Consider the following 54,294-nt stretch of genomic DNA (forward strand, 5'->3'; position numbering starts at 1 on the left):
GCTGTATGGCTTTGCAAGTGTGAGAGCGGGCATCGCTTGTGTCTGTGGGAGCGGGCCATGCCCGCGAATTGCGAACCTCGCGGGCATGGCCCGCTCCCACAATGCACTGCTGCAGAGAGGCCTTACAACTTGGCCTTCACCGCTGCCAGCGCATCGCCGCCCTCGCGGGTGGTGACGCCCTCGAGCCAGCCGTCGAGTACTTCGGGGTTGGCCTTGAGCCAGTCCTTGACCGCCTGATCGTTGCTGGCCTGTTTGCTCAGCACCTTGTCCATGATGGCGTTCTCCATGTCCTGGGTGAACTTCAGGTTGCTCAGCAGCTTGCCGACGTTCGGGCACTGCGCCGCGTAGCCCTTGCGGGCCAGGGTGTTGACGCTGCCGCTGTCGCCAAAGTACTTCTCGCCGCCCTTGAGGTACTTCATGTCGTACTGCACGTTCATCGGGTGTGGCGTCCAGCCGAGGAACACCACGAACTCGTCGCGCCGCACCGCCCGGCCGACCTGCACCAGCATGGCCTGCTCGCTGGACTCGACCAGTTTCCAGTCCTTCAAGCCGAACTCGTTGGCGGCGATGATTTCCTTGATCGACTCGTTGGCCGGCGCGCCGGAGGCGATGCCGTAGATCTTGCGGTTGAACTTGTCGGCGTGTTTTTCCAGGTCGGCGAAGGTCTTCACGCCGGCGTCATAGGCGTAGGTCGGCACGGCCAGGGTGTATTCGGTGCCGCTGAGGTTCTCGGCGACTTTATCCACAGCCCCGCCCGCGACGAACTTGTCGTAGTTGGCCTGCTGCGCCGGCATCCAGTTGCCGAGGAACACGTCGACCTGGCCTTTCTGCAGGCCGGCGAAGATTATCGGCACGCCCAGGGTCTGGGTCTTCACCTCATAGCCCAGGCCATCGAGCACCAGGCTGGCGATGCCGTTGGTCACGGCGATGTCGCTCCAGCCCGGATCGCCGAGGGTGACCGTGGCGCAGCTGGCGTCTTCGGCGTGGGCCTGGCTGGCCAGCGTGGCGGCCAGGAGCAGGCTGCCCGCGACGGCTTTCTTGAATGTCTTCATGCCTATTTCCTTTATGTTGGTTTTCTGTTGGGCAGGCTATGCGACGCAAGCGAGCGCGCCAGGTTCCCGCTTTCCGGCGGGTCACCCGGCGTGCGACGTCACGGTTGGGGGAAGCGGGCGCGGCGCTCGAGGTCGTCGAGGTCGATGTGGTTGCGCATGTATTGCTCGCTGGCATCGACCAGCGGTTGGTGATCCCAGCTCTTCAGCTTGCCTTGGCTCAACGCCTCGGCAACCAGGCGGCGCCGGCGCTGGCTGGCCAGGGTGGCGCCGTGGATGGCGGTCATGTCCCAGCGGCTGCGCGCCTCGGCGAGAAACGCCTCGAGCTGCTCGCGATGATCGGGCGAGGTGGCGAGGTTTTCGCGCTCCTGCGGATCGTTGGCGACATTGAACAGCAGCAATGGGTCCTCCTCGCTGTAGACGAATTTCCACTCGCCACGGCGAATCATCATCAGCGGGCTGGTGGTGCCTTCGGCCATGTATTCGCCGAGCACTTCATCATGGCCAACGTTGCCCTGCAGGTGCGGCAGCAGCGAGCGGCCATCGAGCGCCAGGCCCGGCTCGACCTGGCCGCCGGCCAGTTCCACCAGGGTCGGCAGGAGGTCGACGGTGGACACCGACTGGCTGACCCGATGCGCGGCGAAGCGCGCTGGCGCATGGACCAGCAGCGGTACCCGGGCGGCCATCTCGAACCAGTGCATCTTGTACCAGAGGCCGCGCTCGCCAAGCATGTCGCCGTGGTCGCCGGAGAACACGATGATGGTGTCGTCGGCCAGTTTGCAGTCCTTGAGGGTCTTGAGCAGCTTGCCGATGTTGTCGTCGATGTAGCTGCAGGCGCCGAAGTAGGCGCGCCGCGCGTCGCGGATCTTGTGCTCGGGCAGCGGCTTGTCCCACAGGTCGATGACCTTGAGCAGGCGCTGGGAGTGCGGGTCCTGCTCGGCCTGGTCGATCACCTGCTGCGGCAGCGCAATGTCCTCGTCGCTGTAGCGATTCCAGTATTCCTCGGGGATGGTGTAGGGGTCGTGGGGGTGGGTCATCGACACGGTCAGGCAGAACGGCTGGTCCGGGGTCACCCGTACGTGATCAAAGAGGTACTGCTGGGCCTTGAACACCACTTCCTCGTCGAAGTCGAGCTGGTTGGTGCGCACGCAGGGGCCGGCCTGCAGCACCGAGGACATGTTGTGGTACCAGCTGGCGCGCACCTCGGGCTCGTCCCAGTTCACCGCCCAGCCGTAGTCGGCGGGGTAGATGTCGCTGGTCAGGCGTTCCTCGTAGCCGTGCAGCTGGTCCGGGCCGCAGAAGTGCATCTTGCCGGACAGCGCGGTGCGGTAGCCGAGGCGGCGCAGGTAGTGGGCGTAGGTGGGCACGTCAGCGGGGAAGTCGGCGGCGTTGTCATAGGCGCCGATCCGGCTGGGCAACTGGCCGCTGACCAGGGTGAAGCGCGACGGCGCACACAGCGGGCTGTTGCAGTAGGCGGAGTCGAACAGCACGCCCTCGGCGGCCAGGCGCTGCAGGTTCGGCACCTTGATTGGCGAGTTGGCGTTGTGCAGGGGCAGCAACGGTGCGGCCATCTGGTCGGCCATGATGAAGAGGATGTTGGGGCGTTTCATGGCGGCGTATTCCATATCGTTGTTTTATGCGAAATTGATCATCCGATGATCAAGGCTCGATTAACAGGGGTAAACCCGGATGCGACACATGGCTCGGATAAGCAGTGCTTATGTTTGAAGCGCTCGCAGGCATCTCCCTCGATACGCTGCGGGTGTTCGAATCGGCGGCCCGCCACCTGAGCTTTACCGCCGCAGCGGCCGAGCTCGGCAGCACCCAGCCGGCAATCAGCCAGCAGATCAAACGGCTGGAAGCACAGTTGGCGACCCGCCTGTTCGACCGCGTGTACCGCGGAATCGTGCTGACCGATGCCGGCGAGGCGTTGCTGGCACCGGTGCAGGAGGGCCTGGCGGCCATGGACGCCGGGCTGGCGACGGTGGCCGGCCGCCAGCAGCATGAGGTGCTGCAGGTGGCGACCGACTTCGCCTTTGCCGCCTACTGGCTGATGCCGCGCCTGCAGCGTTTTCACCAGCAGTACCCGGACGTCGACGTCAGCCTGATCACCAGCGAGCGTGACCTGGCCAGCCTGCCGGCGGAAATCGACGTGGCCATCTCCTTCGGTGACGGGCGTTTCAAGCATGGCGAGCAACACCTGTTGTTCAGCGAGGAGGTGTTCGCTGTGTGCAGCCCGCTGCTGCTCAACCGCGTCGACATCCTGCCCGGCGAGGTGTTGGCGGACCTGCCGCTGTTGCATCTGCGCCCGGAAAGCCGTTCGCGCTGGTTCGACTGGAACGGCCTGTTCCGCGCCCTCGGCATCGCCGAACTGCCCAGCCCCGGCAGCCTGCGCTTCGACAACTACACGCTGCTGATCCAGGCCGCCATCGCCGGGCGCGGGGTGGCCATCGGCTGGCGGCACCTGGTCGACGAACTGATCGACCAGGGCCTGCTGGTGCGGGTCGACTCGCGCTCGGCCACCTCGCGCTTCGGCTATTACGTGGTGCTGCCCGAGCGCAAACGGCGCATTCGCCTGGTGGAGCGTTTCGTCGCCTGGCTGCAGGAGGAGCTGCAGCGCGAGCCCCTGCCGGAGCGGCCGGGCGGTATCGACCCCAAGAGGCTTGCCCTATGAATGAAAGCCGCCGCGGCGACCACCGGCAACGACCTGCTTGGCCACCGCGCCCGCGCCTTCCGGCCGGGCGCCGCGCAGCCGCTGGATGTATCGATGCTGTCGGGCGGGCCGCTCAGGTTCGGGCTCTGACGCGCAAAGCAAGTCAAGGTATGATCCGCGGCTGATTTTTCGAGAGCCCGTGCCATGCCCTATCTGCTCGCCGTCACCGTCCTCTGGGCGTTCTCCTTCAGCCTGATCGGTGAGTACCTGGCGGGCCGGGTGGACAGCGACTTCGCGGTGCTGGCGCGGGTGGCGGTGGCGGCCCTGGTATTCCTGCCGTTCACCCTGTGGCGCGGTTTGCCGCGGCGCTTGCTGGCCGGCTTCTGGCTGGCCGGGGCGCTGCAGTTCGGCGTCACCTACCTGTGCCTGTACCGCAGCTTCCAGGTGCTGACGGTGCCCGAGGTGCTGCTGTTCACCGTGCTCACGCCGATCTACGTGACCCTGCTCGACGACGCCCTGGCGCGGCGCTTCAGCCCCTGGGCGCTGGTCGCCGCGCTGGTGGCGGTGGGTGGCGGCGTGGTGATCCGCTTCGAGCGCCTGGAGGGCGGCTACCTGATCGGCTTCCTGCTGCTGCAACTGGCCAACCTGACCTTCGCCGCGGGCCAGGTGCTGTGCCGCCAATTGCTCATGCGCTATCCGACCGAGCAGCCGCTGCACCGCTTCTTCGGGCATTTCTTCCTGGGGGCGATGGTGCTGGTGCTGCCGTCGTTCCTGCTGTTCGGCAACCCGGACAAACTGCCGAGCACCGCGCTGCAGTGGGGCATCCTGCTGTGGATGGGGCTGTTCGCCACGGCGCTGGGGCTGTTCTGGTGGGTCAAGGGCAGCGTCAAGGTGGATGCCGGCACCCTGGCGGTGATGAACGAGCTGCACGTGCCCGCCGGCCTGGTGGTGAACCTGCTGATCTGGAACCGCGATGCCGACCTGCCACGCCTGGCATTGGGCGGGGCGATCATCCTTGCCTCGCTGTGGCTCAACCGCCTCGGCCGACGGCGCCTGGCGACGGCCTGATCCATTTATCGGAGAATAGGAACCTGCCTTGACGGGTGCTAACATCGCACCTTCAATTGCGAATGCAATTAGCTGTTTTTCAAACCCTATTTCTGGGGCTTTATAAAAGTTACCGAGCGAGGTCTGCAAGGCGCTTTTATCGAGGCTCAAGGGTCATGGACGAAGTTCCTTCACCGGCATGGAGCGCCTTTTCCAGTCATCTCTTGCCGTGTGAATGCCATCGTGAATATTCGTCGTCCCTTCGCCAGCCTCGCCCTGGCCTGCCTGTTTCTCGTCGCGCCCCTGGCCTCCGAAGCCGCCACCTCCAGCAAGCAGGAACTCGCCTCCGGCAGCGCCCTGCTGGTCGACCTGAACACCGACAAGGTGCTGTATTCCAGCAACCCGAACATGGTGGTGCCCATCGCCTCGGTCACCAAGCTGATGACCGCCATGGTCACCCTGGATGCCAAGCTGCCGCTCAACGAACAACTGCCGGTGATCATTCGTGACGTGCACGACATGCGCGGCGTGTATTCCCGCGTGCGCATCGGCAGCGAGATCAGCCGCCGCGAGATGCTCCTGCTGACCCTGATGTCGTCCGAGAACCGCGCCGCCTCCAGCCTGGCGCATCACTACCCGGGCGGCGTCACCGCTTTCGTCGCCGCCATGAATGCCAAGGCCCGCGCCCTGGGCATGACCCAGACCCGCTACGTGGAGCCGACCGGCCTGTCCGAGCACAACGTGTCCACCGCCAACGACCTGGTGAAGCTGCTCAAGGCGACCCGCAGCTACCCGCTGATCGGTGAACTGAGTGCCACGGGCGAAAAGACCGTGGCCTTCCACAAGCCCAACTACACCCTGGGTTTTCGCAACACCAACGCGCTGACCCGCAAGCCCGGCTGGAACGTGCAACTGACCAAGACCGGCTTCACCAACAGCGCCGGCCACTGCCTGGTGATGCGCACCACCATGGCCGGCAAACCGGTGGCCTTCGTGGTACTCGACGCCTTCGGCAAATACACCCACATGGCCGACGCCAACCGCCTGCGCAAATGGGTGGAAACCGGCAAGGTCACCCCGGTGGCCCCGGCGGCGCTGGCCTACAAGCAGCAGCGCGCTTCGCAGCGCCAGCTGCAGGCGGCCCAGTAAGCGCTAACGCGTTTGCCAGAGCGGATCGGCAGCCAGCCGCTCGGCGATGAAATCCAGCAAGGCGCGCAGCGCCGGCAGCATCTGCCGGCGTGACGCGTAGATGGCGTGAATGCCCAGGGACTGCGGCTGCCAGTCGGGCAGCAGGCGCACCAGGCGGCCATCTTCGAGCAGCGGCGCCGCCGCATACAGCGGTTGCATGCAGATGCCGCCGCCAGCCACCGCTGCCTCCAGCAGTACCGCCGTGTCATTGCTGCTCAGGTTGCCACCCACCGGCACCTGTACGGGCCCCGGTTGCCCGCTGAACTGCCAGACACTGCGCCCGAAATAGCTGTAGGTCAGGCAATTGTGCCCGGCCAGCTCGCGCGGCTGTTCTGGTGTGCCGGCCTTGGCCAGGTAGGCGGGCGCGGCGCAGACCACCGAATGGCAGTCGCCCAGGTGGCGGGCCACCTGGTTGGGCTCGAGCTGGTTGGTGATGCGTAGCGCCAGGTCGATACCTTCCTCGACCAGGTTCACGGCGTGGCTGCCTATCAGCACATCCACCGAGGTGTTCGGGTAGCGCGCCAGGTATTCCACCAGCACCGGGCTCAGCCAGGTTTGCGCGAACGACTGGCTGGTGGCGATGCGCAGGTTGCCGCTCGGCCCGTCGGTGGCCTTGATGCCCGTGGCGCGCATCATCTCGGCGGTGTGCAGCATTTCCCGGCAGTGCGGCAGCAGCTCGTTGCCGACCTGGGTGAGGCTCAGCTTGCGCGTGGTGCGGTGCAGCAGGCGCGCGCCTACCCAGCCCTCCAGTGCAGCCAGGTAGCGCGAAACCATGGCCCGCGACAGCTCCAGGTGCTCGGCGGCAGCGGTCTGGCTGCCACGATCGACCACTTCGACGAAAACGCGGGTTGCGGTGAGTCTGTCCATGATTAGCTCGATTCATGCAACTGAGTTGCGGCGATTATGCGGCTTTTTGCAGATCAACCGGCAGGTAAGCTCATAGCTCGTTCATCGATGCCGCCTTCAGCGTATGTCGATGGTTTGTTGCCTGTCACAGTGGAGCCTCACATGAAAGTCGTCATTCTGGGTATCAGCGGTCGCGCCGGCGCGCGCCTGCGCGATGAACTGTTGCAGCGTGGCCATCAGGTCACCGGGATCGCCCGCGACGTGAGCAGCGTGCCGGCCCAGGCCGGCCTCAGCCTGGCCAGCGCGGACGTAGCCGACAGCGAGCGGCTGGTGCCGCTGCTCAAGGGGCACGATGCGGTAATCAGCACCACGCGCTTCGTTGGCAGCGATGCCGCGAGCCTGCTCGGTGCGGTAAAGGCCGCCGGCGTGCCGCGCCTGCTGGTGGTCGGTGGGGCCGGTAGCCTGGAAGTGGCGCCCGGCGTCGCGCTGATCGACACGCCGCAGTTCCCGGCAGCCTACAAGGCCGAGGCGAGCGCGGGACGAGATTTCCTCAACGTGCTGCGTGGCGAGCAGGCGCTGGACTGGACCTTCCTGTCGCCCTCGGCGTTGTTCGAGCCGGGACCGCGCACCGGCCGCTTCCGCCTCGGCACCGACAATCTGCTGGTGGATGCCGACGGCAACAGCGCGATCTCCATGGAAGACTACGCCATCGCCCTGGTCGATGAGCTGGAACAGCCAAACCATTCGCGCCAGCGCTTTACCGTCGGCTACTGATAACGGCTGATGCGTCGCAGCACGGCGGCCCGCCCATAAAAAAAACCGCTGCACCCGGACCGGGGCAGCGGTTTTTTGTTGGCGTGAAGACGGCTTAGCGACGGGCGCTGCGCACGCCCTCGGCCAGTTGGCTGCACAGCTCCAGTACGCCATCGATGGCCTGCTGATCATTGCCGGCCGCCTTGGCGATCTGGTCGATCAGCGCCGAGCCGACCACCACGCCGTCGGCCAGGCGGGCGATGGTCGCCGCATGTTCCGGGGTGCGGATACCGAAGCCGATGCTGATCGGCAGGTCGGTGTGGCGGCGCAGCCGGGTGACGGCTTCCTGCACGTGCTCCACGGTCGCCGAGCCGGCCCCGGTGACGCCCGCCACCGACACGTAGTAGACGAAGCCCGAGCTGCCGGCGAGCACGGTGGGCAGACGCTTGTCGTCGGTGGTCGGGGTGGTCAGGCGAATGAAGTCGATACCGGCGGCCTGGGCCGGGTCGCACAGGTCGCGGTTATGTTCCGGCGGCAGGTCGACCACGATCAGGCCATCGACGCCGGCTTGCTGGGCATCGGTAATGAAGCGCTCGACGCCATACTTGTGGATCGGGTTGAAGTAGCCCATCAGCACCAGCGGCGTGGCCTGTTCGGTTGCGCGGAATTCACGAACCATCTGCAGGGTCTTGGCCAGGTTCTGCTTGGCTTCCAGGGCGCGGATGTTGGCCAGCTGGATCGCCGGGCCATCGGCCATCGGGTCGGTGAACGGCATGCCCAGCTCGATCACGTCGGCGCCGGCCTTCGGCAGGCCCTTGAGAATCTTCAGCGAGGCGTCGTAGTTCGGGTCGCCAGCGGTGACGAAGGTCACCAGGGCGGCGCGGTTCTGTTGTTTCAGTTCGGCGAAGCGCGTCTGCAGGCGGCTCATATATGTTCTTCCTGTTCGTCGAAGTGGTGCATGACGGTCTGCATGTCCTTGTCGCCGCGGCCCGACAGGTTGACCACCATCAGGTGATCCTTGGGCAGCGTTGGCGCGCGCTTGAAGACTTCAGCCAGAGCGTGGGACGACTCCAGGGCTGGGATGATGCCTTCCAGGCGGCAGCACTGGTGGAAGGCGGAGAGCGCCTCTTTATCGGTGATCGAGGTGTACTCGACGCGGCCGATGTCGAACAACCAGGCGTGCTCGGGGCCGATGCCTGGGTAGTCGAGGCCGGCGGAAATCGAGTGGGCGTCGATGATCTGGCCATCGTCGTCCTGCAGCAGGAAGGTGCGGTTGCCGTGCAGCACGCCCGGTACGCCGCCATTCAGGCTGGCGGCATGCTTGCCGGTGGCCACGCCATGGCCGGCCGCTTCGACGCCGATGATCTGCACCGACTGGTCGTCGAGGAACGGGTGGAACAGGCCCATGGCGTTGGAGCCGCCACCGATGCAGGCGACCAGGCTGTCCGGCAGGCGGCCTTCCTGGGCTTGCAACTGGTCACGGGTTTCCTTGCCGATAACCGCCTGGAAGTCGCGCACCATCGCCGGATAGGGGTGCGGGCCGGCCACGGTACCGATGATGTAGAAGGTGCTGTCGACGTTGGTCACCCAGTCGCGCAGGGCTTCGTTCATCGCATCCTTGAGGGTGCCGGTGCCGGCGGTGACCGGAATCACTTCGGCGCCGAGCAGCTTCATGCGGAAGACGTTGGCCTGCTGGCGGTCGATGTCGGTGGTGCCCATGTAGATCACGCACTGCAGGCCGAAACGGGCGGCCACGGTGGCGGTGGCCACGCCATGCATGCCGGCGCCGGTCTCGGCGATGATGCGCTGCTTGCCCATGCGCTTGGCCAGCAGGATCTGGCCGATGCAGTTGTTGATCTTGTGCGCGCCGGTGTGATTGAGCTCTTCGCGCTTCAGATAAATCTTCGCGCCGCCGCAGTATTCGGTCAGCCGCTCGGCGAAGTACAGCGGGCTTGGGCGGCCAACGTAATCACGCTGGAAGTAGGCCAGCTCCTTGGCGAACTCGGGATCTTCCTTGGCCTTCTCGTACTCGGCGGCCAGGTCGTGGATCAGCGGCATCAGCGTCTCGGCGACGTACTGGCCGCCGAAGCTACCGAACAAGCCGGTGGCGTCTGGGCCGTTGCGTAGTGAAGTCATGGGGTTCTCCTGTGAATTCGCAGGCCACGAGCGACCTGCTTGCCAAGCGGTGTTGGCGTCGATGGTGGCCAGACTAACGCTGCAGCAGCAGGCAGAAAAGCGATTAGTTTTAACTGATTGGTGAGTAAATATCACAGGTTGATGATGCGGCCGCGCTATTGAGTGACCTGCGTCACGGCGGTGTAGGCCAAGTAGAGCGGCGTGAGTGCATATAGGTTGGTGTTTTCGCAGGCTTGATCGATAATCGCAGCGCTCTCAAATTTACGCACAGGTAGGTCGCGTCATGAAAACAGGATGGATGTGGCTGTTCCCGGGTGTCGGCGCGCTGTTGCTGGCGGTTGCCATCGGTATCCAGGTTTCGCGCATCAGCGGCGAAGCGCAGATGACGCGCACCGAAGGTTTTATCGTGGATATCGAGGATGGCTGCCCGACGGTGTCGTTCACCACGCTCGATGGCACGCTGGGCGAGCATCACAGCAGCACCTGCAGCACGCCGCCGTCGTTCGATATCGGTGAGCGCGTGGCGGTGTATTACCACCCGCAGGATCCTGAACGCGCCCACATCGACAGCTTCGAACAGAACTGGATCGGCAGCCTGATCGTCGGCGGTATCGGCGCGGTCTTTCTGGCGATTGGCCTGTTGTTCGTGCTGCCGCCGCTGTTCGCCAAGCGCCGCGCGGCCGAACTGCTGGTCAGCGGCACAGCGGTGCAGGCCGAGCTGGTGGACGTCGAACTCAATGGTTCGCTGAGCATCAACGGCCGCAACCCGTATCGCATCGTCGCCCAGTGGCTGAACCCGCAAACCAACAAGCTGCATGTGTTTCGCAGTGACAACCTGTGGTTCGATCCGGGCCCCTACATCAGCGAGTCGCTGGTCACGGTGATGATCGACCCGGCCAACCCCAAACGCTACAGCATGGATACCCGCTTCCTGCCCGAGCTGGCGGACTGAGATGGCCCAGAACCTGCCGTCGCTCAACGCCCTGTATGCCTTCGAGGCCGCCGCGCGGTTGGGCAGCGTCAGCCGCGCCGCGCTCGAGCTGCACGTCACCCATGGTGCGGTGAGCCGGCAGATTCGCAGCCTGGAAGAGCAGCTCGGGGTGGCGCTGTTCGTCAAGGACGGGCGCGGCCTGAAGCTGACCGAAGCGGGCATACGCCTGCGTGATGTCAGCGGCGAGACCTTTAGCCGCCTGCGCCAGGTGTGTGGCGAGCTGCGTCAGCGCGAGGTCGATACCGCCTTCGTGCTCGGTTGCCCGGGCAGCCTGCTGGCACGCTGGTTCATTCCGCGCCTGGATCGCCTCAACAGCGCCTTGCCCGAGCTGCGCCTGCAGTTGTCCACCAGTCAGGGCGAGCTGGACCCACGCAGCCCCCAGGTGGATGCCACCCTGCTGTACGCCGAGCCGCCGTGGCCGGCGGACATGCGCGTATTCGAGCTGGCGCGTGAATCCATCGGCCCGGTGATCAGCCCGCAGCACCCACGCTTCGCCGAGTTGAGCGCCGCCGCGCCGGCCGCCTTGCTGCACGAGGCGTTGCTGCACACCACCTCGCGGCCCCAGGCCTGGCCGCAGTGGCTGGCGGCGATGAGCCTGCAGCCTGCGGACATGCGTCTGGGGCAGGGCTTCGAACATCTGTATTACCTGCTCGAGGCCGCGTCGGCGGGCCTTGGCGTGGCCATCGCGCCGTTGCAACTGGTGGCCGATGACCTGAAGGCGCGACGGCTGGTCGCCCCCTGGGGCTTCGTCGAAACCGATGCGCGCCTGGCGCTGTGGGTGCCCGAGCGGCGCAACGGTCAGCGCGCCGAGAGGCTTGCCGATTGGTTGAGAACAGCGTTGCAAACCGCGAGTTGAGTCGCCTGCAGCGCAGAACCTTGTTTCTCGGGCATCGGTCATAGCAGCGGCCCCCACATATCTTCCGGGCCATCACTGACAGAGAGGGATGTGCCCATGAACAAGACGCTGATCACAGGGTTACTGCTGGCCGGCAGCGCTACCCTGGCTCAAGCCGAGCCGTTGAATATCGAAGGTATTGGCCTGTCGCGCGACGTGTCGTGCAAGGGCCATGACGTCAACATCAGCGGCAACGCCAACGTGATTCACCTCAAGGGTGACTGTGGCGCGGTGCTGGTCTACGGCAGTGAGCACAAGGTGACGCTGGCTACCGCCAAGTCGCTGACCGTATCGGGTGCCGAGCACGAGGTAGTTGCCGAGCGGGTCAATGCACTAAGCGTCGACACCACCGAAAACCAGGTGCGTACGACGGTTGCGGCTGGCGAGCAGCCAGCGCTGGTCGAGGTGACGGGCGCCGATCAGGAGCTGGACCTGCAGTTCGAGGGGCCGGTGAAGCTGGATGTCAGCGGCACCAACCAGCAGGTGCGCTGGCGCGGCGAGGAGCCGGAGGTACAGATGAGCGGCATCGACAACCGGGTCGAGCGCCAATAGCAACGGGCGCCCCGGGTGGGGCGCCACGTTGATCAGTCCACGTCGGTGAACTGGATGATTTCCACCCAGTAGCCGTCCGGATCCTTGATGAAGGCGATGTTGCGCATGCGCCCGTCGGTCAGGCGCTTCTGGAAGTCCACGCCGAGGTCTTCGAAGCGCTGGCAGGCGGCCTTGATGTCCGGCACCGCCACGCACAGGTGACCGAAGCCGCGCGGGTCGCTGTTGCCGCTGTGGTAGGAGAATTCAGGATCCTTCTCGGTGCCGTAGTTGTAGGTCAGCTCCAGCACGCCGGGGATGGATTTGCGCCACTGGTGACGGGCTTTCGGGTCGGTCGGGATCTGCGACTTGTCGGCAATCAGCGCCAGGAAGTACAGGCTGAATTCGGCGTCCGGAAAGTCACTCTTCTCGAGCAGGGTGAAGCCCAGCACGCGGGTGTAGAAGTCCAGCGACTTCTCGAGATCCTTCACGCGGATCATGGTGTGGTTGTAGACGAAGTCCGCCGTGGCGACGTCAGGCTTGCCGGTCACGCCGGGCAGGGTGTTGAGTTCATCGAGGGTCATGGGCGTTTCCATCAGGTGAGTGGACGATTCGAAAGGTCATGAGGTCAGTAGATGGCCTCGTGGGGTGGGTTTTTCAAGGTTGTTGCCTCGGCAGGGCGCCTTTAAGGCGGTAGCAGCCGTTTGCGATCCAGTGGGAGGGGCTTTAGCCCCGAGCTTTTTAAACCTAGTCAGGCACAATCGAGGCTAAAGCCTCTCCCACAAAAGCGCCCTGCCTACCGGCCGCTTTTGCCTTGCATCAGATCTCCAAAGTAATCAGTTCGAACCGCACCCCATCGCCATCGATATGCAGCAGGGCCACGCTGATCGGCAGCTTGAAGCGCCGCGGGCCGGCGCTGCCGGGGTTGAGGTAAAGCACGCCGTCACGCTCCTCATGCAGCGGTTTGTGCGAGTGCCCGGCGATCACCACGTCGATGCCTTCGGCCTTGGGGTCGATATCCAGCCCCTTGAGGTCATGCAGCAGGTACAGGCGGACCGCGCCGAAGCGCAGCGTCAGGCGCTCGGGAATGGCGTCGGCCCAGGCCTCGTCATCATTGTTGCCGCGCACCACCGACAGCGGCGCAATGCGTTCGAGCTCGGCAAGGATCTGCGGCCCGCCGATATCGCCCGCGTGGATCAGCTGGTCGACGCCCTGCAGCGCCGCCAGTGCCTGGGGTCGCAACAGGCCGTGGGTGTCGGCGATCAGGCCAATCTTCATGGGGTCTCCTGCATGGTCTTTCTAGGAGCAGGCTCGCCCGCAATGCGTTCCGTAAACCGTAGCCCGGGTCGAGCGAAGCGACACCCGGGGCGTTCCCAAAAACAGAAAACCCGGCACAAGGCCGGGTTTTCGTACCGCGAGCTGAAGGATCAACCGTCCAGCATCGCCTTGTTGCGCACCGCGCCCTTGTCGGCGCTGGTGGCGAGCAGGGCGTAGGCTTTCAACGCCGTGGTCACCTTGCGCGGACGCTGTTCGACCGGCTTCCAGCCCTTCTTGTCCTGCTCGTGGCGGCGGTGGGCAATTTCCTCGTCGCTGACCAGCAGGTTGATGGTGCGGTTGGGGATGTCGATCAGCACCTTGTCGCCATCCTGCACCAGGCCGATGGCGCCGCCGGCAGCCGCTTCCGGCGAGGCGTGGCCGATGGACAGGCCGCTGGTGCCACCGGAGAAGCGACCATCGGTGAGCAGTGCACAGGCTTTGCCCAGGCCCTTGGATTTCAGGTACGAGGTCGGGTAGAGCATTTCCTGCATGCCAGGGCCGCCCTTCGGGCCTTCGTAGCGAATGATGACGATGTCGCCTTCCTTCACCTCGTCATTGAGGATGCCGCGCACCGCGCTGTCCTGGCTTTCGAAGATCTTCGCGTTGCCTTCGAACACGTGGATCGACTCGTCGACGCCAGCGGTTTTCACCACGCAGCCGTCCAGGGCGATGTTGCCGTACAGCACGGCCAGGCCGCCCTCTTTCGAGTAGGCATGCTCGAAGCTGCGGATGCAGCCGTTCTCGCGGTCGTCGTCCAGGGTTTCCCAGCGGGTCGACTGGCTGAAGGCGGTCTGGGTGGGGATGCCGGCCGGGCCGGCCTTGAAGAAGTGGTGCACCGCTTCATCGTCGGTCTGGGTGATGTCCCATTTGGCGATGGCCTCTGCCATGCTGCGGCTGTGCACGGTCGGCAGGTCGGTATGCAGCAGGCCGCCACGGGCCAGGGAACCGAGGATCGAGAAGATCCCGCCGGCGCGATGCACGTCTTCCATGTGGTACTTCTGGATGTTCGGCGCGACTTTGCACAGCTGCGGCACGTGGCGCGACAGGCGGTCGATGTCGCGCAGGTCGAAATCGATCTCGGCTTCCTGAGCTGCCGCCAGCAGGTGCAGGATGGTGTTGGTCGAACCGCCCATGGCGATGTCGAGCATCATGGCGTTCTCGAACGCCTTGAAGTTGGCGATGTTGCGCGGCAGCACCGAGTCGTCGTTGTCGCCGTAGTAACGCTTGCACAGCTCGACGATGGTACGCCCGGCCTGCAGGAACAACTGCTCGCGGTCGCTGTGGGTGGCCAGGGTGGAGCCGTTACCCGGCAGGGCCAGGCCCAGGGCTTCGACCAGGCAGTTCATCGAGTTGGCGGTGAACATGCCGGAGCACGAGCCGCAGGTCGGGCAGGCGCTGCGCTCGTATTCGGCGACCTTCTCGTCCGAGGCGGTGGAGTCGGCGGCGATCACCATGGCGTCCACCAGGTCCAGGCCGTGGCTGGCCAGCTTGGTCTTGCCGGCTTCCATCGGCCCGCCGGAGACGAAGATCACCGGAATGTTCAGGCGCAGGGCGGCCATCAGCATGCCGGGGGTGATCTTGTCGCAGTTGGAGATGCACACGATGGCGTCGGCGCAGTGGGCGTTGACCATGTACTCCACGGAGTCGGCGATGATCTCGCGGCTCGGCAGCGAATAGAGCATGCCGTCGTGGCCCATGGCGATGCCATCGTCGACGGCGATGGTGTTGAATTCCTTGGCCACGCCGCCGGCCTTCTCGATCTCGCGGGCGACCAGCTGGCCGAGATCCTTGAGGTGCACGTGGCCGGGCACGAACTGGGTGAAGGAGTTGGCGATGGCGATGATCGGTTTCTTGAAGTCTTCGTCCTTCATCCCGGTGGCGCGCCACAGGGCACGGGCGCCGGCCATGTTGCGGCCGTGGGTGGAGGTTTTCGAGCGGTAATCAGGCATGGCGGTTTCCTGCGGCTAATCAGGTAGGCATTGATAGAGGGGTGAGCGGATCAGCGGCAGATGACCGCGAAGCAAGGTGGCATGGCGCACGACGGGATCTCCGTCTGCCTGCCCGGGCTCACAGGCCCGCCGAAGGGTGGCTGGCGGGAAATGCCCCGATTCTACGCCGCACCGGGCGGGGGAGGAAAGGCTGCTGGCCGCCGGCCGTCCCCGCCGGCGGCACGGCGCTAGCCGCGCAGGATGGCGGCGGGAATATGCTCCAGGGGGATTTCCCGGCTGACCGCGCCGAGCTTCATGGCTTCCTTGGGCATGCCGTAGACCACGCAGCTGGCCTCGTCCTGGCCGAGGGTCAGGGCGCCGGCATCAAACATCTCGCGCAGGCCACGGGCGCCGTCGTCGCCCATGCCGGTCATGATGATGCCGGTGGCGTTGGCACCGGCGGCGCGGGCGGTGGAGCGAAACAGCACGTCCACCGAGGGTCGGTGGCGGCTGACCGGCGGGCCATCGACCACGTCGACCACGTACTGGGCGCCGCTGCGTTTGAGCAGCAGGTGGCGGCCACCCGGGGCGATCAGTGCGCGACCGGGCACCACACGGTCGCCATGGCGCGCCTCCAGCACCTCCAGTTCGCACAGCCCGTTGAGGCGCTCGGCGAAGGCGGCGGTGAAGCGCTCGGGCATGTGCTGGACGATCACCAGTGCCGGGCACACCCGCGGCAGACGGGTGAGGATGTACTCCAGGGCCTGGGTGCCGCCGGTGGAGGTGCCGATGGCGACGATACGCTCGGTGGTGCGCGCCATGGCGCCGCTGGCGGGCGGCAGGATGGCGTCGGCGCTGAGCTTGGCCTGGGGCGCGGCAGGTGCCGGCTTGTTGGCCAGGCGGCCAACGTTGGCACGAGCGGCGGCCTTGACCGCATTGACCAGGTCATCGCTGGCGTCGACCAGGAACTTGCTGAGGCTGGCCTGGGGTTTGGTGACGATGCTCACCGCGCCGGCCGCCAGGGCCTGCATGGTGGTGGCGGCGCCCTTTTCGGTCAGCGTCGAGCAGATCACCACCGGGGTCGGACGCTCGGCCATCAGTTTGCGCAGGAAGGTGATGCCGTCCATGCGCGGCATCTCGACGTCGAGCACGATCACGTCGGGCCACTGGCGCTGCATCTTGTCGAGGGCGAACAGCGGGTCGGCGGCGGTGCCGATGACCTCGATCGCCGAGTCGGCCGCCAGCACCTGGGAGAGCACCTGGCGCACCACGGCCGAGTCGTCGACGATCATGACTTTTATGCTTTTCATTGCGATTGCTGTCCAGCGCGGAGCCCGGAGGCGTTTAGTGGCAGGCTTTGCTTCAGGGCGATCTGGCCGCTCCAGATATCAAAGATTAGATTGCGGTGGCCGATGCCGCCGACATGTTCGCCATGGCAGCCGATGTTCCTCTCGGCGAGCAGGCGGCGGGCCATGGCGACGTTATGCTGGCCGACATGTTGGCGCCGGGGGTGGGCCAGCTCGGGGAACATCTGCCCGCCGCCGAACAGGCGGCCCTGGTAGTCGCTCGGCGAGGTGCCGCTCAGTCTGATCGCGTCACACAGCAGGCTCATGGCTTCATCGCCGTAACGGCCGTCGGGCTTGTCGGTCGGCTGGCCCCGTGTCGGCAGCATGAAGTGGCACATGCCGCCCAGGTGTGCATCAGGGTGCCAGAGCACGATCGACACGCAGGAGCCCAGCAGGGTGCGCACGCGGGTGTTGGGGCCACCGAAGTAGTAGCCGCTGGGTTGCAGATAGACCTCGGTGATGACCGCACGTTTAGGCATCGGGCTTTTGGTAGATCGAGGGTTTGACGGCCTTGAGGGTATCGGTGATGCCGTTCAGGCTCTCCGAATGGCTGATGATGAAATGGCCACCCGGACGCAGGTGTTTGAGCAGGCGGGCGACGACCTGGCGCTTGGTGTCGGCATCGAAGTAGATCATCACGTTGCGCAGGAAAATCACCTCGAACAGGCCCACATCCGGCAGCGCATTGTTGAGGTTGATCTGGGCGAAGCGCACCCGCTGGCGCAGCGCCGGGGCGATCATCATGCGTCCCTGGTTGTCGTCGACGCCGCGCAGGCAGTACTTGACCAGCAGGTGGCGGGGAATGCTCTGGCCATCCTCGAGGTCGTACACGCCGTTGCGTGCCTGGCCGAGGATGCGCTGGCTGATGTCCGAGGCGAGGATTTCCCACGGCCGTTCACCCAGGCGCTCGGCCAAGAGCAGCGCCAGGGTGTAAGGCTCCTCGCCGCTGGAGCAGGCGCCGCTCCAGATCCGCAGCGGCCGGCCGCTGGGAATCGTGCCGGGTTTTTGCAGCAGTTCGCGCAGAAAGTCGAAGTGCTTGGGCTCGCGGAAAAAGTAGGTTTCGTTGGTGGTGAGCAGGTCCACACAGGTCTGCAATTCCGTCGCATCCTTGCCGACCAGGCGAAAATACTCGCCATAGGCGGCCATGCCGAGGGTGCGCAGGCGCTTGCTCAGGCGCCCGGCAACCAGCGGTTTCTTGGCTTCGGAGAGGTTGATGCCGGCGATGTCGTGGATCAGCTGGCGAAACTGGCTGAACTCGCTATCCGAGAGCGTGACTTGGTTGGATAGGGGCATCTCAGCGCTCAGCCCCCTGTTGCTGGGCCTGGCTCAGGGCCACGTATTCTTCAGCCGAGATCACCCGGCCGATATCGAGCATCACCACCAGGCGATCATCCAGCTTGCCCATGCCGCGAATGAAGTCGGCGCGGATGCTGCCGCCGAAGGCGGGGGTCGGTTCGATATGTTCGGCGCCCAGCTCACGCACCTCGTTGACCGCGTCGACCACGATGCCGATCACCTGGGTATGAGTTGGCCCGGCGATCTCCAGGATCACGATGCAGGTGCGCGGGCCGATGACGGTGGCTTGCCCGCCAAAGCGCTGGCCGAGGTCCACCACCGGTACCACGGCGCCGCGCAGGTTGATCACCCCGAGAATGCTCGGCGGCATCATCGGCACGGTGGTCAGTTGGCCGTACTCGATGATCTCGCGCACGGCGCGGATCTCCACCGCGAACAGCTCATGGGCCAGGGTGAAGGTCAGGTATTGGCCCGACTCCGCCGTGGCGTTGTCGAGCAGCCGTGGTTCACTCATGGGCTACTCCTGGAAGCGCACGTAGCCGGCCGGCAGGCCGCCGCTGTGGCCATCGTCATCACGCGGCTGGCGAGTCGGGCCGTTGCTGCGTGGTGGCTGCGGGCGGTTGCGCGGCGGGTTGGCGACGGTGGCACGCTCGGCCGCCCCGGTGAGCCGGAAGAAGTCCATCAGCTGTTGCAGTTGCTCGGCCTGGCCGCTCATTTCTTCGGCGGTGGCCGCCAGCTCTTCGGACGCCGAGGCATTCTGCTGGGTCAGTTCGCTGAGCTGGTTCATTGCCGTGCTGATCTGGCCGACGCCGCTGCTCTGCTCGTCGGAAGCGGCAGCGATTTCCTGTACCAGGTCGGAGGTCTTGGCAATCGACGGCACGATCTCGTCGAGCAGGGTGCCGGCGCGTTCGGCCAGGGCCACGCTGCTCTTGGCCACTTCGCCGATTTCCTGGGCAGCCACCTGGCTGCGCTCGGCCAGCTTGCGCACTTCGGCGGCCACCACGGCAAAGCCCTTGCCATGCTCGCCGGCACGGGCCGCTTCGATGGCAGCGTTGAGGGCCAGCAGGTTGGTCTGGTAGGCGATGTCGTCGACGATGCCGATCTTGTCGGCGATGGTCTTCATGGCGCGCACGGTGTCTTTCACCGCCTGGCCGCCTTCGCCGGCTTCGTTGGCGGCCTTGCTGGCCATGCCATCGGTGACCCGGGCGTTCTCGGTGTTCTGGGCGATGGAGGCGGACATCTGCTCCATCGAGGCGCTGGTCTCCTCGACCGAGGCGGCCTGCTCGGAGGCGGCCTGGCTCATGCTCTGGGCGGTGGAGGAAATTTCCTCGGAGGCGCTGGACAGCGAGTCGGCCGAGCCGCGCACCTCGGCGATGATCTGCGCCAGCTTGGCGCTCATGTTGCTCATGGCATTGAGCAATTGGCCGGTTTCATCGCGCGCCTTGCTCTCCAGGTTGACGCGCAGGTCACCTTCGGCCAGCAGGTTCGCCGCGTCGACGGCCCGGCCCAGCGGGCGGGTGATGCTGCGGCTGATCAGGAAGCCAAGGACGATACCCAGCAACACGCCACCGATGATCAGGGCGATCAGGATGGTGCGACTGGAATTGTAGATCGCGGTGGTCTCATCGCTGGCGGTGCTGGCGTTGGCTTCCTTCATCGCCGAGAGTTCGGAGAAGATCGCGCCGATCTTGTCGCCATGGGCACGGGTTTCGCTCAATTGCTGCTGCAGTTCCGGGTTCTCGGCATACAGGTTCTGCGCGGCGGCTATTCGCAGGGTTTTCGCGATGCTGTCCTGATAGTCCTTCCAGACCGCGTCGGACTCGCGGAAAAGCTCCATGGCCCGGTCGCTGGAGAACAGCTTGCGGGCTTCGTCCATCAGGGTTCGGGCGGTTTCGCTGGTGTGGGCGATTTCGCTGGCAATGCGCTCACGCTCCTGCTGGGTGGTGGCCAGCAAGTAGTTGGCGCGCGCCCGACCAATGGAGAGCAGATTGATGTTGGCATCCTTGATCTTGGACAGCCCTATCAGCTCCCGGTCGTACATCCGGTCGGCCATGGTGTTGATGGTCGAGGCATTGGACAGCCCGACCAGGCCGACGATGGCACTGATCGAGGCGACCAGGATGAAGGCGACGATGAGCCGGGTACCGATCTTGAAGTTACTGAGCATGGTACAAATCCTTTCGTGTGGAGATCGCTAATGGAGTCAAGCCCGTCGGCTCAGTCGCTTTCTGTGTTCGGCGGGCTGCCGAGTGCTGCTAGATCGAGTACCTGGGCGAGTGCCAGCAAGGTGACGAAGCGCCCCTCCAGGCGCACGACACCGGTGATGAATTCGCTACGCAAATGGCTGCCGAACGACGGCGCCGGCTGGATATCGGCCGGGTGGATTTCGCGCACCGCATTGACGGTATCCACCAGCACGCCGATGGCCTGGGGGCGTTCTTCGTCCGGCATGTCGAGAATCACGATGCAGGTGCGCTTGCCCAGCGGGGTCAGCTGACCGTTGAAGCGCGCCTGCAAGTCGATCACCGGCACCACCGAGCCGCGCAGATTGGTGGCCCCCCTCACCGCTGCTGGCATGCGCGGTACCGGGGTGAACCGCGTGCACTCGAGAATTTCCCGCACGTGCAGGGTATCGACGGCGTAATGCTCGTCGCCCAGCACGAAGGTGAGGTACTGCTGTGCCGGCTCCGGAGAGGCAGTGACCAGCGTGCTCATGCTTCAAGCCTCTCGGTGCGTGTTTCAGGGGCGCTGGTCAGCTGGGTGAGCAGGCTGGGAATGTCGAGGATCAGGGCCACGTTGCCGTCGCCCAGAATGGTGAAGCCACCGAGGCCCTGGCAGCCCTCGAAAACCTTGCCCAGGGGCTTGATCACGGTCTGGAACTCGCCGGCCAGGTGGTCGACCACCAGGCCGGCGCGCAGCCCGGCCTGGCGCACCACCACCACGCTTTCGCGGCGCGGCGGCTGGCCTTGCTCCTTGAACAGGTCGCGCAGGCGCACGATGGGCAGCATCCGGCCGCGCAGTTCCAGGTGGCCGCGCTTGAACGAGGTGTTGGCGGGCAGCTCGATGCATTCCTCGACCATCTGCAGGGGGATCACGTAGCCGGCCTGGCCGACGCTGACCAGGAAACCGTCGATGATCGCCAGGGTCAGGGGCAGGCGGATACGGATGCGCGTGCCCTGGCCCAGGGTGCTGTCCAGCTCGATGGTGCCGCGCAGGGCGGCGATGTTGCGCTTGACCACGTCCATGCCAACGCCACGCCCGGACAGGTTGCTGACCTGTTCGGCGGTGGAGAACCCGGGCTCGAAGATCAGCGCGAAGATTTCCTTTTCGCTCGGTGTCTGCCCTTCGCTCACCAGGCCGCGCTCACGGGCCTTGGCGAGAATCCGCTGGGCGTCCAGGCCGCCGCCGTCGTCACTGACTTCCAGCACGATGCTGCCCGCGTCGTGGTAGGCATTGAGAGACACCTTGCCCTGGGCGGGCTTGCCGCGGGCCAGACGGGTTTCCACCGGCTCGATGCCATGATCCATGGCATTGCGCACCAGGTGAGTGAGCGGGTCGGTGATGCGCTCGACCACGGTTTTATCCAGTTCGGTTTCGCCGCCACTGATGGATAGGGCGATATCCTTGCCAATTTCACCGGCTACATCGCGAACCACCCGCTGGAAGCGATTGAAGGTGCTGCCGACCTGCACCATGCGCAGCGGCAATGCCGAATCGCGGACTTCTTCGACCAGGCGCGAGAGCAGTTCGGTGGCTTCGGACATTTCCGGATCGCCGCACTTCTGGGCGGTCATCCGCGCGCCAGCGCCGGCGATGATCAGCTCGCCAACCAGGTCGATCAGGCGGTCCAGCTTGCCGGCGTCGACGCGAATCAGGCTGTTCTCGTTGCTGCGGTTTTCCTTGATCTGTTGCTGCTTTTGCAGGGCGGCGGCGATCACCGGTGGCTGCACCAGGCTTTCCTCGACCAGCACCCGGCCGATCGGCCGTGGCTCCTCCCGTTGCTGGCCCTGTACCTGGGCGTGCAGCACCTCTTGTAGCTCGTTGGCGGTCAGGGTGCCGCAGCGCATGAGGATCTCGCCCAGGCGCATGTCTTCTTCCGGCAGCGCGCGGATCAGCTCCAGGTATTCATCCGACTTGCTGTTGGGCGGCAGGATGCGGATCAGGCTGTCTTCGCGCACGAACTCGAAGGCCCCCTCGATGGTGGCCTTGTCGGCATCGCTGGCGAAGGCCACCTCGAAACCCAGGTAGCAGGTTTCCGGATCCATTTCCGCGGCGCTCGGAATGCGCTCCAGCAGCGGCACGATGCTGATGATCTGCCCGAAGGTATTCAGGTAGCGGAACAGGCCGAGCGGGTCCATGCCATTGCGCAGGGTGTCCGGGCCGAAACGCAGCGACAGGTGCCAGTGGTCGGCGCCGACACCGTTTTCCCGGCCGCGCTCGATGCGCGGGGCGGCCGCCGGTACCGGCTCGCTGCGCGGCGCAGGCTCCAGGTACCGGGAAAGCTGTTCGCCAAGCTGCTGATGGGCGATCTGCGTATCGGCTTCGAGGTTGTGCAGGTCGGCACCGCTGTCGACCAGCGCCACCAGCCGGCCCAGATGGTCGCCGACCTGCAGGAACAGCGCGGTCATGTCCTTGTCGAAGCGCAGCTCGCCGTTGCGCACCCGATCCATCACGCTTTCGGCGATATGGGTGAAGGCAACGATCACGTCGAGGCCGAACAGCCCGGCCGAACCCTTGATGGTATGGGCGGCACGGAAGATGGCATTGATGGTGTCGGCGTCGTCCGGATCGTTCTCCAGCTGCAGCAGGGCTTGTTCCATCTGTTGCAGCAGTTCCTGGCTTTCGGCGATGAACACCTGCAGCACTTCGTCCATGTTCATGGTGATTACTCGCTGGCCGGCTGGATCAGGATGGGGTCGCCAAAGAAGGTGCCCAGCCCGCTCAGCTCGAAGGCCTCGATCACGGCGGGGCTGTGGTTGGTCAGGCGCAGGGCGCAGTTCATGCGCGCCGCTTCCTGCTTGGCGAGGATCAGCAGCTGCAGGCCGGCACAATCCAGCTCGTCGACGCCGCCGAGGTCGAGCTCCACCTCCACATCGCAGGCCAGCGCCTGCATCAGCAGTTGCAGGTGCTCGTTGGCGCTGTAGATGGTCAGGCCACCCTCCAGCGGCAGGATGCGGTAGAGGCTCTCGGCCTGGGCGTCGTTCATGGCAGGATCAGCTTGGACACGGCGGTGAGCATCTGCGCTGGCTGGAACGGTTTGACCACCCAGGCCTTGGCGCCCGCTGCGCGGCCTTCTTCCTTGCGGGCCTCACCGGCTTCGGTGGTGAGCATGATCACCGGGGTGAACTTGTAGGCGGGCAGCTGCTTGACGTTCTTGACGAAGGTGATGCCGTCCATGTTCGGCATGTTCACGTCACTGATGATCAGGTGCACCTTGCGGCCGTCGAGCTTGGTGAGCGCGTCCTTGCCGTCGCAGCCTTCGATGACCTGATAGCCGGCGCCTTTGAGCGTGATGCTGACGACCTGGCGGATGGACGCGGAGTCGTCGACGATGAGAACGGTCTTGCTCATGAGCTACCTCAGAAAAACGTGATGTCGGAATCGTTGCGTTTGGCGCTGCTTTCACCGCGGTGAATACCGTGCTGCTCGGGCGTGGTGTAGGTTTGCGCCAACTCGCTCAGCCAGCGCTCGCTATCCGGGCTGGCCATCGGCAGGTTCTGCCGGCGTTGGGCATCGCGCTCCTGGATGAGGGCATGCAGCTTGTCCTGGTCGGCGGCGATATGGCCGAGGGTCTGGCTGATGCGATCCTGGAACTGCAGCGATACCAGCACTTCGGAGATGTCCTGGGCGACCGATTCGCTCTGCGTGCGCATGGTCTCGTTGTGGTGGACGATGTCGCTGGCGTTCTGCTTGAAACGGCTGATCACCCCGGCGATCACGTCGCTGGCCTTGTTCAGGGTGGCGGTGTCGGTCTTGGTGTATTCCTGGGAAATGCCCAGGGTCTTGTGGATGGCATCGTTGACGATCACCACGGTTTCGCCGATGCGCTGGCCGGTATCACCCGACATCGACGACAGCTTGCGCACCTCGTCGGCGACCACCGCGAAGCCGCGACCGCTCTCGCCGGCCCGTGCGGCTTCGATGGCGGCATTGAGGGCCAGCAGGTTGGTCTGCTTGGCAATATTGGCGACGTCTTGCGCCATGTCCTGCAACTGGTCGGTGAAGTTGGACAGCTGGGTGATTTCCTGGAGCAGCGACTCCTTGCTGGCCAGGGCGTCGCGCAGGGCGACGATGATCATGTCCAGTTCGTACTCACAGCTCGACAGCAGCGCCACCAGACGCTTGCCGGCTTCGCGTTCGGTGCTGCCCCCCAGGCTGCTCTGGATCCGGGTGGCGAGCTGGGCGAAGCGCTCGCTCAGGGAGCTGATGGATTCTTCGGTATGGCTGCGAGCGTTCTCGATGTGCTGCGACCACAGCGGCAGCACCTGGCCGCACAGCTGCTCGACGCTGGCGTCCGCGTCTGCCGGTGCGTTCTCCTGGGCATTTGCCTGTGCAGGGCTCCCGGGCTGGGTGCCCTTGAGGCGCAAGCCGACGATGGCCGCCGCGCCAACCACGAGCAGCCCGAGGACGGCCGCCGGCAGGCCTACCAGCCTTTGTTCGACGAGTACCACGGCAGCGATGCCGACAGCCAGGATAAGCAGGGGAGCAAGGAGGGAAACTGGGGTTTGGCGCATTTACGGCTCCGTGGCGTACTGGCTCAGGTTCTCGCGCAACGGGGCTTCAAGCGAGCAAAGCTCCAGCGCGGTAACCGTGCATTCCTTTGGATTGTAGTCAGGATGCATGAAGCATCATCTTTGGTGCATCGGATTTGACTGATATTTATCCGGGTTTTAATGGCCGCAAACAGCTAGGGATTTCCTTATGCGATGTCAGAACTCAGCAGGCTGGAGGCGTAGCGGACAAGGTCCGCGTTGCTGGAAAAATTCATCTTCTCCATCAAGTTTATCTTGTGGGTACTGACGGTCTTGTTGCTGATGGTCAACTGATTGGCGATCTGGTTGACGCTCAACCCGGCGGCAAGCAGGCGCATGATCTGGAATTCCCGATTGGTCAGGCTGTCGAGCCCGCTTCTGCTCGCGGGTTTGAGGCTGTTGAGGGCAATCGCCTCCATCAGCGACGGGTCGATGTAGCGCTTGCCGCTGGCGACCGTTCGCACCGCCTCGACGAGTACTTCCGGGGACTGACATTTGGTGACGTAACCCTTGGCGCCGCCGCGCATCAGGCGCATGGCCACGTGAGGGTCGTTGTGCATGCTGAGCATCAGGATGGGCAGCGCAGGGTGTTGATCGGCGATCCGTGCGATCAGGGCTTCACCGCTGAGGCCGGGCATGCTGATATCGAGCAGCAGCAGGTCGACCGAAACGCTGCGCAATTTTTCCAGCGCCTGGGTGCCATCGGCTGCTTCGGCGACCACCTGCACGTCCTCGTACAGCTCGAACAGGCGCTTGAGCCCTTCGCGCATGAGCGTATGGTCGTCGGCAATCAGTAGCTGGGGCATCGGTGAATCCTTGAACAGGGCGGTCTCGGGAATATTCGCCTGGACGATACGGCGCAGCGGCGACGCCCGGTGGGCGTCGAAGTCGATCGGCCCGGCTTTTGGTTAACGCTAGCTGGTTTGTGCAGGATGTGGCGGAACCCGATGCCCGGTGCCGCGGCTGCGACGATCTGTCGCAATGCCCTGGCCAGACGGCGGCGAGCCAAAATCTGTGGCGATTGGCTGCTTGTTGGGCATGCTGAGTGTGGCGGGGCGGCAGCTGGCAGCGGCGTGCCCGCGCACATGGCGAGCGCCATGGTGATCAAGTCGCAGGGCGAAGCGAATCATCGGCTGGGGGGCGTGTTGCGCAGGGGCTGCCCGTTCATGCCACTGAGCCGTGGCGGCGTGAGGGCCGCGAGCGCGTACGCCCTGCCTGGCAGCGCCAGCGATAGGGCACCTGGGGCCTGCGGCGCCCGCCCTCTGCGGGGCGGGCAGGGCTTGTCGTCAGCTGTTGGGCAGCAGGCGGCAGGTCAGGCTCTTGATGTAACGGGTTTCGGCGATGGCCGGGTGCACCGGATGATCCGGGCCCTGGGCGCCGCGTTCGAGCAGCTGGATGTTGCGATCCAGGTGGCGGGCGCTGGTCAGCAGGATGTTCTGCAGATTGTCTTCGTCCAGGTGCATGGAGCAGCTGGCGCTGACCAGAATGCCGTCCTTGTTGAGCAGGCGCATGGCGGTTTCGTTGAGACGGCGATAGGCCGCTTCGCCGTTCTTGATGTCCTTCTTGCGCTTGATGAAGGCGGGTGGGTCGGCAATCACCACGTCGAAACGCTCTTCGGCGGCTTTCAGTTCACGCAGCGCGGCGAACACGTCGCCTTCCACGCAGGTGACCTTCTCGGCAAAACCGTTGAGCGTGGCGTTGCGCTCCACGCCGTCGAGGGCGAAGGCCGAGGCGTCCACGCAGAACACTTCGCTGGCGCCGAACGCCGCCGCCTGCACGCCCCAGCCGCCGATGTAGCTGAACAGGTCGAGCACCCGCTTGCCCTGCACATAGGGCGCCAGACGCGCGCGGTTCATGCGGTGGTCATAGAACCAGCCGGTTTTCTGGCCTTCGATCACCGGCGCTTCGAACTTCACGCCGTTCTCTTCCAGGGCAACCCACTGCGGCACCACACCAAAGGCGGTATCCACGTAGCGCTCGAGGCCTTCGGCATCGCGGGCCGCGGAATCGTTCTTGAGGAGGATGCCGCTGGGCTTGATGACCTGAATCAGCGCTGCCAGCACATCGTCCTTGTGGCGCTCCATGGTCGCCGAGGCCAGCTGCACCACGAGAATGTCGAAGAAACGGTCGACCACCAGGCCCGGCAGCAGATCGGAGTCGCCATACACCAGGCGGTAGCAGGGCTGGTCGAACAGGCGCTCGCGCAGGCTCAGGGCCACGTTGAGGCGATGCACCAGCAGGGATTTGTCCAGCACGTGCTTGACGTCGCGTGACAGCAGGCGCGCGCAGATCAGGTTGTTGGGGCTCAGGGCGACGATGCCCAGCGGCTTGCCGCCGGCGGCTTCGAGAATCGCCTGGTCACCGGCCTCGAAGGCGTTGAGCGGCGTGACGGCGACATCGATCTCGTTGCTGTAGACCCACAGGTGGCCGGCGCGCAGGCGTCGGTCGGCGTTGGCTTTCAGGCGCAGGCTGGGCAGGGACATGGTGGGCTCCGTCGCAAAAAACGCGCATTCTAAACGAGGAGCCCGGCAGCTGCTTGCCGCAGTTGCAAGCCGTGGACGCGCGGCCGTGGTTTACGGCAGTGTCCACGGCCTGGCTTTAGGCCGCGAGCGCGGCGATCAGCTTCTCGTTGAAGGCCGGCAGATCATCCGGGGTGCGGCTGCTGATCAGCTTGCCGTCGACCACCACTTCCTTGTCCACCCAGTTGGCGCCGGCGTTCTTCAGGTCGTCGGTCAGCGAGGGGTAGCTGGTCAGGGTCTTGCCCTTGAGCAGGTCGGCGGTGGCGAGAATCCAGGCGCCATGGCAGATCACCGCGATCGGCTTGTTGGCCTTGGCAGCATCCTTGACCAGCTCCACGGCCATCTCGTCGAGGCGAATGGTGTCGGCATTGACCACCCCGCCGGGCAGCACGATGGCGTCGTAATCGTCGATCCTGGCGGTATCGAAGGTCTTGTCGACCGTGAAGGTGTCGGCCGGGGTGGTATGGTTCCAGCCGGTGACCTTGCCGGATTGGCTGGAAAGGATCTCAGCGCTGGCGCCGAGCTCTTCGAGCGCCTTTTTCGGGCCGGTCAGCTCCACCTGTTCGAAACCGTCGGTAACCAGCAGAGCGATACGCTTGCCTGTCAGGGACTTGCTCATCGAAAACACCTCTCTGAATATGCTGAGTGAGCAATATTCGGGGCGTGGTAAGCCGCGAAGTTCAGGCCAGGCGACGACCTGCAGATTTGTTCTGTAACCGTCGGGCGCATTGTCATCACGCACAGGGTAGACTGCATACTCCATCACCTTTTGCCTCGTCGCCCCCATGGAAAAAGAACTCTCCGCTGAGCAGATCCAGGCGTTTCTGCAAGGCATCAGCGTGCCGCCGCAACCGCAGATCATGGTGGATCTGCAGTTCGAGCAGTACATGCCCAATCCGGACCTGAAGGCTATCGCGCGGCTGATCAGCCAGGATCCGGGGTTGTCCGGGGCGTTGCTGAAAATCGTCAACTCGCCGTACTTCGGCCTGGCCAACCGCATCGGCTCGATCCAGCGGGCGGTCAACCTGCTGGGCAGCCGTTCGGTGATCAATATGGTCAACGCCCTGTCGATCCGCGGCGAGATGAGCGACGAGACCATCGTCACCCTCAACCGCTTCTGGGACACCGCCCAGGACGTGGCCATGACCAGCCTGACCCTGGCCAAGCGCATCGGTTACGAGTCCGTGGATGAGGCCTACACCCTGGGCCTGTTTCACAATTGCGGCATCCCGTTGATGCTCAAGCGCTTTCCCGATTACATGACGGTGCTCGAAGAGTCCTACGCCAAAGCCAGCGGTGAGCAGCGCATCGTCGACACCGAGAACCGCCTGCTCAACACCAACCATGCGGTGGTCGGTTACTACACTGCCAAATCGTGGAACCTGCCTCTTCATCTGTGTGATGCCATCGCCAATCATCACAACGCCCTGGCCATCTTTGCCGAAGACAACGACCGTGATGCACAGCTGAAAAACCTGTTGGCGATCCTCAAGATGGCCGAGCACATCTGCCGCTGTTATCAGGTACTCGGCAACCAGAGTGAAGATCACGAGTGGCAGAGCATCGAGCCGCTGATCCTCGATTATGTCGGCCTCTCGGGGTATGACTTCGAGAGCCTGCGCGAGAGCATCCGCGACCTCGGCGCCGCCTGACTCGCCCTGTTGACGCCACGGCGAGGCAGCCCCTAGGGTGGCTGCCTTGCCAGCCTGCCGAAGTAGCCACCATGCCCGAATTGCCAGAAGTCGAAACCACCCGCCGTGGTATCGCGCCCCACCTCATTGGCCAGCGCGTCAGCCGGGTGATCGTCCGTGAGCGGCGTTTGCGCTGGCCGATCCCCGAGGACCTGGACGTGCGCCTGTCCGGGCAGCGCATCGAGGCCGTGGAGCGACGCGCCAAGTACCTGCTGATCAAGGCCGAGGTCGGTACGTTGATCAGCCACCTGGGCATGTCCGGCAATCTGCGTCTGGTCGAGGCCGGGCTGCCGGCGGCCAAGCACGAGCATGTCGACATCGAGCTGGAGTCCGGCCTGGCGCTGCGTTACACCGACCCGCGGCGCTTCGGTGCCATGCTGTGGAGCGAGCTGCCGCTGGAGCACGAGTTGCTGGTGCGCTTGGGGCCCGAGCCGCTGACCGAGCTGTTCGATGGCGAGCGCCTGTATCAGCTGTCGCGGGGCAAGGCGGTGGCGGTCAAACCGTTCATCATGGATAACGCCGTGGTGGTCGGGGTGGGCAACATCTACGCGACCGAGGCGCTGTTCGCCGCCGGTATCGACCCGCGCCGCGCTGCCGGCACGGTATCGCGGGCTCGCTACGTGCGCCTGGCCGGCGAGATCAAGCGGGTATTGGCCCATGCCATCGAGCGTGGCGGTACCACGCTGCGCGATTTCATCGGCGGTGACGGCCAGCCCGGCTATTTTCAGCAGGAGCTGTTCGCTTATGGCCGTGGCGGCCAGTTCTGCAAGGTCTGCGGCAGCACCTTGCGCGAGGTGAAGCTGGGGCAGCGAGCCAGCGTTTATTGCCCGAAATGTCAGCGATAAGGCGTTTCATCCGATAACGTGACCACTTGTTCAGCGATTGACGGCCATCACGCGACAATCGCCAGCGCACTGTTATAGTTAGCGGTATCCACCGTATACCTTTGAAGGATCGCCCCATGAAACTGTTTCGCTCTTGCGCTGCTGTTCTGGCGCTGACTGCTGCCTCGCTGGCGCTGACCGCCAATGCGCAAGAAGTGCAGCAGAACGCCAGCGGTGACCCGCTCTACACCGTTCAGGCTCCGGATGGCTTCGCCATGATCGGTGACCTGCTGATCGCCCGTCCGCTGCTGATCGGCGCCACCGCCATTGGCGCAGCGGCGTTCGTCGTCGCCCTGCCGTTCTCGGCGTTGGGTGGCGGCATCGGCGCCACCGGCCGTGCGCTGGTGGTCGAGCCGGGCAAGGCGGCGTTCGTGCGCTGCCTGGGTTGCACCGGTGACGGCTACAACCAGCGCCAGTAAGCGCACAGGTCGACCAATGAAAAGCCCCTCGCTGAGGGGTTTTTTATTGCCTGGGGTTTTTCAGCGGCTGGTTTGTACCGCGCTGTTGCCGATGCCCCGTGGGTCGCTGGCCGCTTCGACCTGGCCGCTGGCCTTGTTCCAGCGCAGCACCTGCTGGTTGCCGTACTCGCGGCCCACGTTCTTGAGCGTGTAGCCACGCGCCTGCAGCTCGGCGATCTGGGCGGCGCTGAAGGCCTGCGGCTCGTGCTCGATGACGTCCGGCAGGTATTGGTGATGGTAGCGCGGCACCGCCGGCCAGCTGGCGATGGGCTGACCGTCCAGGTACTGCAGGATCGACAACAGCACCATGCTCGGGATGCGGCTGCCACCCGGCGTGCCGAAGCTGGTGAATTCCCCTGGGCTGTCGATGAAGGTCGGGCTCATGCTCGACAGCGGGCGCTTGCCGGCGGCAATCGCGTTGGCCTGGCTGCCGGCGAGTCCATAGGCGTTGGCGCCGCTCAGGTCGGCGGCGAAATCGTCCATCTCATCGTTGAGCACCACACCGGTGCCCGGCACCGTGAAGGCGGCGCCAAATGGCAGGTTGATCGACAGCGTCGCACTCACCGCGTTGCCGTCGGCGTCCAGTACGGTGAAGTGGGTCGTGTGGTCGCCTTCCTTCCAGGTACCGGCCGGCGGCAGTTCGCTGCTCGGTGTGGCGTCGTGCGGATCGATACTGCGGCTCAGGCGTTGCAGGTATTCGGGGTTGAGCAGGCGAGCAGCAGGGTTTTCGACGAAATCCGGGTCGCCCAGCTGGCCGCGGTCGCGGTAGGCCCGGCGCAGGGTTTCCACCACCAGGTGGGTGCGCTGCAGCGGGTCGGCCTCGCGCCAGGTCAGTTGTTGCAGCATCAACAGGCTCTGGGCCAGGGCCACACCGCCGGCCGAAGGCGGCGGCGCGCTGATCAGCTCGCGGCCTTCGGCCAGTGGCACGCGAATCGGTTGGCGCTGTACGGTGCGGTAGTCGGCCAGATCCTGCAGCGTCCAGATACCGCCAGCGGCGCGCACGCCGGCGACCAGGCGCTCGGCCAAGGGGCCGGCATAGAAGCCATCGCGGCCATGCTTGGCCAGCGTCAGCAGGGTGTCGGCCAGCTCCGGCTGGCGCAGCAGGGTGCCTTCTGCGGGAACCTCGCCGCTATCGAGGAACAGCCGCGCGGTTTCCGCGTCGTCGCGCATCGCGGCCAGGCGCATCGTCGCTCGGTCACGGTATACGCGGTCGACCGGAAAGCCTTCGCGTGCCAGGCGGATGGCCGGCGCCAGGCTGTCGCGCAAGGCCAGCCTGCCGTGCTGCTCGGCCAGTTCGACCAGTGCAGCGGGCAGGCCTGGAATGGCGGCAGCGAGTGCGCCATCGCGGGACAGCGCTGGCTGCACCTGGCCATCGCGGCGATAGAGATCGGCATGCGCCGCACCAGGCGCACGTTCGCGGGCGTCGAGAAAATCGTAATGGCCGTCGGCGCTGCGCAGCAGAAAGAAACCGCCGCCGCCAAGGCCGGAGCCGTAGGGCTCGACCACGGCGAGCGCGGCGCTGATGGCCACGGCAGCGTCGAAGGCATTGCCGCCCAGCGCCAGGGTTTCCTTGCCGGCTACCGTGGCGGCGGGGTGGGCACTGGCGATGGCGCTGCTGCCCGGGCGTTCGACGGCCTGCAGGCCGAGGCTGAGCAGCAGAAGCAGCGCGCCAGAGAGTGCGCGCAGGGAATGCAGGCCGCGAGGGTGGCGGCGCATTATCAGGCCTTGCCGGTCAGGGCTTTGTACTTGGCCAGCAGCTGCTCCTTGCTCTCGACGTTGTTCTCGTCGAGGGGGATGCAGTCCACGGGGCAGACCTGTTGGCACTGCGGCTCGTCGTAGTGGCCGACGCATTCGGTGCACAGGTTGGGGTCGATCACGTAGATCTCCTCACCCTGGGAAATTGCCGCGTTCGGGCACTCTGGTTCGCAGACGTCGCAGTTGATGCAATCGTCGGTAATGATCAGGGACATGAAAGGCAAGCTCCTGCCGGGCCACCGGCCGCGACACAATCGAACAGATAGCCGCGATTGTGCCGGATTGTCACCGCCAGCGCACGCCCGCGCGCCATATGGCGCTCAAGCATGCAAACGTTGCCGGGTCAGCGCGCCTTGAAGCGTTCGGTCAGCGCATCGGCAACGGCCGGGTGCACGAACTTGCTGATATCGCCGCCCAGGTTGGCGATTTCTCGCACCAGGGTCGAGGAAATGAACGAGTACTTTTCCGACGGGGTGAGGAACAGGCTTTCCAGCTCCGGGGCCAGTTGGCGGTTCATGTTGGCCAGCTGGAATTCGTACTCGAAATCCGAGACGGCGCGCAGGCCGCGCAGCAGCACGTTGGCGCCCTGCTCCTTGGCGAACGAGGCGAGCAGCGTGGAAAAGCCGATCACTTCGACGTTGGGCAGATGCCGGGTGACTTCCCGGGCCAGCTCCACGCGCTGTTCGAGAGAGAACAGCGGATTCTTCTTCGGGCTGGCGGCGACCGCGATAACCACGCTGTCGAACAGGCGCGCGGCGCGCTCGACCAGATCGCCATGCCCCTTGGTAATGGGGTCGAAGGTGCCTGGGTATAACACTCGATTCATCGCTTCGTCCTGTTCGAGGCGGCAAGAGTCGCGGATGGTAGCGCAGCGTTTCCCTCGCGGCCAAGCATGGCACGCACCCAGGGCGTACTGGCACCCGCGCGCAGGTGCAGGGCGAATGCTGGCAACCGGCACGCCAGGGCGATCCAGGCGGCGATGACCAGAGGGCGCAAAGCCTCGTTGTAGAGGGGCTCGCTCCACGTCAGCAGGAGAAGGGCGAGCACGCTTGGGCTACCGCTGGAGTTCTCGGGTAAGCACCGTGATGCGTCAAACAGGCTTGCGCCGACTCGGCAGCACCTAGGGCGCAACGCTCACCCTGATCGATCCGGCTCAGGTCGCCAGCCCTGCCAGCCATTCAGGAAGACGCCGTTCCAGGTAATAGCCGGGCCGGCGCGGCGAGCCGTCGACGAAGCCGACATGGCCGCCCTTGGCATGCAATTCGAAGGTGATGCAGGCCGGCAGTTCATCGGCCTCGGGCAGGCTATGGGGATAGACGAAGGGGTCGTCGCTGGACTGGATCATCAACGTCGGCGTCTGGATGCGGCCCAGGTAGTAGCGGCTCGACGAGCGGCGATAGTAGTCGTCGGCGTTTTCGAAGCCGTGCAGCGGCGCGGTGATGCGCCCGTCGAAGTCCCAGAAGGTGCGCATGCCCTCCAGCGGGCCGAGCTTTTCCAGCATCGACAGGCGATCGGCCTGACCCTGGTGGGCGAACAGGCGTTGCTTGTCCTTCACATAGGCAACCATGGCGCGCATGAAGTGCGCCTGGTAGACCCGCGAAAAACCCACGCCGATGCGATCGGCACACTGATCGAGGCGAAACGGCACCGACACCGCGGCGGCGCCTTGCAGGCCGCTGTCGGCGCCGCTCTCGCCGAGGTACTTGAGCAGCACATTGCCGCCCAGTGAATAGCCCACCGCATACAGCGGCGCCAGGGGATGCTTGGCTTGCAGGTGGCGGATGGTCTCGGCGAGGTCTTCGCTGGCGCCGGAGTGGTAGCCGCGGGGCAGCAGGTTGGGTTCCCCCGAGCAGCCGCGCCAGTTCAGCGCCACGCTGGCCCAGCCCTGGGCAGCCAGCTGGCGTTGCAGGCCGAGCACGTAGTGGGAGCTGGAGGAACCGGTCAGGCCGTGCAGCACCAGCACCAGGGGCGCGTGGGCCTGGTGCGGGCCATGCCAGTCGAGGTCGAGAAAGTCGCCGTCTTCCAGCCACAGGCGCTCGCGCTGCCGCTCGAGTACTGGTGGGCGGCGGCACAGCGAGCCCCAGAGGGTTTGCAGATGCGGGCCGGGCAGCCACCAGGCAGCCGTGAAGAGGGCTCGGCCGTTCATCTCCTGGGCCGTCACACTGATTACCAGCCGAACTCGTCGGCCAGCGATTGCGCGGCAGATCGGCTGCTCAGCAAGGGGGCCAGCGCATCGATCAGCCGTTCGCGGTGCCGTGGGTTGACGCTGTAGTCGTCGAGAAAGATGTCTTCACCGGCACTGTTCCAGGTGGCGTCGAATGTGGCGAGGCAGGCGATCATCTGTTCCAGGCTGTCGAATATCGGTGCGGGTTGCCAGCTGCCGCCACCATGGCGGTCGTGCAGCACCTTGCCGCTACTTGTCTCGAAGATGAACGGGTCGCCACCCTGGTCGGCAACCACCAGCCAGTCGTCGTGCCAGCCGGTCAGGCGCTCCCCGCTGATGCCATGCCAGCGGTAGCCGGCCTGCATGCGCCACAGGCGAGCCAGAGCCGGAATGAAGAACGAGTTGCCGGCGGTGGCCAGGTTGCAATCATCGGGGCCGATCTCGCGGTAGAACCTGGCGATATCGGCAGGCAGGGGAATTTCGCCCTGCCAGTCGGAGGCCTCTTGTGCACGCAGCTCCAGGCCTTGCTCAACCAGCGCGTTGCGCAAGGCCAGGGTGGGCTCAGGCATCGCGTCGCTCCCACAGTGCGTAATGCACCTGCCCGGCCTTCTGCTCACGGTGCAGGCGCCAGTTGCCGGGCATGCCGAGGCTCGATGGCACCTGCTCGCTCTCGGTGTAGACCCAGGCGTCGGCGGCCAGCCAGCCGCGCTCTTCGAGCAGCGTGCAGGCGGGCAGCAGCAGGTTCTGGCTGAACGGTGGGTCGAGGAACACCAGGTCGAACGGCGTGGCCGGCTGGCTCTGCAGGTAGGCGAGTGCATCGCTTTGCAGCACCTGGCCGTTTTCGCAACGCAGGGTGGCCAGGTGGCCGCGCAGGCTGGTTACCGCAGTCGGGTTGAGGTCCAGGGCCAGGGCGCTGCCGGCGCCGCGCGACAGCGCTTCGAGAAACAGCGCGCCGCTGCCGGCGAAGGGGTCGAGCACCTTGGCGGCTTCGACGTAAGGCGCCAGCCAGTTGAACAGGGTTTCCCTCACACGGTTGGGCGTGGGCCGCAGGCCGTGAGCCATGGGGAAGCTGAACTGGCGGCTGCGCCATTGGCCGGCAATGATCCGCAGCTGGCCATCGCCGCCGTGGGCGACGGGCGCTTTGCCGGAGGTCGGTCGTCTGGCCATCAGTGCTCCGGTACGGCAGCGGGCTGTTCAGCCGGCTTGTCGGTGGGCGGCGGCAGTTCCTTCTGCTCGACCGTTGGCCCGGCACTGACGATCACCAGGGCCTCGGGATCGAGGTGCTTGGCCATGGCCGCCTTGACCTGGTCGACGCTGAGCGCCTGTACCTGGGCCATGAAGTCTTCCAGATAGGTCAGCGGCAGGTCGTAGAAACCGATGGCGCCGAGCTGGCCGACGATGGCTGCGTTACTGGCCGTGGACAGTGGGAAGCTGCCGGCCATTTCGCGTTTGGCGGCGTCCAGCTCTTGCTGGGTCGGGCCGTTGGCGATGAAGTCGCGCAGCAGGTCCTTGACCAGTTGCAGGGTGCCTTCGCTGAGTTCGGCGCGGGTCTGCAGGTTGATCATGAACGGGCCGCGGGCCTGCATGGCGGTAAACCCGGAATACACGCCATAGGTCAGGCCGCGCTTTTCGCGGACTTCGGTCATCAACCGGGTGCCGAAACCGCCGCCACCGAACACCTGGTTGCCCAGGTACAGCGCTGCGTAGTCCGGATCCTTGCGGGTGATGCCGAGCTGGGCGATCAGCAGGTGGGTCTGGTTGGACGGAAACTCGATATGGCTCAAACCAGGCTTGGGCGCCTCGGGCTCGACGGTCTTCGCCAGCGCCGGACCCTTGGGCAGCGCGGCAGAGACCTCGGCGGCCATGGCTTCGGCTTCCTCGCGGGACAGGTCGCCAACCACCGCGATCACCGCGTTGCCAGCGGCGTAGGCCTTGGCATGGAAGGCCTTGAGCTGTTCGCGGCTGATGCCGGGAACCGACTGCGCGGTGCCTTCGCTGGGGTGACCGTAGGGGTGCTGGCCGTACAGGCGCTCGAACAGCTCGAGGCTGGCCAGCTTGCCCGGGTTCTGCTTCTGGAATTCGAAGCCGGCGAGGATCTGGTTCTTGATGCGCGCCAGCGAATCGGCGGGGAAGGTCGGCTGACCGATCACCTGCTCGAACAGCTTCAGGGCCGGTTCGCGCTGCTCGGCGGCGCTGAGGCTGCGCAGGCTGGTGACCGCCATGTCGCGGTAGGCACCGTTGCCGAACTCGGCACCGAGGCTCTCGAAGCCGGCGGCAATGGCGCCGACGTCCTTGCCGGGTACGCCTTCGTTGAGCATGGCGTTGGTCAGCATCGCCAGGCCGGGCACCTCGCCGTCCTGGCTGCTGCCGCCGGCGAAGGTCAGGCGCAGGTCGAACATCGGCAGCTCGCGGGCTTCGACGAACAGCACCTTGGCACCCTCGGCGGTCTGCCAGCTCTGGATGTCCAGTTTGCGGCGGGCCGGCTCCTTGCCATCCAGCTCGGCCAGCGACTGCAGCTGGCTGTCGTCGGCTTGTGCGGCCTGGGCCCCAGGCTCGACGGCATCCGGTGCACGCTTGACGGTAAAGGCCAGGGCCGCCAGCAGGGCGATCAGAAACAAGCCCAGCAGGGCATAGCGCGGACCGTTGCGCTTACTCATCGCGCTTCTCCTCGGGCAGAACGTGGGCGACGCTGAGGCGATCGCGGGTGAAATAGGTCTTGGCGGCGTTCTGGATGTCGGCCGGGGTCACGGCCTCCAGCTCGGCCAGTTCCTGGTCGATCAGTTTCCAGGACAGGCCGACGGTTTCCAGCTGGCCGATGGCGGTGGCCTGGCTGCTGATCGAGTCGCGGTCATAGACCAGCTCGGCGATCAGCTGGGCGCGTACGCGGGCCAGCTCTTCGGCCGAGGGCGCGCTGTTCTGCAGATCCTGCAGTTCGCGCCAGATGCCCGCCTCGGTCTGCTCCAGGGTCTTGCCGGTCTGCACGTTGGGCGTGGCGGAGATCGTGAACAGGCTGTCGCCGCGGGTGTAGCCGTTGTACCAGGCGCCGGCGCCGGAGACCAATTCCTCGCCGCGCTCCAGGCGGGTGGCCAGGCGTGCGCTGTAGCCGCCATCGAGCAGGGCGGCGATCAGGCGCAGGGCGTGTACGTCTCGCGGGTTCTTGGCGGTGGCCAGGCCCGGCACGTTGAAGCCCATCATCAGGCTCGGCAACTGGGTCTTCAGGTGCAGGGTGATCTGCCGCTCACCCGGCGCGGGCAGCTCCAGGGGAATCTTCGCCGCCGGCACGTCGCGCTTGGGGATCGCGCCGAAATAGCGCTGGGCCAAGGCTTTCACGGCGTCCGCGGTAACGTCGCCGACCACCACCAGGGTGGCGTTGTTGGGCACGTACCAGGTTTCGTACCAGTGGCGCAGCTCCTGCACGTTCATGCGATCCAGGTCGGCCATCCAGCCGATGGTCGGGATGCTGTAGCCGCTGGCCGGGTAGGCCATGGCCTTGAAGCGCTCGTAGGCCAGCCCCGAGGGCTTGTCGTCGGTGCGCAGGCGGCGTTCCTCCTTGATCACCTCGATTTCGCGGGCGAACTCTTCCGGCGGCAGGCGCAGGCTGGCCAGGCGGTCGGCTTCCAGCTCGAAGGCCACGCCCAGGCGATCGGCGGCCAGCACCTGGTAGTAGGCGGTGTAGTCGTCGCTGGTGAAGGCGTTTTCCTCGGCGCCCAGGTCGCGCAGTACCCGCGAGGCTTCGCCGGGGCCGAGCTTGCGGCTGCCCTTGAACATCATGTGTTCCAGGGCATGGGACAGGCCCGTCTGGCCGGCGGTCTCGTAGCTGGAGCCGACCTTGTACCAGATCTGCGAGACCACCACGGGGGCGCGGTGGTCTTCGCGGACGATGACCTTGAGGCCGTTATCCAGGGTGAATTCGTGGGTGGGTTGCGGGGCCGCGGCCTGCGCCCCGAAGGGCAGGGCACAGACGGCCAGCAGCAGGCCGGCGAGATGGCGGGCAAGTGAACTGGACAAACCTCTCTCCTCGTTGAACCACGCCGGGCGTGGGATTGCGGTCGGGTGTGAGCGCGGTGCAGCATCGTCGAAGCAGGCCGTCAGGACGGCGGTGCGGCTTAGCCGTGGCAGCTGCGGAGGTGCTAGGATACGCATCCGTTTTAACGGCGACCACGTCCTGTGCGGTGGCAGTCTGCAATTAGCCATCTGCAAGCCCTTCAGCCCACCCGTGCAAGGGCGCCATGGCGTTCGCCCCAGTGAGATAGCCGTCCTCCATGTTTGGTTCAAAAGACGACAACAAGACCCCGGCCCCCGAGCAGGGTGCCGAGAAAGCCGAAAAACGTGGCCTGTTCGGCTGGCTGCGCAAGAAGCCGACCGAGCCTGCGCCAGCTGCCTCCGAGCCGCAGGCCGAGGTGCCAGAGGCACTGCCGCAAGCATCGCCCGAGCCAGCGCCCCAGGAGCCGTTAGCCGAGGCCTCGCCGGCCATGGAGCACGAACCGATCGAGCGCGACCCGATCGAACGCGACCCGATCGAAACACCCGTTTTCAGCGCGCCGACCGTAGCCGCTGAGCGCGTGCTCGATGACGCCACCCGTCATGGGCCCGAAGCGTTGCCAGAGCCCGTTGCCGAACAACCGGCCGCACCGGCCGAGCATCCCGCCCCGCTGGCCACCGGCAGCGATGTTCAGCACGCCATGCCCGCCACGCCGGCCGCGGTGCTCACCGTACCGGCCGAGGCGGTCAGCGAGCCGGTGGTCGAGCAGAACAAGCCGTCGGACAACAAGGGCGGCTGGTTCGCCCGCCTGCGCCAGGGCCTGTCGAAGACCAGCGCCAGCATCGGCGAAGGCATGGCCAGCCTGTTCCTCGGCAGGAAGACCATCGACGATGACCTGCTCGACGAGATCGAGACCCGCCTGCTCACCGCCGATGTCGGCGTCGAGGCCACCACCGCGATCATCGGCAGCCTGACCCAGAGGGTCGCGCGCAAGCAACTGACCGACAGCGATGCACTGTTCAAGGCGCTGCAGGAAGAGCTGGCCGCCATGCTGCGCCCGGTCGAGCAGCCGCTGCAGATCGACAGCGCCAAGCGTCCCTACGTGATCCTGGTGGTCGGCGTGAACGGCGCCGGCAAGACCACCACCATCGGCAAGCTGGCCAAGAAGCTGCAGGGCGAGGGCAAGAAGGTCATGCTCGCCGCTGGCGATACCTTCCGCGCTGCCGCCGTCGAGCAGCTGCAGGTATGGGGCGAGCGCAACAAGATCCCGGTGATCGCCCAGCACACCGGCGCCGACTCGGCCTCGGTGATCTTCGACGCCGTGCAGGCCGCCAAGGCCCGCGGCATGGACGTGCTGATCGCCGATACCGCCGGCCGTCTGCACACCAAGGACAATCTGATGGAGGAGTTGAAGAAAGTCCGTCGGGTAATCGGCAAGCTCGATGACAGCGCTCCCCATGAAGTGCTGCTGGTGCTGGATGCCGGCACCGGCCAGAACGCCATCAATCAGGCCAAACAATTCAACCAGACGGTGAACTTGACCGGCCTGGCCCTGACCAAGCTGGATGGCACGGCCAAGGGTGGGGTGATCTTCGCCCTGGCCAAGCAGTTCGGCCTGCCGATTCGCTACATCGGTGTTGGCGAAGGTATCGACGATCTGCGCACCTTCGAGGCCGAACCCTTCGTTCAGGCGCTTTTCCAGCAACGGGAGCAGTGATGATCCGATTCGAGCAGGTCGGCAAGCGTTACCCCAACGGACATGTCGGGTTGCATGAGTTGAGTTTCCGCGTGCGCCGCGGCGAGTTTTTGTTCGTCACCGGCCACTCCGGCGCCGGCAAGAGCACGCTGCTGCGCCTGCTGCTGGCCATGGAGCGCCCGACCTCCGGCAAGCTGCTGCTGGCCGGGCAGGACCTGGGGCAGATCAGCAACGCGCAGATTCCTTTCCTGCGCCGGCAGATCGGCGTGGTGTTCCAGAACCACCAACTGCTGTTCGACCGCAGCGTGTTCGACAACGTGGCCCTGCCACTGCAGATCCTCGGCCTGTCCAAGAGCGATATCGGCCGCCGCGTCGGCTCGGCGCTGGAGCGGGTTTCGCTGAGCGACAAGGCCGAGCTGTACCCCGGCGACCTGTCGACCGGGCAGCAACAGCGCGTCGGCATCGCCCGCGCCATCGTCCATCGTCCGGCCCTGCTGCTGGCCGACGAACCCACCGGTAACCTCGACCCGCGTCTGGCGGCAGAAATCATGGGCGTATTCGAAGACATCAACCGCCTCGGCACCAGCGTGCTGATCGCCAGTCACGACCTGGCACTGATCGCGCGCATGCGTCACCGCATGCTCACCCTGCAACGCGGCCGCCTGATCGGCGATGGGGAGGCCGGCGAATGAGTGCGTCGCGCATACCCCCACCGCAGCCCTCCCAGCGCGTCGGCGCGGCGCCGAAGAATGCCGAGCCACAGGGGCCGGACAACGAGCCGGATTTTCGCACCCTGACCCGTGCCTGGCTGGAAAGCCACCGCGCCAGCCTGGTCGACAGCCTGCGCCGCCTCGGCAAGCAGCCGATCGGCAGCTTCTTCACCTGCCTGGTGATGGCCGTGGCCCTGAGCCTGCCCATGGGCCTGTCGCTGCTGCTCGGTAACGTCGAGCGTCTTGGCGGCACCTGGGAGCGTGCTGCGCAGATCTCGGTGTTCCTCAAGATCGACGCCAGCGATAGCCAGGGCCAGGCCCTGCGCGAAGAAATCGCCAGCATGGATGACGTGGCCGAAGCCGAATGGATCAGTCGCGAAAAGGCCCTGGAAGAGTTTCAGCAGCAGTCCGGGTTGGGCGAAGCCCTCAAGGAGTTGCCGAGCAATCCGTTGCCCGGCGCTGTGCTGGTAACGCCCAAGGAAGTCGACAAAGCCACTCTTGAGGCGTTGCGTCTGCGTTTGGCAGAGCTGCCCAACGTGGAGCAGGCACAGCTGGACCTGGTCTGGGTCGAGCGGTTGAGCGCAATCCTCAAGTTGGGCGACCGTTTCGTTTTTGGCCTCACGGTTTTGCTGATCGTGGCGCTGCTGCTGGTGATCGGCAACACCATTCGCCTGCATATCGAGAACCGACGCACCGAGATCGAGGTGATCAAGCTGGTCGGCGGCACCGATAGCTACGTACGCCGGCCGTTTCTTTATATGGGGGCGCTGTATGGCCTGGGTGCCGGAGTGCTGTCGTGGCTGGTGTTGGCCTTTGGCTTGAACTGGTTGAACGATGCCGTGGTGCGCCTGTCCGGATTGTATGGCAGTGATTTCGCCCTGGCCGGCGTGCCCGCAGGCGACGGCTTCTCCCTATTGCTGGGAGCGGTGCTGTTGGGGTATATCGGTGCGTGGCTGGCGGTGGCGCGGCATCTTCGTGAATTGGCCCCCCGCTGAAGCGCTAGTTTGACGCTTCGCTAACACATTGATTTGGTTGATATTGACTATTGACCGGGGAACCAGGATGGTGGCTTCCGGTCAGATTGCGCAGTGCTACACTGCGTACGTTTCGTGAATCGGAGGATTCGAATGTCCACTTCCTTGCAACCTGTTCATGCTCTGGTTCCAGGCGCAAACCTGGAAGCTTACGTGCATGCCGTTAACAGCATTCCGCTGCTGACGCCCGAGCAGGAGCGCGAACTGGCCGGTAACCTCTTCTACAAGCAGGACCTCGAAGCAGCCCGCCAGATGGTATTGGCGCACCTGCGTTTCGTCGTGCATATCGCGCGCAGTTACTCCGGCTACGGTCTGGCCCAGGCCGACCTGATCCAGGAAGGCAACGTCGGCCTGATGAAGGCGGTCAAGCGTTTCAACCCGGAAATGGGTGTACGCCTGGTGTCGTTTGCCGTGCACTGGATCCGTGCGGAAATCCACGAGTTCATCTTGAAGAACTGGCGGATCGTCAAGGTTGCGACCACCAAGGCCCAGCGCAAGCTGTTCTTCAACCTGCGCAGCCAGAAGAAGCGCCTGGCCTGGCTGAACAACGACGAAGTCAACGCCGTGGCCGAGAGCCTGGGCGTCGAAGCCCGTGAAGTGCGCGAGATGGAAAGCCGCTTGACCGGCCATGACATGGCCTTCGACCCGGCTGCTGATGCGGATGACGACAGCGCGTTCCAGTCGCCGGCCCAGTACCTCGAAGACCACCGCTACGATCCCGCTCGGCAGATGGAAGACGAGGACTGGAGCGATACCTCCAGCGCCAACCTGCACGAGGCGCTCGAAGCGCTCGACGAGCGTAGCCGCGATATCCTGCAGCAACGCTGGCTGGCCGAGGAAAAGGCCACCCTGCATGAGCTGGCGGCCAAGTACAACGTATCGGCGGAACGTATCCGTCAGCTGGAAAAGAATGCGATGAACAAGCTCAAGGGCTGCATCGCCGCCTGACCCGGCCTGCAACACCCGAAGCGCCCCGACTCTGTTCGGGGCGTTTTTGTTTGGGCGATTCAGACCTACTGCGGATGTTAACTATTGTGGGGATTGTGGGAGCGGGCCATGCCCGCGAATTCCACAGTTTTAGTGGAAAACTAGTTCGTGGGCGTGGCCCGCTCCCACAGGAAATGACTGGTTTTTTCTTCAGACTTGCGTCTGTTACTTCGCCCAAAAAGCCGGCCGAGGCGCCTGCAACTGGTCCAGGTAGTGGCTACCGCCCAGTTGGCGCATCTGCCGGCGAATCCAGTTGGCGCGCTGATTGACGTAACCACTGGGGCGACCGGCATCGTACTGGCGCGGATTGGGCAGCACCGCTGCGAGCAGGCTGGCCTGGCGGGCCGACAGGTAGGACGCGCCGATGTTGAAGTGATGCCGCGCGGCAGCCTCCGCGCCGAATACGCCATCGGCCCATTCCGCGCTGTTGAGGTACACCTCGAGGATGCGTTGCTTGGGCCACAGCAGTTCGATCAGCCCGGTGAACCACACTTCGATACCCTTGCGCAGCCAGCTGCGGCCGGACCAGAGAAACAAGTTCTTGGCCACCTGCTGGCTGAGGGTGCTGGCGCCACGCACCGAGCCGCCCTGCTGGTTGTGCGACAGCGCCGCCTTGATCGCCTCCACGTCGAAGCCCCAGTGCTGGGCGAACTTCTGGTCTTCGCTGGCAATGACCGCGATCTTCAGGTCATCCGGCAACTGCTCCCAGGAGCGCCAGGTGCGTTGCAGGTCGATCGGTTTGCCGTCGATCCAGGACTCGATCTTGCGCTCGACCATCAGCGCCGTGCCCGGTGGTGGCACCCAGCGCAGGGCGAGCACCAGCAGGAAGGAGCCGGCGATAAACCAGAGCAGCAGCTTCAGCAGGAGGCGGCGAAGGGATCGGAGCATGCGCAGGGAGCCAGGCTTGATTGGCCGATTAGTATACGGCGCCTGGTGGTGTTGCGGACAAGGCTGCGGCAATCCGGGGCACGCGGCCGGGCGGGTGTGGGGGTAAACTGCACGCTCATTTTTTGCATCGGTGAGAGCGCTATGGTTCGCCTGTGGTTGTTGCTGTCGGCCTTCGCCGGCTTTTCCGGGGTTGCACTGGGCGCCTTCGCCGCCCATGGCCTGAAGAGCAGGCTGAGCGCCGAGTACCTGGCAGTGTTTCAGACCGGCACCCATTACCAGCTGATCCACGCGCTGGCTCTGCTGGGCGTGGCCATCCTGGCGCTGCTCGCACCGGGCCGCCTGGTCAATCTGGCGGGCGGCTTCTTCACTGCCGGCATCGTGCTGTTCTCGGGCAGCCTTTATCTGCTGACCCTAACCGGTATCGGCAAGCTGGGCATCGTCACACCGTTCGGCGGGCTGGCCTTTCTGGCTGGTTGGGCTTGTTTGGGCATGCTGGCCTGGCGCATGGCCTGAACCGCCCGCGAGACCAATGGCGGGCCTGCGCCTTGGTCATCGCCGGGGATCGGGCTAGAATGCCGGCCCTTTCTCCTGTTGTGACGGGTCGCCATGCATATCCAGTTGAACGGTGAAACCCTCGAGCTGCCAGAGGGCACCAGTGTCGCCGACCTGATCGAGCGCCTGGAGCTGAGCGGGCGCCGCGTGGCGGTCGAGCGCAACCTCGATATCGTGCCGCGCAGCCAGTACGCCAGCACGGCGCTGGCCGACGGCGACCGCCTCGAAGTGGTCCATGCCATCGGCGGCGGCTGAGCCCGGCACCGTGCCCTTCCAACTTTCTGCAGAGGAATCTCCATGAGCCACGCTGTCAGCGACAAGCCGTTTACCCTGGCCGGCCGTACCTACCAGTCGCGCCTGCTGGTCGGCACCGGTAAGTACAAGGACCTCGACGAGACCCGCGACGCCATCGAGGCCTCGGGCGCGGAGATCGTCACCGTGGCGGTGCGCCGTACCAATATCGGCCAGAACCCGGGCGAGCCGAACCTGCTCGACGTGATCTCGCCGGATCGCTACACCATTCTGCCGAATACCGCCGGTTGTTACGACGCCGTCGAGGCCGTGCGCACCTGCCGCCTGGCCCGCGAGCTGCTCGACGGCCACAAGCTGGTCAAGCTGGAAGTGCTGGCCGACCAGAAGACCCTGTTCCCCAACGTCATCGAAACCCTCAAGGCCGCCGAAGTGCTGGTCAAGGAAGGCTTCGACGTGATGGTTTACACCAGTGACGACCCGATCATCGCCCGCCAGCTCGCCGACATGGGCTGCATCGCGGTGATGCCCCTGGCTGGCCTGATCGGCACCGGCCTGGGTATCTGCAACCCCTACAACCTGCGCATCATCCTCGAAGAGGCCAAGGTGCCCGTGTTGGTGGATGCCGGTGTGGGAACCGCTTCCGACGCTACCATTGCCATGGAGCTGGGCTGCGAAGCAGTGCTGATGAACAGCGCCATCGCCCATGCCCAGCAGCCTGTTTTGATGGCGCAAGCCATGAAGTACGCCATCGAGGCAGGGCGCCTGGCCTATCTGGCCGGGCGTATGCCGAAAAAACTCTATGCCAGCGCATCGTCCCCCTTGGAGGGCCTGATCCGCTGAGGCGTCTTTGCATAGGCGCCTGACGGGGACATGGGTCCCCGTTTCTCATTCCACTTAGTGTCCCGAGTACCCCATGAGCGATATCGAGCAAACTCCAGCCGAAGAAACCCCACGGCACATGCGCGCCATCAAGAGCTTCGTGATGCGTGCCGGGCGCATGACCGAAGGCCAGCAGCGCGGCTTCGATCAGGGCCTGCCGAAATTCGGCCTGGAGTTGAGTGATGGCATGCAGGATTTCGACGCGGTGTTCGGGCGCCAGGCGCCGCGCACCTTCGAAATCGGCTTCGGCATGGGCCACTCCACGCTGGAAATGGCCGCTGCAGCACCCGAGCAGGACTTCATCGGCGTGGAAGTACACCGGCCGGGCGTGGGTGCCTTGCTCAACGGCGTGATGACGCAGAACCTGACCAACCTGCGTGTTTACAGCTGCGATGCCCTGGAAGTGCTGCGTCAGTGCGTGCCCGATGCCAGCCTCGACCGCGTGCTGCTGTTCTTCCCGGACCCCTGGCACAAGGCGCGCCATAACAAGCGGCGCATCGTGCAGCCGGCATTTGCCGAGCTGGTAAGGCAGAAGCTCAAGGTCGGCGGCGTGCTGCACATGGCCACCGACTGGGAGCCCTACGCCGAATACATGCTGGAAGTGATGAACGTGGCGCCGGGCTATCGCAATCTGGCCGCCGATGGGCGCTATGTGGAGCGCCCTGCCGAGCGCCCGGTGACCAAGTTCGAGCGCCGCGGCGAGCGCCTCGGGCATGGCGTATGGGACCTCAAGTTCGAGCGCGTCGACTGAGCCGATGGCTCGCCTGTCGAGGCGTCAGGCCCGCCGTGCCGGCCATGCGCGCAATCGCCCGCAGTGGCAGGCGCCGCAGCCCAGCGCTCGCGCCGTCTGCGCGATGCGCCTGCTGTTGCCGGTGACTGCGCTGGTCATGGCGGCCTGTGCCGCGGCGCTGCTGTTTACCGTGGGGCAGGCGTTGCATAGCGGCGTGGCCATATCGCCTTCCAGGATCGGCCCGGCGACCTTTTACCCACGCGCCACCCACCCGCTGGGCTACAGCCTGACGCTGCTGTTGCACAGCGTCATCGCCGTTGCCATGGCCGGCGTGGGCTGGTTCTGCTGGCGCGTGTCGCGGCTGCGCTGATCAGGCCGTGGCGCCACGCAGCTGCTGCAGCAGGCGCGGGCCGAACACATTGATCAGCAAGCCGAGCATGACGATGGCCGCGCCGACCCATTGCACGCTGCTCAGCGCCTCGCCGAGAAACAGCCACGCCGAACTGAGGCCGACCACCGGCACCAGCAGCGAGAACGGCGCCACCTGGCTGGCCGGGTAGCGCGACAGCAGGCGGCTCCACAGGCCATAGCCGAGCAGGGTGGCGATAAAGGCCAGGTAGGCGATGGCCAGCACCGAGCTGAGCGAAATGCTGCGCAGCGCCGTCTCGATCTGTGCCGGCCCCTCCAGCATCAGCGACAGGGCCAGGAACGGCAGCGGCGGAATCAGGCTGCCCCAGACCACCAGGCTGACCAGATTCACTTTGCCGATACGCTTGGTGACCACGTTGCCCAGCCCCCACATCGCCGCTGCGCACAGCGTCAGCACGAAGCCGGCGAGGGTAAAGGCACGTCCGCTCTCGCTGCCGATCAGCAGCAGGCCGGCCGCCGCTATCACCAGGCCGATCAGGCTGCTACGGCGCACCGTCTCGCCGATGAACAGTGCGGCGAAACCCAGGGTGAAGAACGCCTGCGCCTGCAGCACCAGCGAAGCCAGCCCGGCCGGCATGCCGACGTACATGGCCGAGAACAGAAAGGCGAACTGCCCCAGGGAGATGGTCAGGCCGTAGGCCAGCAGCCAACGCAGCGGCATGTCCGGGCGGCGAATGAAGAGGATGGCGGGGAAGGCGGCGAGCATGAAGCGCAGGGCGCCAAGCAGCATGGGCGGCACGCCGTCGAGGCCGACCTTGATGATCACGAAGTTGACGCCCCAGGCGATGATCACCACAGCGGCCAGCAGGATGTCCTTGGGTGTCATGGGCGCGGCCTCGTGCGGTGGTATGCGGTCCGCCAGGCTAGCGCGGATGGGCGCCGCTGAAACGCCACAGTTGGCGGCGTTTTTCCCCATACAGAGCACTGCTGAGAATTACCCGCGTTGTCAGCGCTGCGCCTGTGGTGGCGCCCCAGGCATTGCGCTGACTGCTTCGCCAACGCTTTTAGAGGCGCTCTACGGAGCCGCGCAAATGAAAACGCCCCGAACAGGTCGGGGCGTTTTCGGCGGTGCGGCATCGGTCAGACGGTCAGCGTCCAGTCGTAGTCGACGATCAGCGGCGCATGCTGCGAGAAGCGCGGCTGGCGCGGCAGGCGGGCGCTGCGCACACTGCGGCGCATGCCCGGGGTGAGCAACTGGTAGTCGAAGCGATAGCCCAGGTTGAGCATCTCCGCCTGTTCGTTGTCCGGCCACCAGCTGAACTGGTCGGCCTCGCGGTTGACCTCGCGAACGGCATCCACATAACCCATGGTGCCGGTCACCTCGTCCATCCAGGCACGCTCGGGCGCCATGAAACCGGGTGATTGCTGGCAGTCGCGCCAGTTCTTCACGTCCAGTTTCTGGTGCGCGACATACAGCGAGCCGCAATAGATATAGTCGCGGCGTTTGCGACGTTGCTTGTCCAGGTACTTGGAGAAATCGTCCATGAACTTGAATTTCTGATTCAGGTTCTCGTCACCGCCCATGCCCGATGGCAGCAGCAGCGAGGCGATACTCACTTTGTCGAAATCAGCCTGCAGGTAGCGCCCGTAGCGATCGGCCGTTTCAAAACCGAGCCCGCTGATCACCGCCTTGGGTTGCAACCGCGAATACAGTGCCACGCCACCCTGGCTTGGTACTTCTGCATCGCAGGCATAGAGGAAATAGCCATCCAGTTGGAGGGCTTGGTCGTCCAGTTCAAAGGCGGAGGCACGGGTATCCTGCAGGCAGATCACGTCGGCATTCTGTGCTTGCAGCCAACTGAGCAAACCGCGCTCGACTGCAGCATGAATACCATTCACGTTCACACTGATGATCCGCATAAATGGCCCCCAAAAACACGTGCGTGTATGATACCTGAGCTAGACGTCGTTTAGTAATTCAAAGCCACATCCTGTGCTGCCTCAAGGTCTTTCATGCAAACGTATCAGCGCGATTTCATTCGATTTGCCATCGAGCGAGGCGTTCTGCGCTTCGGCCAGTTCACCCTCAAGTCCGGTCGCGTCAGCCCGTACTTCTTCAATGCCGGGTTGTTCGACAGCGGCCTGGCGTTGGCCAAGCTGGGGCGTTTCTATGCCGCGGCGGTGGTGAACAGCGGCATTTCCTTCGATGTGCTGTTCGGCCCGGCCTACAAGGGCATTCCGCTGGCGGCCAGCACCGGTGTGGCGCTGGCCGAACACCATGAGGTCGATACGCCCTGGTGCTTCAACCGCAAGGAAGCCAAGGATCACGGCGAGGGCGGTACCCTGGTCGGTGCGCCGCTCAATGGCCGCGTGCTGATCATCGATGACGTGATCACCGCCGGCACGGCGATCCGCGAGGTGATGCAGATCATCCAGGCGCAGGGGGCCCAGGCCGCTGGCGTGCTGATCGCCCTGGACCGCCAGGAGCGCGGCCGCGGCGAGCTGTCGGCGATCCAGGAAGTCGAGCGCGACTTCAAGATTCCGGTGGTCAGCATTGTGTCCCTGCAGCAGGTGCTGGAATATCTGGCCGATGATGCTGAACTGAAACAACACCTGCCTGCCGTGGAAGCCTACCGGGCTGAATTCGGCATCTGACCCCCGGCCTGCCAAGAGAGCGTGCCCATGTCCACATCGCCGCTGATGCGCCGCACCCTCTGGCTTGGCCTGCTGCTGCCGTTATGGGCGAATGCGGCGGAGATGTATCGCTACACCAATGCCCAGGGCATTACGGTGATCGACCGCCAGGGCGTGCCCAGCGAGTTCATCGCCAAGGGATACGAGGTGCTCAACGAGCAGGGCCGTGTGGTGCGTGTGGTGCCGCCGGCGCCGACCGCCGAAGAGATGCAGAAGATCCTTGCCGATCGCGAGCGAGCGAAATCCGATGCCCAGCTGTTGCGCCTGTACAGCAGCCTCGAGGATGTCGATCGTGCCCAGGCGCGCAAGCTCGCCGAGCTCGACGGCCTGATCGGCGTGGCCAAGGGCAACCTGCAATCGGTGCGTCAGCAACAGGCCAACCTGCAGAAGCAGGCTGCCGATCATGAGCGGGCGGGGCGCGAAGTGCCCAAGCCGTTGCTCGACCAGATCAGCAGTCAGCGCGATGAGCAGGTTCGCGTGAAAAAGGACATCGAGCGCTATCAGGCGGCGCGTGCACAGGCGCAAAAAACCTTTGCAGCGGACCGTCTACGGGTCGGCGAACTGCTCGGGCAAGGCCACTAGCCCGCTGCCACGCAACCAGGCGCGGCAGCCAACTCAGCGGCGTGGCACGGCGCGGGTACGGCCGCTGCTGTCGATGGCGACGAACACGAATACCGCTTCGGTCACCTTGCGCCACTCGCTGGACAGCGGGTCGTCACTCCATACTTCCACCAGCATCTGGATCGAGCTGCGCCCGACTTCCAGCGTCTGCGTATAGAAGGACAGCTGCGCGCCGACCGGCACCGGTACCAGGAAGGCCATGCGATCGATCGCCACGGTCGCCACCCGGCCGGCCGCCACCTTGGTGGCCATGGCGGTGCCCGCCAGATCCATCTGCGAAACCAGCCAGCCGCCATAAATGTCGCCGAAGCCATTGGTTTCGCGTGGCAGTGCGGTGATCTGCAGGGCCAGGTCGCCTTGCGGTATCGGGTCTTCCTGTTCGAGGTCTTTCATCGGTTCACGGCTCGCGGCGCAGTGGTGGACCCTGCAGCGCAGGGGCCGGGAAAGTATACCGCCTGGGTAGTGGTACCGCGACCTTAGCGCGTTGTAGACGCGTTCGCGCGCCAAATCACGAATCCGCCATGCCCGTTCGCGCCGTCATCCAACTGTCATATTGCTTACATAGAGTGGTCATATGGGCTGACGATACTGGGCCCCGTCCCAACCAACACGACCCAATCGTGACAAGGCGGCAGATCGGGCGCTACGACCACGGCAGCCAGCCTTTCAATGATTACCACTCTGCTAGGAGCAAGGCATGAAACTGAAGCGTTTGATGGCAGCCATGACTTTCGTCGCCGCTGGCGTCGCCACTGCCAACGCGGTTGCCGCTGTCGATCCGGCTCTGCCGACCTATGAGAAGACCTCGGGCGTATCGGGCAACCTGTCCAGCGTCGGCTCCGACTCTCTGGCCAACCTGATGACCCTGTGGGCTGAGAGCTACAAGCAGTCCTACCCGAACGTGAATATCCAGATCCAGGCTGCCGGCTCCTCCACCGCGCCACCTGCGCTGACCGAAGGTACCGCCAACCTCGGCCCGATGTCGCGCCCGATGAAGGACAGCGAAATCCAGGCCTTCGAGCAGAAGTACGGCTACAAGCCGACTGCCGTGCCGGTCGCCATCGATGCCCTGGCGGTATTCGTGCACAAGGACAACCCGATCAAGCAGCTGACCATGCAGCAGGTCGACGCGATCTTCTCCAGCACCCGTCTGTGCGGTGAAGCCAAGGACGTGAAAACCTGGGGCGAGCTGGGCCTGAGCGGTGAGTGGGCGGCCAAGCCGATCCAGCTGTTCGGTCGTAACTCGGTATCCGGCACCTACGGCTACTTCAAGGAAGAAGCCCTGTGCAAAGGCGACTTCAAGTCCAACGTCAACGAGCAGCCGGGTTCGGCTTCCGTGGTGCAGTCGATCTCCAGCACCGTCAACGCCATCGGTTACTCGGGCATCGGCTACCGCACCGCCAGCGTGCGCGCCGTTCCCCTGGTCAACAAGAAGGGTGAAGTCGAGGAAGCCAACGAGACCAACGCACTGTCGGGCAAATACCCGCTGGCTCGCTTCTTCTACATCTACGTGAACAAGGCGCCGAACAAGCCGCTGAGCCCGCTGGATGCCGAGTTCCTCAAGCTGATCCTGTCCAAGCAGGGCCAGGACGTGGTGGTCAAGGACGGCTACATCCCGCTGCCGCTCAAGGTCATCGAGAAGACCCGCAAGGAATTGGGTCTGTAATCAGCTCCTAGCCAGCAATCCCGCAGCCCGCCTCTCCCCCGGAGAGGTGGGCTTCGCTACGTCACCGTGCTGTAACTTTTCTGTCACATGAACCGCCTAGATTGTCGGGGGCTCGCGGAGCAGACGAAAAATACGGCGCGCTCATGGCCGCGCAGAGACGCTCTCCATTATGAATGACTTGGCAAGTGAACCCATGACCGCCTCTCCCAATTCCCTCGGGCTGGACTTCAACACGCCGGCCCTGCAACGCAAGCGGCGCATACGCGCCTTCAAGGATCGCCTGGCCCGCTGGTGCGTATCCATCGGTGGCTTGGCTGTCCTGGGCGCCATCACCCTGATCTTCTTCTATCTCGCCTATGTCGTGCTGCCGATGTTCCAGGGCGCCGATCTCGAGAAGCGCGACGCCGTGCAGCCAGCCTGGCTGGCCGATGCCGGCAAGCCGCTGCTGATGACCCTGGAGGAGCAGAACCAGGTCGGCATGCGCCTGGCCAGTGATGGCAAGATCCAGTTCTTCGATGCCCAGAGCATGCAAGCCCTGAACAGCATCGACCTGCCCCTGCCGGCCGGCACCGAAGTGGTTTCCGTCGGTCAGGATCAGCCAGGCAGCCACCGTGTCGCCCTCGGCCTGTCCAATGGCCAGGCACTGGTGTTCGAACATGCCTATCGCATCACCTACCCGGATGACGTGAAAACCATCACGCCATCCATCGTCTACCCGTTCGGTGAAGCACCGCTGACCATCGACCCCCAGGGTCGGCCGCTGGAGCACATGGGCATCAGCGTGAACAGCGGTACCTTGCTGATCGCCGGTTCCGTGGGCAGCGAGCTACAGGTGCTGAGCCTGAGTCGCGAAGAAAACATGATGACCGGCGAGGTCGAGGTCAGCGAGGAGCGCCTGGCGCTGCCGCAGATTGCCGAGCCGATCAAGGAACTGATCATCGAGCCCCGCCAGCACTGGCTGTTCGTGGTCAACGGCCGCGCCACCGCCGACGTCTTCGACCTGCGCGCCAAGGCCCTCAATGGCCGCTACAAGCTACTCAACGACGGCGCTCGCGAAGTGACCCATGTCACCTCGCTGCTGGGCGGCATCTCGCTGCTCATCGGCGACAGCACTGGCGGTATCAGCCAGTGGTTCATGGTGCGCGACGAAGACGGCAAGTCCGAGCTCAAGCAGGTACGTGAATTCAAGATGGCCGACAGCCCGGTCAGCCAGATCATCCCGGAGGAGCGCCGCAAGGGCTTCATCGCCCTGGATGAGAAGGGCAACCTGGGGATTTTCCACAGTACCGCGCACCGTACGCTGCTGGTCGAGCCGGTGGCCGAAGGCCACAACATCGCCGCGCTGTCGCCGCGCGCCAACCGCGTCCTGGTCGAAGCCAATGGCAAGATCGAGCGTATCCTGGTCGACAACCCCCATCCGGAGATTTCCTGGAGCTCGCTGTGGGGCAAGGTCTGGTACGAGAACTACGACAAGCCGGAGTACGTCTGGCAGTCGACCTCCGCCAGTACCGATGCCGAGCCCAAGCTGAGCCTGGCACCGCTGGCCTTCGGTACCCTGAAAGCGGCCTTCTACGCCATGTTGCTGGCTGCGCCACTGGCCATCGCCGCGGCGATCTATACCGCCTACTTCATGGCCCCGGCGATGCGCGGCAAGGTCAAGCCGGTCATCGAACTGATGGAAGCGCTGCCGACGGTGATCCTCGGTTTCTTCGCCGGCCTGTTCCTGGCGCCCTATGTCGAGGGGCACCTGCCCGGGATATTCAGCCTGCTGATCTTCACCCCGGTTGGCATCCTGCTGGCGGGCTTCCTCTGGAGCCGCCTGCCGGAGTCCATTCGCCTGCGGGTGCCGGATGGCTGGGAAGCCGCCCTGTTGATACCGGTCATCCTGCTGGTCGGCTCGTTCTCCCTGAGCATGAGCGGGCACCTGGAGAACTGGCTGTTCGACGGCAACATGCGCGCCTGGCTGACCAATGACCTGGGTATTCCGTTCGACCAGCGCAACGCCCTGGTGGTTGGCCTGGCCATGGGCTTCGCGGTGATCCCGAACATCTACTCGATCGCCGAAGACGCCGTGTTCAGCGTACCCAAGAGCCTGACCTTCGGCTCCCTGGCACTGGGTGCCACGCCCTGGCAGACCCTGACCCGCGTGGTGATCCTGACCGCCAGCCCGGGCATCTTCTCGGCGCTGATGATCGGCATGGGGCGCGCCGTCGGCGAGACCATGATCGTGCTGATGGCTACCGGCAACACGCCGATCATGGACATGAACATCTTCCAGGGCCTGCGCACCCTGGCGGCCAACGTGGCGGTGGAAATGCCCGAGTCGGAGGTCGGCGGCACTCACTATCGCGTGCTGTTCCTCTCCGCATTGGTGCTGCTGACCTTCACCTTCTTCATGAACACCCTGGCCGAGCTGGTGCGTCAGCGCCTGCGCGTCAAATACGCATCGCTCTGAGGACTGCAAGACCATGTCCGTGAAACAGAACAACCTCAAATCCTGGTTCAAGAGCGGCTCGCCGTGGATCTGGATGAATGCCGGTGCGGTATCCATCGCCATCGTCATGGTCATCGGCCTGCTGTCGGTGATCGCCGTGCGCGGCCTGGCGCACTTCTGGCCGGCCGATATCGTCGAGGGCAACTACCTGATACCCGGCAAGGCCGCCACGGTCATGGCCGGGGAAGTGGTGCAGAAAGAAGAGATTCCACGCGCCCGCCTGGCCGCCGCCGGGCTGCCGGTGAGCGCCGACGGTGGCGAGTTCATGACCCGTGAACTGCTCAAGGTGGGTAACCGTGACTTCTATGGCGCGGACTTCTCCTGGGTGGTCGGCGAATGGCTGACCGATCTGCGCAAGCCCAAGGACATGACCGCCTTCGAGCGGCGCGAGTGGGGCAACTTCTATGGCTATGTGGTCAACGTCAAGCAAGAGGGGCGCCTGATCGCCGAAGGCGAGGCCGCCTGGCCGGAACTGCAGAAGCGCCTGGAGCGCGTCGACGAGCTGCACGGTGAAATCGTCAAGCTGGAGAAGCGCGATATCGGC

58 protein-coding genes (1 of these 58 only partly in view) are annotated in these 54,294 nt (G+C 65.0%); 25 read left to right on the forward strand and 33 right to left on the reverse strand.

Going from position 1 to position 54,294, the window contains the following annotated elements; genetic code table 11:
• Positions 1-122 precede the first annotated feature (122 nt).
• Entirely contained in the window at positions 123-1,052 is a 930-nt protein-coding gene (choX, locus tag QYS36_RS14395) for a choline ABC transporter substrate-binding protein (protein WP_308840130.1), read from the reverse strand.
• A gap of 98 nt (positions 1,053-1,150) precedes the next feature.
• Positions 1,151-2,659 (reverse strand): choline-sulfatase, encoded by a 1,509-nt coding sequence (gene betC, locus QYS36_RS14400; RefSeq protein WP_308840131.1) that lies wholly within the window; start codon positions 2,657-2,659, stop codon positions 1,151-1,153.
• A 110-nt stretch (positions 2,660-2,769) separates the two neighbouring features.
• On the opposite strand from betC, the gene QYS36_RS14405 reads away from it, so the two are divergent.
• The 4 genes from QYS36_RS14405 (at position 2,770) to pbpG (ending at position 5,898) form a co-directional block, all read left to right on the forward strand.
• Positions 2,770-3,723 carry a choline sulfate utilization transcriptional regulator gene (locus QYS36_RS14405; RefSeq protein WP_308840132.1) on the forward strand — a complete coding sequence of 318 codons (954 nt, stop codon included), beginning with the start codon at positions 2,770-2,772 and terminating at the stop codon, positions 3,721-3,723.
• Positions 3,724-3,852 carry a hypothetical protein gene (locus QYS36_RS14410; protein WP_308840133.1) on the forward strand — a complete coding sequence of 43 codons (129 nt, stop codon included), beginning with the start codon at positions 3,724-3,726 and terminating at the stop codon, positions 3,850-3,852.
• Positions 3,853-3,906: 54 nt separating this feature from the next.
• Positions 3,907-4,770: a carboxylate/amino acid/amine transporter gene (locus QYS36_RS14415; protein ID WP_308840134.1), complete on the forward strand. Its 864-nt coding sequence runs from the start codon at positions 3,907-3,909 to the stop codon at positions 4,768-4,770.
• 222 nt (positions 4,771-4,992) lie between these two features.
• Positions 4,993-5,898 (forward strand): D-alanyl-D-alanine endopeptidase, encoded by a 906-nt coding sequence (gene pbpG, locus QYS36_RS14420; protein WP_308840135.1) that lies wholly within the window; start codon positions 4,993-4,995, stop codon positions 5,896-5,898.
• 3 nt (positions 5,899-5,901) lie between these two features.
• Here pbpG and QYS36_RS14425 read toward each other — a convergent pair whose 3' ends face one another.
• The gene (locus QYS36_RS14425; protein ID WP_308840136.1) at positions 5,902-6,804 is read right to left on the reverse strand and encodes a LysR family transcriptional regulator; all 903 of its coding nucleotides are present in this window, start codon (positions 6,802-6,804) and stop codon (positions 5,902-5,904) included.
• Positions 6,805-6,945: 141 nt separating this feature from the next.
• Between QYS36_RS14425 and QYS36_RS14430 the strand changes: the two genes are divergently transcribed.
• Entirely contained in the window at positions 6,946-7,557 is a 612-nt protein-coding gene (locus tag QYS36_RS14430) for an NAD(P)-dependent oxidoreductase (RefSeq protein ID WP_308840137.1), read from the forward strand.
• Between the two features lie 94 nt (positions 7,558-7,651).
• On the opposite strand, the gene trpA is transcribed toward QYS36_RS14430, so the two are convergent.
• Both trpA and trpB read right to left on the reverse strand, forming a co-directional pair.
• Entirely contained in the window at positions 7,652-8,464 is an 813-nt protein-coding gene (gene trpA, locus QYS36_RS14435) for a tryptophan synthase subunit alpha (protein WP_308840138.1), read from the reverse strand.
• Entirely contained in the window at positions 8,461-9,672 is a 1,212-nt protein-coding gene (gene trpB / locus QYS36_RS14440) for a tryptophan synthase subunit beta (RefSeq protein ID WP_308840139.1), read from the reverse strand. Before trpB ends, trpA begins: the two co-directional genes overlap by 4 nt.
• Before the next feature lie 283 nt (positions 9,673-9,955).
• Between trpB and QYS36_RS14445 the strand changes: the two genes are divergently transcribed.
• From QYS36_RS14445 to QYS36_RS14455, 3 genes are all read left to right on the forward strand, one after another.
• On the forward strand, positions 9,956-10,624 hold the full coding sequence (locus QYS36_RS14445) for a DUF3592 domain-containing protein (protein WP_308840140.1): 669 nt from the start codon (positions 9,956-9,958) through the stop codon (positions 10,622-10,624).
• Between the two features lies 1 nt (position 10,625).
• The gene (locus tag QYS36_RS14450) at positions 10,626-11,519 is read left to right on the forward strand and encodes a LysR family transcriptional regulator (RefSeq protein ID WP_308840141.1); all 894 of its coding nucleotides are present in this window, start codon (positions 10,626-10,628) and stop codon (positions 11,517-11,519) included.
• Between the two features lie 96 nt (positions 11,520-11,615).
• Positions 11,616-12,110: a DUF3060 domain-containing protein gene (locus QYS36_RS14455; protein WP_308840142.1), complete on the forward strand. Its 495-nt coding sequence runs from the start codon at positions 11,616-11,618 to the stop codon at positions 12,108-12,110.
• A 32-nt stretch (positions 12,111-12,142) separates the two neighbouring features.
• Here the strand turns inward: QYS36_RS14455 and gloA are convergent, their stop codons facing one another.
• The 16 genes from gloA to QYS36_RS14535 form a co-directional block, all read right to left on the reverse strand.
• On the reverse strand, positions 12,143-12,670 hold the full coding sequence (gene gloA, locus QYS36_RS14460) for a lactoylglutathione lyase (RefSeq protein WP_308840143.1): 528 nt from the start codon (positions 12,668-12,670) through the stop codon (positions 12,143-12,145).
• A 235-nt stretch (positions 12,671-12,905) separates the two neighbouring features.
• Entirely contained in the window at positions 12,906-13,364 is a 459-nt protein-coding gene (locus QYS36_RS14465; RefSeq protein WP_308840144.1) for a metallophosphoesterase family protein, read from the reverse strand.
• 149 nt (positions 13,365-13,513) lie between these two features.
• Complete coding sequence (ilvD, locus tag QYS36_RS14470; RefSeq protein WP_308840145.1) at positions 13,514-15,352, reverse strand: dihydroxy-acid dehydratase; 1,839 nt, start codon at positions 15,350-15,352, stop codon at positions 13,514-13,516.
• Between the two features lie 227 nt (positions 15,353-15,579).
• Entirely contained in the window at positions 15,580-16,641 is a 1,062-nt protein-coding gene (locus QYS36_RS14475; protein ID WP_308840146.1) for a chemotaxis response regulator protein-glutamate methylesterase, read from the reverse strand.
• Entirely contained in the window at positions 16,638-17,156 is a 519-nt protein-coding gene (locus QYS36_RS14480; RefSeq protein WP_308840147.1) for a chemotaxis protein CheD, read from the reverse strand. Before QYS36_RS14480 ends, QYS36_RS14475 begins: the two co-directional genes overlap by 4 nt.
• Entirely contained in the window at positions 17,149-17,970 is an 822-nt protein-coding gene (locus tag QYS36_RS14485) for a protein-glutamate O-methyltransferase CheR (RefSeq protein ID WP_308840148.1), read from the reverse strand. The genes QYS36_RS14480 and QYS36_RS14485 overlap by 8 nt, the downstream gene beginning before the upstream one ends.
• Before the next feature lies 1 nt (position 17,971).
• Entirely contained in the window at positions 17,972-18,487 is a 516-nt protein-coding gene (locus QYS36_RS14490; RefSeq protein ID WP_308840149.1) for a chemotaxis protein CheW, read from the reverse strand.
• A gap of 3 nt (positions 18,488-18,490) precedes the next feature.
• A complete protein-coding gene (locus QYS36_RS14495; protein ID WP_308840150.1) occupies positions 18,491-20,140 on the reverse strand; it encodes a methyl-accepting chemotaxis protein in 1,650 nt (549 codons plus the stop codon).
• A gap of 50 nt (positions 20,141-20,190) precedes the next feature.
• Positions 20,191-20,688, reverse strand: a complete 498-nt coding sequence (locus QYS36_RS14500) for a chemotaxis protein CheW (RefSeq protein ID WP_308840151.1) — start codon at positions 20,686-20,688, stop codon at positions 20,191-20,193.
• Entirely contained in the window at positions 20,685-22,853 is a 2,169-nt protein-coding gene (locus QYS36_RS14505) for a chemotaxis protein CheA (RefSeq protein WP_308840152.1), read from the reverse strand. Before QYS36_RS14505 ends, QYS36_RS14500 begins: the two co-directional genes overlap by 4 nt.
• A 5-nt stretch (positions 22,854-22,858) precedes the next feature.
• Entirely contained in the window at positions 22,859-23,179 is a 321-nt protein-coding gene (locus tag QYS36_RS14510) for an STAS domain-containing protein (RefSeq protein ID WP_308840153.1), read from the reverse strand.
• Positions 23,176-23,544 carry a response regulator gene (locus QYS36_RS14515; protein ID WP_074886945.1) on the reverse strand — a complete coding sequence of 123 codons (369 nt, stop codon included), beginning with the start codon at positions 23,542-23,544 and terminating at the stop codon, positions 23,176-23,178. The genes QYS36_RS14510 and QYS36_RS14515 overlap by 4 nt, the downstream gene beginning before the upstream one ends.
• 8 nt (positions 23,545-23,552) lie before the next feature.
• Positions 23,553-24,707: a methyl-accepting chemotaxis protein gene (locus QYS36_RS14520; protein ID WP_308840154.1), complete on the reverse strand. Its 1,155-nt coding sequence runs from the start codon at positions 24,705-24,707 to the stop codon at positions 23,553-23,555.
• A gap of 185 nt (positions 24,708-24,892) precedes the next feature.
• A complete protein-coding gene (locus QYS36_RS14525) occupies positions 24,893-25,531 on the reverse strand; it encodes a response regulator transcription factor (protein ID WP_308840155.1) in 639 nt (212 codons plus the stop codon).
• A gap of 480 nt (positions 25,532-26,011) precedes the next feature.
• Positions 26,012-27,208 (reverse strand): class I SAM-dependent rRNA methyltransferase, encoded by a 1,197-nt coding sequence (locus QYS36_RS14530; protein ID WP_308840156.1) that lies wholly within the window; start codon positions 27,206-27,208, stop codon positions 26,012-26,014.
• Positions 27,209-27,323: 115 nt separating this feature from the next.
• Positions 27,324-27,863 carry a type 1 glutamine amidotransferase domain-containing protein gene (locus QYS36_RS14535; protein WP_308840157.1) on the reverse strand — a complete coding sequence of 180 codons (540 nt, stop codon included), beginning with the start codon at positions 27,861-27,863 and terminating at the stop codon, positions 27,324-27,326.
• Between the two features lie 220 nt (positions 27,864-28,083).
• On the opposite strand from QYS36_RS14535, the gene QYS36_RS14540 reads away from it, so the two are divergent.
• The 3 genes from QYS36_RS14540 to QYS36_RS14550 all read left to right on the forward strand — a co-directional run bounded on the left by QYS36_RS14540 (position 28,084) and on the right by QYS36_RS14550 (position 30,238).
• A complete protein-coding gene (locus QYS36_RS14540) occupies positions 28,084-28,896 on the forward strand; it encodes an HDOD domain-containing protein (protein ID WP_308840200.1) in 813 nt (270 codons plus the stop codon).
• Positions 28,897-28,967: 71 nt separating this feature from the next.
• Positions 28,968-29,780 (forward strand): bifunctional DNA-formamidopyrimidine glycosylase/DNA-(apurinic or apyrimidinic site) lyase, encoded by an 813-nt coding sequence (mutM, locus tag QYS36_RS14545; protein WP_308840158.1) that lies wholly within the window; start codon positions 28,968-28,970, stop codon positions 29,778-29,780.
• A 116-nt stretch (positions 29,781-29,896) separates the two neighbouring features.
• Positions 29,897-30,238 carry a multidrug transporter gene (locus tag QYS36_RS14550; protein ID WP_070884729.1) on the forward strand — a complete coding sequence of 114 codons (342 nt, stop codon included), beginning with the start codon at positions 29,897-29,899 and terminating at the stop codon, positions 30,236-30,238.
• Between the two features lie 60 nt (positions 30,239-30,298).
• Here the strand turns inward: QYS36_RS14550 and ggt are convergent, their stop codons facing one another.
• The 8 genes from ggt to QYS36_RS14590 form a co-directional block, all read right to left on the reverse strand.
• The gene (ggt, locus tag QYS36_RS14555; protein WP_308840159.1) at positions 30,299-31,993 is read right to left on the reverse strand and encodes a gamma-glutamyltransferase; all 1,695 of its coding nucleotides are present in this window, start codon (positions 31,991-31,993) and stop codon (positions 30,299-30,301) included.
• A 2-nt stretch (positions 31,994-31,995) separates the two neighbouring features.
• Positions 31,996-32,247, reverse strand: a complete 252-nt coding sequence (locus QYS36_RS14560; protein WP_308840160.1) for a YfhL family 4Fe-4S dicluster ferredoxin — start codon at positions 32,245-32,247, stop codon at positions 31,996-31,998.
• A gap of 128 nt (positions 32,248-32,375) precedes the next feature.
• Positions 32,376-32,858, reverse strand: coding sequence for a pantetheine-phosphate adenylyltransferase (gene coaD, locus QYS36_RS14565; RefSeq protein WP_308840161.1), 483 nt, complete (start codon positions 32,856-32,858; stop codon positions 32,376-32,378).
• Between the two features lie 327 nt (positions 32,859-33,185).
• Complete coding sequence (locus QYS36_RS14570; protein WP_308840162.1) at positions 33,186-34,178, reverse strand: hydrolase; 993 nt, start codon at positions 34,176-34,178, stop codon at positions 33,186-33,188.
• A gap of 20 nt (positions 34,179-34,198) precedes the next feature.
• Positions 34,199-34,765, reverse strand: a complete 567-nt coding sequence (locus QYS36_RS14575; protein WP_308840163.1) for a hypothetical protein — start codon at positions 34,763-34,765, stop codon at positions 34,199-34,201.
• Positions 34,758-35,363 carry a 16S rRNA (guanine(966)-N(2))-methyltransferase RsmD gene (gene rsmD, locus QYS36_RS14580; RefSeq protein WP_308840164.1) on the reverse strand — a complete coding sequence of 202 codons (606 nt, stop codon included), beginning with the start codon at positions 35,361-35,363 and terminating at the stop codon, positions 34,758-34,760. Before rsmD ends, QYS36_RS14575 begins: the two co-directional genes overlap by 8 nt.
• On the reverse strand, positions 35,363-36,853 hold the full coding sequence (locus QYS36_RS14585; protein WP_308840165.1) for a pitrilysin family protein: 1,491 nt from the start codon (positions 36,851-36,853) through the stop codon (positions 35,363-35,365). Before QYS36_RS14585 ends, rsmD begins: the two co-directional genes overlap by 1 nt.
• Entirely contained in the window at positions 36,846-38,204 is a 1,359-nt protein-coding gene (locus tag QYS36_RS14590; RefSeq protein ID WP_308840166.1) for a pitrilysin family protein, read from the reverse strand. The genes QYS36_RS14585 and QYS36_RS14590 overlap by 8 nt, the downstream gene beginning before the upstream one ends.
• Before the next feature lie 254 nt (positions 38,205-38,458).
• Between QYS36_RS14590 and ftsY the strand changes: the two genes are divergently transcribed.
• The 4 genes from ftsY (at position 38,459) to rpoH (ending at position 42,566) form a co-directional block, all read left to right on the forward strand.
• The gene (gene ftsY, locus QYS36_RS14595; RefSeq protein ID WP_308840167.1) at positions 38,459-39,895 is read left to right on the forward strand and encodes a signal recognition particle-docking protein FtsY; all 1,437 of its coding nucleotides are present in this window, start codon (positions 38,459-38,461) and stop codon (positions 39,893-39,895) included.
• Complete coding sequence (gene ftsE / locus QYS36_RS14600) at positions 39,895-40,566, forward strand: cell division ATP-binding protein FtsE (RefSeq protein ID WP_070884722.1); 672 nt, start codon at positions 39,895-39,897, stop codon at positions 40,564-40,566. Before ftsY ends, ftsE begins: the two co-directional genes overlap by 1 nt.
• The gene (gene ftsX, locus QYS36_RS14605) at positions 40,563-41,579 is read left to right on the forward strand and encodes a permease-like cell division protein FtsX (RefSeq protein WP_308840168.1); all 1,017 of its coding nucleotides are present in this window, start codon (positions 40,563-40,565) and stop codon (positions 41,577-41,579) included. The genes ftsE and ftsX overlap by 4 nt, the downstream gene beginning before the upstream one ends.
• 132 nt (positions 41,580-41,711) lie before the next feature.
• A complete protein-coding gene (gene rpoH, locus QYS36_RS14610) occupies positions 41,712-42,566 on the forward strand; it encodes an RNA polymerase sigma factor RpoH (protein ID WP_308840169.1) in 855 nt (284 codons plus the stop codon).
• A gap of 204 nt (positions 42,567-42,770) precedes the next feature.
• On the opposite strand, the gene mtgA is transcribed toward rpoH, so the two are convergent.
• On the reverse strand, positions 42,771-43,493 hold the full coding sequence (mtgA, locus tag QYS36_RS14615) for a monofunctional biosynthetic peptidoglycan transglycosylase (RefSeq protein ID WP_308840170.1): 723 nt from the start codon (positions 43,491-43,493) through the stop codon (positions 42,771-42,773).
• Positions 43,494-43,634: 141 nt separating this feature from the next.
• On the opposite strand from mtgA, the gene QYS36_RS14620 reads away from it, so the two are divergent.
• The 5 genes from QYS36_RS14620 to QYS36_RS14640 all read left to right on the forward strand — a co-directional run bounded on the left by QYS36_RS14620 (position 43,635) and on the right by QYS36_RS14640 (position 46,276).
• A complete protein-coding gene (locus QYS36_RS14620) occupies positions 43,635-44,006 on the forward strand; it encodes a DUF423 domain-containing protein (RefSeq protein WP_308840171.1) in 372 nt (123 codons plus the stop codon).
• Between the two features lie 93 nt (positions 44,007-44,099).
• On the forward strand, positions 44,100-44,300 hold the full coding sequence (gene thiS, locus QYS36_RS14625; RefSeq protein ID WP_308840172.1) for a sulfur carrier protein ThiS: 201 nt from the start codon (positions 44,100-44,102) through the stop codon (positions 44,298-44,300).
• Between the two features lie 42 nt (positions 44,301-44,342).
• Positions 44,343-45,137 carry a thiazole synthase gene (locus QYS36_RS14630; RefSeq protein WP_308840173.1) on the forward strand — a complete coding sequence of 265 codons (795 nt, stop codon included), beginning with the start codon at positions 44,343-44,345 and terminating at the stop codon, positions 45,135-45,137.
• Positions 45,138-45,255: 118 nt separating this feature from the next.
• Entirely contained in the window at positions 45,256-45,927 is a 672-nt protein-coding gene (gene trmB / locus QYS36_RS14635) for a tRNA (guanosine(46)-N7)-methyltransferase TrmB (RefSeq protein WP_308840201.1), read from the forward strand.
• 4 nt (positions 45,928-45,931) lie between these two features.
• The gene (locus QYS36_RS14640; protein ID WP_308840174.1) at positions 45,932-46,276 is read left to right on the forward strand and encodes a hypothetical protein; all 345 of its coding nucleotides are present in this window, start codon (positions 45,932-45,934) and stop codon (positions 46,274-46,276) included.
• On the opposite strand, the gene QYS36_RS14645 is transcribed toward QYS36_RS14640, so the two are convergent.
• Positions 46,277-47,161 carry an EamA family transporter gene (locus tag QYS36_RS14645; RefSeq protein ID WP_308840175.1) on the reverse strand — a complete coding sequence of 295 codons (885 nt, stop codon included), beginning with the start codon at positions 47,159-47,161 and terminating at the stop codon, positions 46,277-46,279.
• A 254-nt stretch (positions 47,162-47,415) separates the two neighbouring features.
• A complete protein-coding gene (locus QYS36_RS14650; RefSeq protein WP_070884712.1) occupies positions 47,416-48,195 on the reverse strand; it encodes an exodeoxyribonuclease III in 780 nt (259 codons plus the stop codon).
• A gap of 93 nt (positions 48,196-48,288) precedes the next feature.
• Between QYS36_RS14650 and pyrE the strand changes: the two genes are divergently transcribed.
• Both pyrE and QYS36_RS14660 read left to right on the forward strand, forming a co-directional pair.
• The gene (pyrE, locus tag QYS36_RS14655) at positions 48,289-48,930 is read left to right on the forward strand and encodes an orotate phosphoribosyltransferase (RefSeq protein ID WP_308840176.1); all 642 of its coding nucleotides are present in this window, start codon (positions 48,289-48,291) and stop codon (positions 48,928-48,930) included.
• 27 nt (positions 48,931-48,957) lie between these two features.
• A complete protein-coding gene (locus QYS36_RS14660; protein ID WP_308840177.1) occupies positions 48,958-49,551 on the forward strand; it encodes a DUF4124 domain-containing protein in 594 nt (197 codons plus the stop codon).
• Positions 49,552-49,584: 33 nt separating this feature from the next.
• Here QYS36_RS14660 and QYS36_RS14665 read toward each other — a convergent pair whose 3' ends face one another.
• Entirely contained in the window at positions 49,585-49,983 is a 399-nt protein-coding gene (locus QYS36_RS14665; RefSeq protein WP_308840178.1) for an acyl-CoA thioesterase, read from the reverse strand.
• 304 nt (positions 49,984-50,287) lie between these two features.
• On the opposite strand from QYS36_RS14665, the gene QYS36_RS14670 reads away from it, so the two are divergent.
• The 3 genes from QYS36_RS14670 to pstA form a co-directional block, all read left to right on the forward strand.
• Positions 50,288-51,256: a phosphate ABC transporter substrate-binding protein PstS family protein gene (locus tag QYS36_RS14670; RefSeq protein WP_308840179.1), complete on the forward strand. Its 969-nt coding sequence runs from the start codon at positions 50,288-50,290 to the stop codon at positions 51,254-51,256.
• A gap of 169 nt (positions 51,257-51,425) precedes the next feature.
• The gene (locus tag QYS36_RS14675) at positions 51,426-53,711 is read left to right on the forward strand and encodes an ABC transporter permease subunit (protein ID WP_308840180.1); all 2,286 of its coding nucleotides are present in this window, start codon (positions 51,426-51,428) and stop codon (positions 53,709-53,711) included.
• Between the two features lie 13 nt (positions 53,712-53,724).
• A protein-coding gene (pstA, locus tag QYS36_RS14680) for a phosphate ABC transporter permease PstA (RefSeq protein WP_308840181.1) crosses the window boundary here: on the forward strand, positions 53,725-54,294 show its start. 1,107 nt of this gene lie beyond the right edge of the window; the window shows 570 of its 1,677 coding nt (coding positions 1-570); the start codon lies at positions 53,725-53,727; its stop codon lies off the right edge, out of view.

The organism is Pseudomonas sp. G34, assembly GCF_031119625.1.
Classification (GTDB): Bacteria; Pseudomonadota; Gammaproteobacteria; order Pseudomonadales; family Pseudomonadaceae; genus Aquipseudomonas.

Excerpts from the sequence above, each read along its gene's own strand:
- trpA (WP_308840138.1), bottom strand. The coding sequence starts at position 8,464 with ATGAGCCGCCTGCAGACGCGCTTCGCCGAACTGAAACAACAGAACCGC.
- ftsE (WP_070884722.1), top strand. The coding sequence starts at position 39,895 with ATGATCCGATTCGAGCAGGTCGGCAAGCGTTACCCCAACGGACATGTC.
- trpB (WP_308840139.1), bottom strand. The coding sequence starts at position 9,672 with ATGACTTCACTACGCAACGGCCCAGACGCCACCGGCTTGTTCGGTAGC.
- QYS36_RS14480 (WP_308840147.1), bottom strand. The coding sequence starts at position 17,156 with ATGCCTAAACGTGCGGTCATCACCGAGGTCTATCTGCAACCCAGCGGC.
- QYS36_RS14505 (WP_308840152.1), bottom strand. The coding sequence starts at position 22,853 with ATGAACATGGACGAAGTGCTGCAGGTGTTCATCGCCGAAAGCCAGGAA.
- QYS36_RS14410 (WP_308840133.1), top strand. The coding sequence starts at position 3,724 with ATGAAAGCCGCCGCGGCGACCACCGGCAACGACCTGCTTGGCCACCGC.
- QYS36_RS14525 (WP_308840155.1), bottom strand. The coding sequence starts at position 25,531 with ATGCCCCAGCTACTGATTGCCGACGACCATACGCTCATGCGCGAAGGG.
- QYS36_RS14585 (WP_308840165.1), bottom strand. The coding sequence starts at position 36,853 with ATGAGTAAGCGCAACGGTCCGCGCTATGCCCTGCTGGGCTTGTTTCTG.
- choX (WP_308840130.1), bottom strand. The coding sequence starts at position 1,052 with ATGAAGACATTCAAGAAAGCCGTCGCGGGCAGCCTGCTCCTGGCCGCC.
- QYS36_RS14650 (WP_070884712.1), bottom strand. The coding sequence starts at position 48,195 with ATGCGGATCATCAGTGTGAACGTGAATGGTATTCATGCTGCAGTCGAG.
- ftsY (WP_308840167.1), top strand. The coding sequence starts at position 38,459 with ATGTTTGGTTCAAAAGACGACAACAAGACCCCGGCCCCCGAGCAGGGT.
- QYS36_RS14530 (WP_308840156.1), bottom strand. The coding sequence starts at position 27,208 with ATGTCCCTGCCCAGCCTGCGCCTGAAAGCCAACGCCGACCGACGCCTG.
- QYS36_RS14500 (WP_308840151.1), bottom strand. The coding sequence starts at position 20,688 with ATGAGCACGCTGGTCACTGCCTCTCCGGAGCCGGCACAGCAGTACCTC.
- QYS36_RS14575 (WP_308840163.1), bottom strand. The coding sequence starts at position 34,765 with ATGCCTGAGCCCACCCTGGCCTTGCGCAACGCGCTGGTTGAGCAAGGC.
- QYS36_RS14490 (WP_308840149.1), bottom strand. The coding sequence starts at position 18,487 with ATGAGTGAACCACGGCTGCTCGACAACGCCACGGCGGAGTCGGGCCAA.
- QYS36_RS14415 (WP_308840134.1), top strand. The coding sequence starts at position 3,907 with ATGCCCTATCTGCTCGCCGTCACCGTCCTCTGGGCGTTCTCCTTCAGC.
- QYS36_RS14450 (WP_308840141.1), top strand. The coding sequence starts at position 10,626 with ATGGCCCAGAACCTGCCGTCGCTCAACGCCCTGTATGCCTTCGAGGCC.
- QYS36_RS14455 (WP_308840142.1), top strand. The coding sequence starts at position 11,616 with ATGAACAAGACGCTGATCACAGGGTTACTGCTGGCCGGCAGCGCTACC.
- QYS36_RS14495 (WP_308840150.1), bottom strand. The coding sequence starts at position 20,140 with ATGCTCAGTAACTTCAAGATCGGTACCCGGCTCATCGTCGCCTTCATC.
- ftsX (WP_308840168.1), top strand. The coding sequence starts at position 40,563 with ATGAGTGCGTCGCGCATACCCCCACCGCAGCCCTCCCAGCGCGTCGGC.
- QYS36_RS14445 (WP_308840140.1), top strand. The coding sequence starts at position 9,956 with ATGAAAACAGGATGGATGTGGCTGTTCCCGGGTGTCGGCGCGCTGTTG.
- QYS36_RS14405 (WP_308840132.1), top strand. The coding sequence starts at position 2,770 with ATGTTTGAAGCGCTCGCAGGCATCTCCCTCGATACGCTGCGGGTGTTC.
- QYS36_RS14630 (WP_308840173.1), top strand. The coding sequence starts at position 44,343 with ATGAGCCACGCTGTCAGCGACAAGCCGTTTACCCTGGCCGGCCGTACC.
- rsmD (WP_308840164.1), bottom strand. The coding sequence starts at position 35,363 with ATGGCCAGACGACCGACCTCCGGCAAAGCGCCCGTCGCCCACGGCGGC.
- QYS36_RS14465 (WP_308840144.1), bottom strand. The coding sequence starts at position 13,364 with ATGAAGATTGGCCTGATCGCCGACACCCACGGCCTGTTGCGACCCCAG.
- QYS36_RS14670 (WP_308840179.1), top strand. The coding sequence starts at position 50,288 with ATGAAACTGAAGCGTTTGATGGCAGCCATGACTTTCGTCGCCGCTGGC.
- QYS36_RS14485 (WP_308840148.1), bottom strand. The coding sequence starts at position 17,970 with ATGCCCCTATCCAACCAAGTCACGCTCTCGGATAGCGAGTTCAGCCAG.
- ilvD (WP_308840145.1), bottom strand. The coding sequence starts at position 15,352 with ATGCCTGATTACCGCTCGAAAACCTCCACCCACGGCCGCAACATGGCC.
- QYS36_RS14550 (WP_070884729.1), top strand. The coding sequence starts at position 29,897 with ATGAAACTGTTTCGCTCTTGCGCTGCTGTTCTGGCGCTGACTGCTGCC.
- QYS36_RS14660 (WP_308840177.1), top strand. The coding sequence starts at position 48,958 with ATGTCCACATCGCCGCTGATGCGCCGCACCCTCTGGCTTGGCCTGCTG.
- QYS36_RS14515 (WP_074886945.1), bottom strand. The coding sequence starts at position 23,544 with ATGAGCAAGACCGTTCTCATCGTCGACGACTCCGCGTCCATCCGCCAG.
- QYS36_RS14640 (WP_308840174.1), top strand. The coding sequence starts at position 45,932 with ATGGCTCGCCTGTCGAGGCGTCAGGCCCGCCGTGCCGGCCATGCGCGC.
- QYS36_RS14620 (WP_308840171.1), top strand. The coding sequence starts at position 43,635 with ATGGTTCGCCTGTGGTTGTTGCTGTCGGCCTTCGCCGGCTTTTCCGGG.
- mtgA (WP_308840170.1), bottom strand. The coding sequence starts at position 43,493 with ATGCTCCGATCCCTTCGCCGCCTCCTGCTGAAGCTGCTGCTCTGGTTT.
- trmB (WP_308840201.1), top strand. The coding sequence starts at position 45,256 with ATGCGCGCCATCAAGAGCTTCGTGATGCGTGCCGGGCGCATGACCGAA.
- pyrE (WP_308840176.1), top strand. The coding sequence starts at position 48,289 with ATGCAAACGTATCAGCGCGATTTCATTCGATTTGCCATCGAGCGAGGC.
- QYS36_RS14675 (WP_308840180.1), top strand. The coding sequence starts at position 51,426 with ATGAATGACTTGGCAAGTGAACCCATGACCGCCTCTCCCAATTCCCTC.
- ggt (WP_308840159.1), bottom strand. The coding sequence starts at position 31,993 with ATGCGCCGCCACCCTCGCGGCCTGCATTCCCTGCGCGCACTCTCTGGC.
- QYS36_RS14570 (WP_308840162.1), bottom strand. The coding sequence starts at position 34,178 with ATGAACGGCCGAGCCCTCTTCACGGCTGCCTGGTGGCTGCCCGGCCCG.
- QYS36_RS14475 (WP_308840146.1), bottom strand. The coding sequence starts at position 16,641 with ATGAAAAGCATAAAAGTCATGATCGTCGACGACTCGGCCGTGGTGCGC.
- rpoH (WP_308840169.1), top strand. The coding sequence starts at position 41,712 with ATGTCCACTTCCTTGCAACCTGTTCATGCTCTGGTTCCAGGCGCAAAC.
- QYS36_RS14645 (WP_308840175.1), bottom strand. The coding sequence starts at position 47,161 with ATGACACCCAAGGACATCCTGCTGGCCGCTGTGGTGATCATCGCCTGG.
- mutM (WP_308840158.1), top strand. The coding sequence starts at position 28,968 with ATGCCCGAATTGCCAGAAGTCGAAACCACCCGCCGTGGTATCGCGCCC.
- QYS36_RS14560 (WP_308840160.1), bottom strand. The coding sequence starts at position 32,247 with ATGTCCCTGATCATTACCGACGATTGCATCAACTGCGACGTCTGCGAA.
- QYS36_RS14520 (WP_308840154.1), bottom strand. The coding sequence starts at position 24,707 with ATGCGCCAAACCCCAGTTTCCCTCCTTGCTCCCCTGCTTATCCTGGCT.
- QYS36_RS14430 (WP_308840137.1), top strand. The coding sequence starts at position 6,946 with ATGAAAGTCGTCATTCTGGGTATCAGCGGTCGCGCCGGCGCGCGCCTG.
- QYS36_RS14425 (WP_308840136.1), bottom strand. The coding sequence starts at position 6,804 with ATGGACAGACTCACCGCAACCCGCGTTTTCGTCGAAGTGGTCGATCGT.
- QYS36_RS14510 (WP_308840153.1), bottom strand. The coding sequence starts at position 23,179 with ATGAACGACGCCCAGGCCGAGAGCCTCTACCGCATCCTGCCGCTGGAG.
- QYS36_RS14665 (WP_308840178.1), bottom strand. The coding sequence starts at position 49,983 with ATGAAAGACCTCGAACAGGAAGACCCGATACCGCAAGGCGACCTGGCC.
- thiS (WP_308840172.1), top strand. The coding sequence starts at position 44,100 with ATGCATATCCAGTTGAACGGTGAAACCCTCGAGCTGCCAGAGGGCACC.
- gloA (WP_308840143.1), bottom strand. The coding sequence starts at position 12,670 with ATGACCCTCGATGAACTCAACACCCTGCCCGGCGTGACCGGCAAGCCT.
- QYS36_RS14535 (WP_308840157.1), bottom strand. The coding sequence starts at position 27,863 with ATGAGCAAGTCCCTGACAGGCAAGCGTATCGCTCTGCTGGTTACCGAC.
- betC (WP_308840131.1), bottom strand. The coding sequence starts at position 2,659 with ATGAAACGCCCCAACATCCTCTTCATCATGGCCGACCAGATGGCCGCA.
- coaD (WP_308840161.1), bottom strand. The coding sequence starts at position 32,858 with ATGAATCGAGTGTTATACCCAGGCACCTTCGACCCCATTACCAAGGGG.